This is a genomic window from Streptomyces sp. A1277 (genome assembly GCF_004795015.1).
GTDB lineage: Bacteria > Actinomycetota > Actinomycetes > Streptomycetales > Streptomycetaceae > Streptomyces.
Genome location: NZ_SSBI01000023.1, coordinates 1 through 55,587 on the forward strand (window position 1 = coordinate 1; position 55,587 = coordinate 55,587).

Genomic DNA, 55,587 nt, shown 5'->3' on the forward strand with positions numbered 1-55,587 from the left:
CGGGCCCCTCGCCGTACGGAACGGCTGACCGCACGCCGCACAATGGGGGAGTGAACGAGTCGATACCCGTCCTCCGCGACGTGGACCACGGCACCGCCCGACTGCTCCCGGACGTGGACCGGGAGCGGGCCTGGCTGCTCACGGTCGACGGGGCGCCGCAGTCGTACGTCGACCTCGACGCGCCCGAGCACCTGGAGTTCGAGTACGCGCGGCGCCTCGGCCACGTCGTGGACTGCGCGGCGGAGCCGGGCGAGCCGCTGGACGTCCTGCACCTGGGCGGCGGCGGCCTCACGCTGCCCCGCTACGTCGCGGCCACCCGCCCCGGCTCCCGGCAGGAGGTCGCGGACGCGGACGGCGGGCTGCTCGACCTCGTCGCCGAGCACCTGCCGCTGCCCGCCCGCAGCGGCATCACCGTCCACCCGGCGGACGCCCGCGCGAAGCTGGAGGAGACCGCCCCCGGCTCGGTGGACCTCCTGATCGCGGACGTCTTCGGCGGCTCCCGGGTGCCGGCCCACCTCACCTCCGTCCCGTACGCCGAGGCGGCGGCGCGGGCGCTGCGCCCGGACGGGATCTACGCGGCCAACCTCGCCGACGGGCCGCCGTTCGGCTTCCTGCGCTCGCAGCTGGCCACCTTCGCGACCGTCTTCGACGAGCTGGCGCTGATCGCGGAGCCGGGCGTACTGCGCGGCCGGCGCTTCGGCAACGTGGTGCTCGTCGCCTCCCGCGCCCCGTTCGACACGGCGGCCCTGACCCGTCGCTGCGCGGCCGACGCCTTCGCGGCGCGGGTGGAGCACGGCGAGGCGCTGGCCGCGTTCGTCAGGGGCGCCCGGCCGGTCGGCGACGAGGAGGCGGTCGCCTCACCCGAGCCGCCCGACGGCGCCTTCAGCCTCGGCTGACGCGGGCGCCACCACGACCTGGGCGGCCACCTCGACGGACCCGGTGCGCCGGGTCAGGTTCCGTACGTCCGGTACGAACAGCACCGCTCCGGTGACCAGCACGATCAGCCCCGCGCACCCCCACAGCGCCTGGCCGCGCCCGACCAGGGACTCGACGGGGCCGGCGAGCGCGGTGGCGACCGGGACCATGGCCACCGAGCCGAACCAGTCGTAGGCCGAGACGCGGGAGAGCTTCTCCTCCGGGATCTCCTGGTGCATGGCCGTCATCCAGGAGACGCCGAACACCTCGATGGCCGTGCCGCTGACGAACATCACCACGCACAGCCCGGCGGCGGACAGCGGGACGGCGAGCCCGGCGGAGGGCAGGGCCAGCGGGAAGACGCAGAGGGTTCCGGCCAGCAGTAGCCGGCGCGGCTTCCACCGCGTCATCAGCAGCGCCCCGGCCAGGTTGCCGACGCCGAACGCGGCCAGCGCGAAGCCCCAGGGCCGGGCGCCGCCCAGCGAGTCGCGGGCGACCAGCGGCCCGTAGACCGCTTCGGCGGCCCCGACCGCGGCGACCACCACGGAGAACTGGGCCACGATGGCCCAGAGCCACGGGCGGCCGGTGAACTCCTTCCAGCCGTCCCGCAGGTCCGCGAGCAGCCCGCCCCCCGGTGCGCGGGACGGGATGTGGCTGACGTCCAGGAAGGCGCGCAGGGCCCCGGCGCCCGCGAAGGCGGCGGCGTCCACGGCGAGCACCCAGCCCGGGTCCATCGCCGCGATCATGGCGCCGCCGAGCGCCGCACCGCCGATGGCGGCGCTCTGGGTGGACATCCGGAACAGGGCGAAGGCGCGGCTCGCCTGCTCGCCGCTGACGCTCGACATCAGCATGCCCTCGGCCGCCGGGCCGAAGAACGCCTGCCCGGTGCCGCACAGCGCGGTGAGCACCATCATCTGCCACAGCTGCGGGTCGCCGGCCAGGACCAGCAGGGCGAAGAGGCCCTGCGAGACGCAGTTCAGGGCGTTGGCCGCGACCATCACGCGGTGGCGCGGAATCCGGTCCGCGATCGCCCCGCCGATCAGCAGGAAGAGCACCAGCGGCACCGTCCGGGCCGCCGCCACGAGACCGACGTCGCCGCCGTCGCCACCCGCCTGGAGAACCGCGAACGCCGCCGCGATCAGCGCGCCGTGGGTACCCAGGCCCGTGACGATCGAGGCGGCGGTCAGCAGCCGGTAGTTGCGGCCCGCCGGGGCGGGGCGGGCGGAGGGGGGTACGGGGGCGGCTGCGTCGGTCACCCAGGGACTATCGCGGCCGCGGCCCGGTTGTGCAAATGTGTTCCCGCGCGGTCAGGAATCGGGGTCGGTGATCTCCACCAGGCGCACCGTGCTGAGGATCTTCTGGACCGTCGCGTCCGGCAGCTCGTCCTTGACCCCGGCAGCGGCGTACAGCACCCACGAGGAGAACGCGCCGGAGCTGTTCTTGAAGGTGAAGGCGTACGTCTTGCCGTCGCTGCTGCACTTCGTCTTCTTGGTGACGTGGGGCGCGGTGGCGGTGACCAGGCTTCCCGTCAGCCCCGACTTGGTGGTGTACTGCTTGGCCTTGCTGATCTTGATGGTCTTCTTCGGCATGTGCTGCGCGTACGCGGCCCACGCCCAGGTACCCGCCTCGTTCCGGGCGTTCACATCCGCGTCCGTGGCGCCCTGGGCGCCACGCGTGCCGGTGCCGGCCAGGCTGTAGTTCTCGTCGGTGCCGTCCTTGTCGGAGTCCTCGACGCACCACTTGCTCTTCAGGTCCGCCGGCGCGGAGAACCCGATGAGCGGCGGCTTGTCCTCCTTCGATTCGTCCTCGAAGTACGAGAACGTCGTCGGGGACGAGACCTCCCAGTCGCCGGGCACGTCGAACTGGGTGCCCCACTTGGGGTTCGTCACGACCTTCCAGCCCGCGATGAGCGGCTTGGCGTCCGCGTCGTCGCCGCGCGGGTTCGCCTCGGGCGAGGAGGCGGAGGTGGACGGCTTGACCGGCGCGGACGACTTCGTGCCGTCGGCGACGTTCTTGCCGTCCTTGTCGTCGCCGTCCTTGTTCAGCACGACGACTCCGGTGACCGCGGCGGCCACCACGACCGCGGTCGCCGCGACGATGGCCACGACGGTCGTCTTCTTCTTGTCGTTGCCGGGCTGCGGCGCGCCGGGAGGCCCGGGCACCGCGTACTGCGGAACCGTCGGCTGCTGGTACGGGTTGGGCTGGCCGTAGCCCCCCGGCCCGCCCTGCTGCGGGTAGCCGTAACCGGGCTGCTGGCCCTGCTGCTGATGCCCCGGCTGCTGATGCCCCGGCTGCTGGTAGGGATTCGGCTGCTGGTACCCCGGCTGCTGGTACGGGTTCTGGTTCTGGTCCTGCGGGTTCTGCTCGCCCCCGGGCGGCTGCTGTCCTGGCCACATGGCGAGTAACGATAGAGGTGCCCCGCCGACGCGGCTACGCCCGCCCCCGTGTGCGAACGGTGAAGGCGGGGGCGACCGGCGCGGGGCGTGCGCCGCCGAGGCATGGCCAAAGCGTTCTACTCATGAGTAACATCTCGCGCATGAGCGCTGAACAGATGACCGCGGGCGAGATGCTCGCCGCCACGGTCCCCATGGTCCGGACCCTCAACCTCGAATTCCTGGAGTCCACCGCGGACCGCGCGGTGGTCCGCATGCCGGACCAGGCCGACTACCACAACCACGTCGGCGGGCCGCACGCCGGAGCCATGTTCACGCTGGCGGAGTCGGCGAGCGGCGCCATCGTCATCGCCGCGTTCGGCGACCAGCTCAGCCGGGCCGTGCCGCTCGCGGTGAGCGCCGAGATCGGCTACAAGAAGCTGGCCATGGGCGAGGTCACCGCGACCGCCACGCTCGGCCGCCCCGCCGCCGAGGTCGTCGCCGAACTCGACGCGGGGGAGCGCCCCGAGTTCCCGGTGTCCGTGCAGATCCAGCGCGCGGACGGCGCCGTCACCGGTGAGATGACCGTCGTCTGGACGCTGCGCCCGAACTCCTGACCCCGTACGGCCGAAGGGCCGCCGCGCACCCGGCAGGGGCGAGGCGGCCCTTCGCGCTGTCCGGCCCGGCTGCGCGCCGGGTAGGCTTCCCGCGGTGCGCCGATGAGCTGTCCGGCGGGCGAAGCACATCACTACGGAGGAACCGGCGTTGCACATCCAGGAGTGGCTGGAGACCGTTCCCGCGATCAGCGTGTACGTCCTGGTGGGCGTCGTCATCGGACTGGAGAGCCTGGGCATCCCGCTCCCCGGCGAAATCGTCCTGATCAGCGCGGCGCTGCTGGCCGCCAGCCACGATGGCGTCAACCCGTGGATCCTGGGCGCCTGCGCCACGGCCGGGGCCGTGCTCGGCGACTCGATCGGCTACGCCATCGGACGCAAGGGCGGACGGCCGCTGCTGGCCTGGCTCGGCGGGAAGTTCCCCCGGCACTTCGGCGAGAGCCAGATCGCCCTGGCGGAGCGCTCGTTCCAGAAGTGGGGCATGTGGGCGGTGTTCTTCGGCCGCTTCGTCGCCCTGCTGCGCATCTTCGCCGGCCCGCTGGCCGGTGTGCTGCACATGCCGTACTGGAAGTTCCTGATCGCCAACGTGCTGGGCGGGATCGCCTGGGCGGGCGGCACCACGGCCGTCATCTACTCCGTGGGCGTCGTCGCCGAGGCATGGCTCAAGCGGTTCTCCTACCTGGGCCTGGCCATCGCGGTCCTGATCGGGCTCGCCTCGATGCTGGTCCTCAAGAACCGCGCCAAGAAGGCCGCCGCCGCGCACTCCGCGGCGGCCACCGAACCGGAAGCGGGAACGGTGCCGGTCGCCGACTGACCCGGCGGGCGGCCCTCAGCCGCCGCATGCCTCGCGGTGCGCCTTGGCCAGCTCCACGTAACCGACCGCGTTGAAGCGGACGCCCTCCAGCTCCTCCTCGGTCAGCTGCCGCTTGACCTTCGCCGGTACGCCCGCGACCAGGGAGCCCGGCGGGACGCGCATCCCCTGCGGGACGAGGGCCTGCGCCGCGACCAGCGAGCCCGCGCCGATGTGGGCGCCGTTGAGGACGGTGGCCCCCATGCCGACCAGGACGTCGTCCTCGATGGTGCAGCCGTGCAGGACGGCGTTGTGCCCGACCGAGACCCGCTCGCCGACCGTCACGGCGAAACCGGGATCGACGTGGACGCTGCAGTTGTCCTGGATGTTGGAGTCCGCACCGATGACGATGGGGCCGCAGTCCGCGCGCAGCACCGCCTGGTACCAGAGGCTGGAGCCCGCCGCCATGGTGACGTCACCGATCGCCACCGAGGTCGGCGCGGTGAACGCGTCCGCGTCGATGGACGGCTCCTTGCCGCCCATGCCCATGATCAACGCCTGCTGAGCCATCGCGCGTTCCTCCGTGCTCCGGTGCCGTGGGTCGCGGCGATCCGGTGGGAACCGGCCGTCCGCCGGGGAAACGGTATGCGACGTACGGGCGGAGCACCGGCCTGTTGGGGTGAAGATCACAGGCCGGCGGAGCCGACCGTCCGATGGGCGCGGACTACCGTGTGCGCGTGCCCAAGAACAGAAACGCGTTCTCCTCGCTGACCGCCTGGCGGCGGCGCGCCCTGTCCGGGGCCGTCCACCGCTGCTGGCGCTGGGCGAGGGAGGCGGGCGCGGTCACTGCCGAGCACCCCGGCGCACTGCGGTTCGCCCGGATCGGCGAGGGCACCCGGCTGGCCTTCCCGCAGGGCACCGTCTTCGGCGAACCGTGGATCGAGCTGGGCGACCACTGCGTCATCGGCGAGCAGGTCACGCTGACCGCGGGCCTCATGCCCGACCTGGACCTGGGCCCCGAGCCGATCCTGACCCTGGGCGACGGCGTGGTGCTGGGGCGCGGCAGCCACATCGTCGCCGATACGACGGTGAGCATCGGCTCGGACACGTACTGCGGGCCGTACGTCTACATCACCTCGACCAACCACAGCTACGACGACCCGCACGAGCCGGTCGGCAAGCAGTGGCCCCGGATGGAGCCGGTGTCCATCGGACCGGGCTGCTGGATCGGGACCGGGGCCGTGATCCTGCCGGGCGCGCGGCTCGGGCGCAACGTGGTCGTGGCGGCCGGCGCGGTGGTCCGCGGCGAGGTGCCGGACCGCGCGGTGGTGGCCGGAGCACCCGCCCGGGTCGTACGGAGCTGGCACCCCGAGAAGGGATGGGAGCCGCCCCTGCGGACACCGGCCCCGGTGCCGATCCCCGCGGGCGTCACCCCGGAACAGCTGCTGGCCGTCGCGGAGCTCGAAGAGGGCTGACCGCCCGCCCCGCGCTCACCCGGTCGCGAGCAGCACCGAACCCACCAGGGCGAGCCCGGCCCCCGCCGCCTGCACCCCGCGCAGCCGTTCCCCGAGGAAGCCGCGTGCGGCCAGGGCCGTGACCACCAGGTAGAGCGAGGCCAGTACGGCGGCCACGGTGACCGGGCCGTGGTGGGCGGCCATCGAGTAGGTGCCGTTGGCCGCGACGTCCGCGAGGCCCACGAACGCCAGCGCGGGCAGCGCCGCCCGGACCGCCGACGCGCCTTCCTCGGGCAGCGCGCGGCCTCCGCGCCGCACCGAGACGTACAGCGCCCCGCCGCCCACCACGGTGTTGGTGACCCGCTGCACGAACAGCGCCAGGAACAGCCCGGTCACCGTGGTCGACGCCTCGGCGATCAGCGACATCACGGCTCCGAAGCCGAACGCCGCCACCAGCGTCAGCAGGATCGCGCGCCGCTGCACCGGCGCCCCGCGCAGCTGCGGGCCGCCCGCCATCACGATGCCCGCGACGGCGACCGAGACCCCGGCGAACTGGACGAGCCCCGGGCGCTCCCCGGCGATCAGCCCCACGCTCACCGGGACGGCGACGCCGAGCGAACCGAGCGGGGAGACCACGCCCATCGGACCGAGGGCGAGCGCCTTGTAGAAGCACAGCATCGCCACCGGCCCCACGACACCCGCCGCGACCGCGAACCAGAGCTGCGGGCCCGCCTCGCTCCAGCCGCCCGTGGCGAGCACGATCACGCCCAGCACCGCCGCCGCCATGATCTGCGAGACCACGACCACGGTGAGCGCGGGCGTGCGCCGGGTGAGCAGGCCGCCCCCGAAGTCGGCCAGCCCCCACAGGAGGCTGGTGGCCAGGGCGAACAACGCTGTCATCAGGAGCCTCGCAGTACAGTGCGGCGAACGTTTGGGTACACCGCACCGTAGTTCAGAATGCTCGACTACGTCATTCAAAATATTGGACGGAATGTGACTGACCTCGATCGGCTGACCCAGTCCCTCGCGCGCAACCTCAAGCGCTGGCGCGGTGAGCGCGGCTTCACCCTGGACGCGCTGGCCGCCCGCGCGGGAGTCAGCCGCGGCATGATCATCCAGATCGAGCAGGCCCGCACCAACCCGAGCGTCGGCACCACGGTCAAGCTCGCCGACGCGCTCGGCGTCAGCATCACCACGCTGCTCGACCACGAACAGGGCTCCCCGGTCCGCCTCGTCCCCGCCGACCAGGCCGTACGCCTGTGGTCCACCGAGGCGGGCAGCGCCACCACCCTGCTGGTCGGCACGGAGGCCCGGGGCCCCCTCGAACTCTGGTCCTGGCGGCTGATGCCCGGCGACGGCAGCCGGTCCGACCCGCACCCCGAAGGCACGGTCGAACTGCTCCACGTCACCACGGGCACCCTGACCCTCGTCGTCGCCGACACCCCGTACAGCGTGCCCGCCGGCACCTCCGCCACCTTCGAGGCCCACCACCCGCACGCCTACCGCAACGAGGGCGCCGAACCGGTCGAACTCACCATGACCGTCAGCATTCCGCCCGTCAGATGAGACACGGTCCAACCGCGCGGACGGCGCTGTTAGCGTGACGCGCATGCGCGCACCCATCGGTTCCTTCGAGAACGCCTGCCCCGCCGTCGACCGTCTGGACCTGCTCACCGCCCCGGTGGCGAAGGCGGTGAGCACGGGCTGGGGAGGCATCCCCGCCGAGCAGATCATCCACGTGGACACCGACCCGGAGATCGCCGACACCGCGGTCTTCGTCGAGCATCACGGGGCCGGCCTGCTGGACCACTCGGCGAACTGCGTCGTCCTCGCGGCCAAGCGCGGCAGCGAGGTCACGCTCGCCGCCTGCGTCGTCCTGTCGCACTCCCGCGTCGACGTGAACGGCGCCGCCCGCAAGCAGCTCGGCGCCCGCAAGGCGCGCTTCGCCCCGATGGACACGGCGGTCGGCGAGACCGGCATGGAGTACGGCGGCATCACACCCATCGGGCTCCCGGCCGCCTGGCCGCTGCTCATCGACCCCGCGGTCGTGGACGAGGAATGGGTGCTGATCGGCAGCGGCTCGCGCCGCGGCAAGCTCATCGTGCCGGGCAAGGCGCTCGCCGCGCTGCCGGGCGCGATGGTGGTCGAAGGGCTCGGCATCCGTGCCTGAGGGCCTAGGGCGGCCCTAACCCTTCAGCTTCGGGATCTCGATGGCCGGGCAGCGGTCCATGACCATGTCGAGCCCCGCCGCCCGGGTGCGGGCGAAGGCGTCCTCGTCGACCACACCGAGCTGGAACCAGACGGCCCGGGCACCGGCGGCGACCGCCTCGTCCGCCACCGCGCCGGCCAGGTCGCTGTTGACGAAGACGTCCACCACATCCACCGGGAACGGGATGTCGGCCAGTGAGGCGAACCCCTCCTCGCCGTGCACCCGCTCCGCCTTGGGGTGCACCGGCACCACCCGCTTGCCGAAGCGCTGAAGGACCTCGGCCACCCCGTAGGCGGCCCGCGCACGGTTGTCGGAGAGCCCCACCACGGCCCAGGTGTCGCCGGTGTCTTCCAGAATCCTGCGGATCGTCTCCGTGTCTGCGTACATGAACCCGACAACCGGCAGCCCGTCCGGGGCATTCCCGCAGGTACGCATAGGGTGGCGGGATGCAGGAGCAGTACCGGACCGTCGCCCGCGCGGGCGTGCACGAGAGCGAGATCAACCGCTCCCGCTTCCTGTGCGCGCTCGCTCCCGCCGCCACCGAGGCGGAGGCGCAGGAGTTCGTCGCCCGCGTCCGCAGGGAACACCCGACCGCCACGCACAACTGCTACGCGTACGTGATCGGTGCCGACGCCTCCGTACAGAAGGCCAGTGACGACGGCGAGCCCGGAGGCACGGCCGGCGTCCCCATGCTCCAGATGCTCACCCGCCGCGAGGTCTGCTACGTCGTCGCCGTCGTCACCCGCTACTACGGCGGGGTGAAGCTGGGCGCCGGCGGGCTGATCCGGGCGTACGGGGGAGTGGTCGGCGAAGCACTCGACGCGCTCGGCACCCGCACCCGCCGGCGTTACCGCCTCGCCTCCGTCACGGTCGGCCACCAGCGGGCCGGCCGGCTGGAGAACGAACTGCGGGCCACCGGAAGGACCGTGCGCGAGGTCCGGTACGGGGCCGAGGTGACCATCGAGATCGGGCTGCCGGACGCCGAGGTCGAGGACTTCCGCCGCTGGCTGGCCGACGCGACGGCGGGCGAGGCGCACGTGGAACTGGGCGGCGAGGCGTACGGCGACGCCTGACCCGGCTGCCCGCCCGGCCGCCTCCCGGGTGATGGGAGACTGTGGGGCGTGAGGGCACAGGGGCGGAGGAAGCGAACCATGCGGGTCGGAGCCGGGTCTTGAGGATTTTGCACACATCGGACTGGCATCTGGGCCGGTCGTTCCACCGGGTCTCCCTGCTCGACGCACAGGCCGCCTACCTCGACCACCTGGTGGCCACCGTGCACGAGCACGAGGTCGACGTCCTGCTCGTGGCGGGTGATGTGTACGACAGGGCGGTGCCCCCGCTCAGCGCCGTCCAGCTCTTCGACGACGCGCTGCACCGGCTCGCCGCCGCCGGAGTACCGACGGTGATGATCTCCGGCAACCACGACTCGGCCCGCCGGCTCGGCGTCGGCGCCGGTCTCATCGGCCGGGCCGGCATCCACCTGCGGACCGACCCCGCGCACTGCGCCACCCCCGTCCTGCTCCCGGACGCGCACGGCGACGTGGCGTTCTACGGGCTCCCGTACCTGGAACCCGCCCTGGTAAAGGACGTGTTCAAGGCGGAGCGCGCCGGGCACGAGGCCGTGCTGGGCGCTGCCATGGACCGGGTGCGCGCCGACCTCGCCGAGCGCCCGGACTCCACCCGGTCCGTAGTCCTCGCCCACGCCTTCGTCGCCGGCGGCGAGCCCAGCGACAGCGAACGCGACATCACCGTCGGCGGGGTCGCCGCGGTGCCCGCGGGGGTCTTCGACGGCGTGGACTACGCCGCGCTCGGCCACCTGCACGGCTGCCAGGCCGTCACGGACCGGGTCCGCTACTCCGGCTCCCCGCTCGCCTACTCCTTCTCCGAGACCAGCCACCGCAAGACCATGTGGCTCATCGACCTGGACGCCGAGGGAGCGGTCACCGGCGAACGGATCGACTGCCCGGTGCCCCGCTCCCTCGCCCGTCTCCGCGGCCGGCTCGACGACCTCCTGGACGACCCGGCGCTGGACCGGCACGAGGACGCGTGGGTGGAGGCGACGCTCACCGACTCCGTCCGCCCGGCCGACCCGATGGCCCGGCTCACCGAACGCTTCCCGCACACCCTCAGCCTCCTCTTCGAACCGGAGCAGGCACCCGACGACCCGCACACCTCGTACGCCGGCCGGCTGCGCGGACGCGACGACCAGAGCATCGCGGAGGACTTCGTGGCCCACGTCCGCGGCGGATACGGGACCGACGAACGGGAACGGGCGGTGCTGCGCGGCGCCTTCGACCACGTACGGGTCGAGGACGGCGTCCGCGAGGTGAACCGGTGAGGCTCCACACGCTCCGGATCACCGCGTTCGGCCCGTTCGGCACGACCCAGGAGGTCGATTTCGACACGCTCGCCGCCGCCGGCCTCTTCCTGCTGCACGGTCCGACCGGCGCCGGCAAGACCTCCGTCCTGGACGCCGTCTGCTACGCCCTGTACGGCGCGGTCCCCGGCGCCCGGCAGAGCCCCGGCACCTCGCTGCGCAGCGACCACGCCCCGGCGGACCTGCCGACCGAGGTCCGGCTCGAACTCACCGTCGGCGGACGCCGCCTGGAGATCACCCGGCGCCCCGCCCAGCCCCGCCCCAAGAAGCGCGGTGGCGGCCACACCATGGAGAAGGCGCAGAGCCTGCTGCGCGCGTACGACCCCGAGGACGGGTGGCAGGCGCTCAGCCGCTCGCACCAGGAGATCGGGGAGGAGATCACCCAGCTCATCGGCATGAGCCGCGAGCAGTTCTGCCAGGTGGTACTGCTGCCCCAGGGAGACTTCGCCCGCTTCCTGCGCGCCGACGCCGAGGCCCGCGGCCGGCTCCTCGGCAGGCTCTTCGACACCCGGCGCTTCGCGGCCGTCGAGGAGCGCCTGGCCGAGCTGCGCCGGGTGGCCGAGGCCCAGGTCAGGGCCGGTGACGACCAGATCCTCGCCCTCGCCCAGCGCATCGCCCAGGCGGCCGGGCCCGCCGCGCACGAGTGCCCGCTGCCCGACGCCCGGCCGGGCGAGCCCGGGCTCGCGGACGCCGTCCTGGGCTGGGCCGCCGCCGCCCGTGCCAGCGCCCGCGAACGCCTCGGCATCGCCGCATCGGTGCTGGCCACGGCGGAGAGCCGGCACACCGCGGCCCGCGACGCCCTGGACGCCCAGCGGGAACTGGCCGCGCTCCAGGAGCGGTACGCCGAGACCCGCCGCCGCGCCGCCGCGGTGGAGGCCGGCCGCGCCGCGCACGAGGAGGCGCGGGAGCGGCTGGGGCGCGCCCGCAAGGCGGACCTCGTCGCACCGGCGCTGGAGCTGCGCACGGAGGCGGAGCGCGCGTACCGGCGGGCGCACGAGGCCCGGGAGCATTCCCGGGGGCGGCTGCCCGACACCCTGGCCGACGCGGGCGCCGAACAGCTGGCGGCCCTGGAGCGCAGGCTCCGAGAGGAGCTGGGCGGCCTGGAATCCGCACGTCGCGCCGAAAGGCGCGGCGCCGAGATCGACAGCGAACGCTCCGCCCTGGAGCGGCAGGCCGCGGCCGACGACGACCTGGTCCGCGACACCGAGGACTGGCTCGCCGGATGGGAGACCACCCGGCAGGACCTTCAGGCCCGCCTCGACGCGGCCCTGGAGGCCGCGACCCGTACCGAACTGCTGGCCCGCCGGCTCGACCCGGCCCGCCGCCGCCTGGACGCGGCCCGCCGCCGCGACGCCCTCGCGGCGCAGCTGACCGCCGCGGAGAAGCGGCTCGCCGAGGCACGCGAACACGCGTTCGGCACCCGCGAGCACTGGCTCGATCTGCGCGAACGCAGGCTGCGTGGCATCGCCGCCGAACTCGCCGGGCAACTGGTCGCGGGCGAACCCTGCACGGTCTGCGGTTCGGCGGACCACCCCGCTCCGGCCCGCACCGGCACCGGACACGTCGACCAGGCGGCGGAGGAAGCGGCCGAGGCCGCGTACCGCAGCGCCGAGCGGGCCAGGGCCGACGCGGAGCAGGCACTCGCGGTCGTCCGGGAGCGGCACGAGGCGGCCCGCGCCGAGGCCGCCGAGCCGGCCGGCGCCGAGACCGCGACGGACGCGGACGCCACCGGACCCACGGTCGCCGCGCTCGCCTCCCTCGTGGACACGCTGACCGGCGAGCACGCCGAGGCGTACCGAACCGCCGCCGGGACGCACGCCGCGCGCGAGGCCCTGACGGCGGCCGACCGGGAGCAGCGCCGGCGCGCCGACGACCGGCAGCAGGCCGAGCGCCGCGCCGCCGCCCGTATCTCCCGGCGCGAGGGGCTGGACCGCGAACAGGCCGCCCTGAACGAGGTCGTCGACCGGGCCCGCGCCGGGTACGCGAGCGTCGGAGAGCACGCCGCGGTCCTCCAGGAACGCGTCGCCCTCCTCGTGGACGCGGTCGGCACCGTGCGCGAGGAGGAGACCGCGGCGGCGCGGCTCAAGGAGGCCGACGACCGGCTCGCGGACGCCGCGTTCCGGGCCGGTTTCGACACCCCCCGGGCCGCCGCCCAGACCCTCCTGGACGACGCCGCGCAGCGCACGCTCCAGCACCGGATCGACGCCTGGCAGGCCGAGTCGGCCGCGGTCGCCGACCGGCTCGCCGAGACCGGTGCCCGCGCCGCCGCCGACCGGCCGCCGGCCGCTCCGCACGCGGCCCAGGAGGTCTGCGACCGGGCCGAGCGCGCACTGCGGGAGGCCGCGGCCGGCCTCGACGCGGCCCGGGAACGCTGCGCCGAACTCGACAGGCTCTCGCGCCGCGCGGCGCAGGAGGTGCGCGCGCTGGGGCCCGTACGCGAGGAGTACGAGCGGGTCGCCCGGCTCGCCGGTCTCACGGCGGGCACGTCGGCGGACAACGCGCGCAAGATGCGCCTGGAGTCGTACGTGCTGGCGGCCCGGCTGGAGCAGGTCGCGGCGGCGGCCACCGCCCGGTTGCAGCGCATGTCCTCCGGCCGCTACCAGCTGGTCCACTCCGACGCCTGTACCGGAGGCCGCAGGGCGGGGCTCGGGCTGCACGTCATCGACGCCTGGACCGGCCGCGAGCGCGACACGGCCACCCTCTCGGGCGGCGAGACCTTCTTCGCCTCGCTGGCCCTGGCGCTGGGCCTCGCCGACGTGGTCACCGACGAGGCGGGCGGCGTACGGCTGGACACCCTCTTCATCGACGAGGGGTTCGGCAGCCTCGACGACCAGACCCTCGACGAAGTGCTCGACGTGCTCGACTCGCTGCGCGAACGGGACCGCAGCGTCGGCATCGTCAGCCATGTCGCGGACCTGCGCCGCCGCATCCCCGCCCAGCTCGAAGTGGTCAAGGAGCGGCACGGATCGGCCGTACGGCTCCGGGCGGCGGGCGGGTTCAGCGACTGATCGGGCGCCCCGGCAGGGGCGAGGAGTAGACGACGCTGGTGGTGACGGAGCCGAGCGCGCCGATCTTCCCGGACACGGCCTCCAGATGCCGCATGGAACGGGCCGTCACCTTCAGTACGAAGCAGTCGTCGCCGGTGACGTGATGGGCCTCCACGATCTCCGGCGTGGCCTCCAGGAGGTCGTGGAACGGCTTGTAGTTGCCGTTCGGGTACCGCAGCCGTACGAAGGCGAGGATCGGCAGCCCGAGCCGCTCCGGGTCGACCACGGCCGCGTACCCGCTGATGATCCCGGCCTCCTCCAGCCGGCGGACCCGCTCCGTCACGGCGCTCGGCGACATGGCCACCGCCCGTGCCAGCTCCGCGAACGAGGCCCGGCCCTCGCGCTGGAGCACATCGAGGATGCGCCAGTCGGTGGCGTCCGGGGAATAGTCGCTCATGCGCACAGAGAACCGTGAAATCCCCGGCGGATCAAGGCAGGTGCCGGGGATCGCACCTTCCGGGCGGGGTTGGCCGGCCGTAGATTTCCCGGCATGACCCACCAGCAAGGTGCCACCGCCACCCACCCCGTCCTGCGGGTACCGCCCGCCGCCCCGGCCGAGGCCGTCGCCCATTTCGGGGCCTCGCTCGCCTTCCACACCGACGTCTCGGACGTCGCGGCGGCCCTCGACGCCGGCACGGACCCCGGCTTCGTGCTGCTCGACTCCCGCTCCACAGAGTCCTGGGACCAGGGGCACATCCCCCGAGCGGTGCACCTGCCGACGGCGCTCGTCGCGGAGCGGGCGCCGCACCTCCTCGACCCGGCCGTACCGGTGGTCACCTACTGCTGGGGACCCGGCTGCAACGGCGCCGCCCGCGCCGCACTCGCCCTGGCCGGGCTCGGCTACCGGGTCAAGGAGATGCTCGGCGGCTTCGAGTACTGGGTGCGCGAGGGCTTCCCGTACGAGACCCGGCAGGGCGGCGCGCGGCGCGCGGCCGATCCGCTCACCGCACCGGCCGGCGCGGACGCCTGCGGCTGCTGACGACGGCCGGCCCCGGGCACCGCCCGGGAACCGGCCGCCGGCGGATCAGAGCTTCGACAGCTCGTCCACCAGGTCGTCCAGACCCAGCGGGCCCTGCGACAGGGCCGCCATGTGCCACGCCTTGAGGTCGAAGGCGTCGCCGTGCGCGGCCCGGGCGTTCTCCCGGCCCAGCAGCCAGGCGCGCTCGCCCAGCTTGTAGCCGATGGCCTGGCCCGGCATCGACAGGTAGCGGGTCAGCTCGCTCTCCACGAAGTCGGCGGGCCGGCCGCTGTGGTTGCCGAAGAACTCCTGGGCCAGCTCCGGCGTCCACCGCTCACCGGGGTGGAACGGCGAATCGGCCGGGATCTCCAGGCCCAGGTGCATGCCGATGTCCACGATGACCCGGCAGGCGCGCATCATCTGCGCGTCCAGGTAGCCGAGCCGGCGCTCCGCGTCCGGCAGGAAGCCCAGCTCGTCCATCAGCCGCTCCGCGTACAGCGCCCAGCCCTCGGCGTTGGCGCTGACGATGCCGATGGACGCCTGGTAGCGCGACAGACTCTCCGCCACGTGCGCCCACTGGGCGAGCTGGAGGTGATGACCGGGCACGCCCTCGTGGTACCAGGTGGACACCAGGTCGTACACCGGGAAGCGGGTCTCGCCCATGGTCGGCAGCCAGGTGCGCCCCGGCCGGGAGAAGTCCTCGGAGGGGCCCGTGTAGTACGGGGCTGCGGCGCCGCCGGGCGGGGCGATCCGGCTCTCCACCCGGCGGACCCGCTCGGCCAGCTCGAAGTGCGTGCCGTCCAGGGCGTCGATCGCCTCGTCCATCAGCCCCTGCAGCCACGCCTGGACCTCGTCCACCCCCTCGATGTGCTTGCCGTGCACATCGAGATGGGCCAGCGCCTCCCAGGGACCGGCGCCCGGCAGCACCTTCCCGGCCTCGGTCTTCATCTCCGCGAGCAGCCGGTGGTATTCGGACCAGCCGTACGCGTAAGCCTCGTCCAGGTCCAGGTCGGTACCGTTGAAGTAGCGCGACCAGCGGGCATACCGCTCACGGCCCACCGTGTCCGGCTCGCCCTCGATCGCGGGAGCGTACACGTCGCGCATCCACTGCCGCAGCTCGTCCAGGGCCCCGGCCGCCTGGGCGGCGGCTTCGTCCAGCTCGGTGCGCAGGGCGTCCGGGCCGGCGGCGGCGAAGTCCTGGAAGAAGCCCTTCGCGCCGTCCCCGACCCACTCGTCGAGCTGGCCGATGAAGGTGGCGGTGGCGCGCGGACCGCCGTACAGCTTGCGCTCCAGACCGAGCGCCAGGGACTCCTGATAACCGGACAGCGCGGCCGGAACCGCCCGCAGGCGGTCCACGACAGCCGCCCAGTCCTCGTCCGTCTCCGTCGGCGTCACCGTGAACACCTCACGGAGCGAGTGGGCCGGGGAGTGCAGATTGGAAACGGCCCGCAGCGCCTCGTCGGCCTCGTGGACGGCGAGTTCGGCCGTCAGGCGTTCGCGCAGCAGACGGCCGCAGCGGCGCTCGGCGTCCTCGGCGGCACCGGGCAGCTGCTCCGCGCGGTCGAGCCGCGCGAGGGTGTCGCGGGCCAGTGCGGCCAGCTGTTCCTGGCCGGCGGGGGAGAAATCGGGAAGGCGGCGCGAGCTTGCCGCGACACCGAGGTAGGTGCCGGAGATCGGGTCGAGTTCGATGAATGCGTCGACGTAGGCGTCGGCGACCTGGCGGGGCAGTGCGCTGCTGGAAGAGTCTGACATGTGGACATCCTCGTACGGCGAGGGGCCTCCCGTCACCATCAATCGGCGGGACGGACCTGACCGGCCGGCGGGAGCAGGGGGCCGCAGTCCCAGTGCTGGAAGATCAGCCGGGTCTCCACACGGGCGACCTCGCGCCGCGAGGTGAACTCGTCCAGCACCAGCCGCTGCAGATCCGCGGTGTCCGCCACGGCCACATGCACCAGGTAGTCGTCGGGGCCCGTCAGATGGAACAGGGCACGTGACTCGGGCAGGGACCTGATCCGTTCGACGAACGGTCCGATGAGCTCGCGGCGGTGCGGACGCACCTGCACGGAGAGCAGCGCTTCGAGACCGCGGCCGAGCCGGGCCGGGTCCAGACGCAGCTGGTGCCCGAGGATCACGCCCGTGCGGCGCAGCCGGGCCACCCGGTCCAGACAGGTCGAGGGAGCGACACCGACCTCGGCGGCCAGCTCCCGGTACGTGGTCCGGGCGTCGTTCTGCAACAGCCGCAGAATATGCAGATCCACCGTGTCCAGAGCGACGGATTCGGTCATTCGCCGAACGTAGCACGGGCTTTGGCCTGCCGATCCCGGCGGGTGTTCAGAGTACCGGCATGGACACCGAATCCGCGCTGCCGTCCTCGACGACAACCTCGTCCCGGGCGCTCGCCACCGAAGCCGTGCACGCCGGACGCGACGATCTCGCGGCCCTCGGCCTGCACGCCGCGCCGATCGACCTGTCGACCACCTATCCCTCGTACGACTCCAGGGCGGAGGCGGAGCGGATCGACACCTTCGCCACCACCGGGGCGCGCCTCGACGGGCCGCCCGTCTACGCACGGCTCGACAACCCGACGACCGCACGGTTCGAGACGGCACTGGCCCGGCTCGAAGGGACGGCGAGCGCGGTGTCCTTCGCCAGCGGCATGGCCGCGCTGACCGCCGTGCTGCTGGCCCGCGCGAGCGCGGGTCTGCGCCATGTGGTGGCGGTCCGGCCCCTGTACGGGTGCAGCGATCACCTCCTGGGGGCCGGGCTCCTCGGCACCGAGGTGACGTGGACCGACCCGGCGGGCATCGCCGATGCCCTCCGGCCCGACACGGGCCTGGTGATCGTGGAGACGCCCGCCAACCCGACCCTCGCCGAGGTGGACCTCAGGGCCGTCGCGCACTCCTGCGGCTCGGTGCCGCTGCTGGTCGACAACACCTTCGCCACCCCGGTCCTGCAACGCCCCGTCGAACACGGCGCGCGGATCGTCCTGCACAGCGCGACCAAGTACCTCGGTGGCCACGGCGATGTGATGGGCGGGGTCGTCGCCTGCGACGAGGAGTTCGCCGCCGTGCTGCGCCAGGTGCGCTTCGCCACCGGCGGCGTCCTGCACCCCATGGCCGGCTACCTGCTGCTGCGCGGCCTGTCCACCCTGCCCGTGCGGGTCCGGGCAGCCTCCGCGAGCGCCGCCGAACTCGCCCGCAGGCTCTCCGCCGACCCGCGGATCGCCCGCGTGCACTACCCCGAAGTGGGCGGTGCGATGGTCTCGTTCGAGGTCTACGGGGACCCGCACCAGGTGATCGCGGGGGTGCGGCTGATCACGCCCGCCGTCAGCCTCGGCAGTGTCGACACCCTCATCCAGCACCCGGCCTCCATCAGCCACCGCATCGTGGACGAGGGAGACCGGCAGGCCGCCGGCGTCGGCGACCGGCTGCTGCGCATGTCGGTCGGTCTGGAGGACATCGAGGACCTGTGGGCCGACCTGTGTCAGGCGCTGAGCGGCGACGAGCCGGCGGGGCCTGCCAGCGCTGGGTCTGTCAGCGCTGGGTCTGTGAGCTCTGGGTCTGTGAGCTCTAAGTCTGTGAGCTCTGGGTCTGTGAGCGCTCGGCCTGTTCGTACGGTGGCAGGGAGCGTGCCGGGGTCACGCCAAGGCGTGCGGTGATGACGAGGGTGCCTTCCTCGATCTGGTAGTCGAGCGGCAGCGAGAGCGCGCGCATGGCGGCGACCATGCCGGTGTTCGACGCCTGGGTGACGGCGTAGACGCTCTCGCAGCCGGCCTCGACGGCGAGCGCCACGAGCCGGGCGAGCAGTTCGGAGCCGATGCCCCGGCGCTGCCACTCGTCCTCGACGAGCAGGGCGACCTCGGTCTCGTCGCCGTCCCAGAGCAGATGGCCGAGGGCGACCAGCCGGCCGGAGGCCGTCTGCACGGCCAGGGTGCGGCCGAAGCGCGGGCTCAGCAGGTGGTCGAGATAGCGGTCGGCGTCGCGGACCGGGCCGTGGTAGCGCAGCCGCAGGGTCTGCTCGGAGCAGCGCCCGTGCATGGCCACGGCCGCTTCGAGGTCGGTCCGGTCCGCTCGTCGCACGGTGATCTCGTTGCCCTCGGGCAGGGTGAGCACCTGCTCACCGCGCGGGACGCGGGGGCCGAGCCGGGCGTCGAGCTCCACCAGCGCCCGCGCCCGCGCGAACTCCGTGGGTGTGAACGGGAGATAGGGCCGCTCGACCGTGATGACACCGCCGGACGGATCGCGCAGCCGCATCGTCGTCTCCTCCAGCACGCCTTCCACCGGGGCGGTCTCACCCGTGGCGCGTCCGGTGATGGACACGGCGGGCAACGAGTGGATGGAGCACCGGCCGAGCAGCTGCCGCAGGGCGAGAGGCAGTTCGGCGGCGTCCAGGGCGGTACGCGTAGCGAGGCCGAGCACCCGCGTGGGGGCATCGACCAGATCGTGGGCGTCGGCCCGTTCGGTCCAGGTCGAACGGCCCCCTGCGGCGGAGATAGCCCGGCTCAGCTGCTGGGCCGGCAGCGAGGCGGGCACCCGCAGCAGGAACTCGTCGACGGTGCCCTGCGCCAGCGGATGCGTCTGGAGCGTCAGGATGTCGATCCCGTGCCGGGCCAGCACGGTGCACAGCGCGGCCAGGCTGCCCGGTGCGTCCAGCACGGTGGTCCGCATCCGCCACAGCACGGTCTGGGCGGGGGCGGAGCCGGGGGAGGGGCCGGAGGCGGGGGCGGGCGTTGTGCGGGTGGTGGGGCCGATGTCCGTAGTGGCGGCTTCCGTATCCGGGTCCGTGATGGCGGCCTCGGGCGGGGGCGCGTGGCTGTGACGCCGCGCCCACCAGGTGTGGAACGCGGCGGTCGCGGTCAGCGCCACGGCGGAGGCGATGAGCAGATACGGCCCGTCCGGCTGGTGCCCGATCAGGTTGGCGATCGCGTCGGCAACGGCCACCGCGGTGAAGAGAGCGGCTAGTTCGATCAGGTCCCGCCGCCAGTGGTGCGGGCGGCGGGCCCTCTTCGCGGATGTCACATCAGTCATGGCATCCACTGTGACCGCACCGTGTTGCCTGTTCACGAACGCTTTGTGACCGATGGGTTAAGTGGCCGTTCAGCTGCCTATCGTCGGTTTAGGGCGAGTTGGTCAGGTCATTCGAAGGAGGGGAGCGGAGGGATGGGGTGGGAGGGGATGGGATGGGGCGGAGGGGAAGGTCGTGGGTGGGGGACGAGGGCAGGGGGCAGGGCAGGGCAGGGCAGGGCCGGGGCCGGTCGCCGACCCCGGCAGTCGGCCGTCGTCAGGCGGCCCCCGGTGCGCGGGCGGCCTGCGGTGCGCGGGCGGCCCCCGGTGCGCGGGCGGCCTGCGGCGCACCGGCGGCCTGCAGACGTATCGCCTGGCGCACCACCTGCGTCGTCCCGCCGCGTGCGGCGGTCGCGGCAAGGCCCGGGATCGGGCCGGTCGTCGGCGGACCGGAACGTTCCACGCACTCCGCCGCCACGGCGAGCAGATCGCTCAGGCCCCGGGGCACCCGTTCGCGGGCCAGCAGCGCGGGCAGCACCGGCACCAGCACGGACAGCACGGTCCGGTACGCACCGGTGTCGGCCGCCGTACGTGCCGAGTCCGCCAACCGCCCCGGCTTCACCGCCTCCCCTGCGAGAAGCGAGGCCAGTTCGCCGCCGAGGAGTTCGGCATCGAGGCGGCCCCGGGCGGCGAGGACCAGCAGGGCGTCCACCGCCGCCAGCCGGTCCTCCGCGTGCCGCGCCGCCAGCCCATATCCCAGCGCGAGGTGCACCGCCCCGGCGGAACGCCCACCGGTCTCGGCGAGCGCGGGCAGCAGCCAGGCTGCTCCCCGCTGCTCCTCCACGCACGTGGTGAGGGAAGGGAGCAGCCAGGCCGCGAGCGTCTCCCCGTCCTCGGGCAGGGTGGCGATCCAGTGCGGGGACCTGTTGTCCCAGTGGTAGCAGTGCTGATCGCGGGGGGAGTGCGGGCGCCCGAGCCAGTGGAAGGCGCGGGGAAACTTTTGCTGGACGGCCTGGTTCTCCCTGGTGGCCAGCAGCAGGCGTCGCACCTCGGTCACCGTCTGCCGCAGCCAGTCCCTGGCGACCGGCACATCGGTCTCCACATGGCGGGGGACCACGGCTGCCACCGGCTCGTCCGCCCGCAGCCAGGCCGCCAGGCGGTCGCCCTCCTTGGTGCCCAGCGCGGCGGCCTGTCTCGCGGCCTCCTCCTCTCCGGTCCGCCGGACCCGCAGCAGTGCCTGGGCGAAGTCGACGGGCCCGGCCAGGACGCCCAGTGCCTGGTATCCGCGCAGCCGCTCGACCAGCTCCAGCGCGTCGATGCTCCCCGTGTGCCAGGTGGGCGTGGCCAGCAGATGGGGCAGGCGCCCGGTCCGTATCGCGGCGGCGGCCTCCCACAGGCGTGCGTACAGGATCCCGTCGAGCGCCGCGTGACAGCAGGTACCCGTCGCCGTCCAGCGTGTCAGCCCGTCGTGCACGGTCCGTTGCGATATCCGCCCGAGCAATGAGGCCGCGACGATGTGCAGTCCGTCGTGGTTACGGGCCATCCGCCGGTCGGCCTCGCCGTGGGGAAGGGAGGCCCACCACTGGTCGGCGAGCGCCACCTCCAGGGCTTCGGTCAGCTCCTTGCGCCCGGTGTGGGCGTACCGGATCAGGCCGTCCAGCGCGCGTTCGAACGCGGTGACGTCGTCCGGCGCCGACCGGAGCAGGGCCACCACCTCCTCGGTCAGCTCGGCGAGGGAGGCCGGGGCCGGCCCGAGACGGCGGGGGACCGGGGGCGGCGGCAGGATCTCCTCGTAGGCGTCGGCCGCCGGCTCGTCCTCCAGCAACTCGCCGAACACGGCGAGCGCCGCGGTGCGGTGCACCGGGCCCAGTTGCGCGGCCATCCGGGCGGCGTCCTGCCGTATGGCCGGCGCCGCGGCCGGAACGGCGCGGGCGGCCAGCTTGAGCGCCCGCTCCTGCGTATCGGTGTCCGGGTGTCCGAATGCCTCGGCGATCACCGGCAGCAGTTCGTCGGCGGTCGAGGGGTCCCGGCGCAGCACCTTCCCCAGCTGCACCAACTGGGCGCGCACGAGCTTCTTCTCGGTGCGGAACAGCACCGCGCCGGAGACCTCGGCCAGCTGCCGGAGGGTGAGCATCCCCTGCGCGTCGAGGCGGGCGAGCACCTCCTGCGCCTGTCCCGCGACCGTGGACGGGCCGTCGGCCGCCATCGCCATCCAGTCGGCGACCCGATCCGCCTCCTCCTGGGCGGTGGGTTCGAGACCGCGGAGCACCAGCAGGCAGAAGCGCAGGTCGGTGGGTTTCCCGCCCCGCAGCAGACGCGTGACGCAGCCGTCGAGGAGGGCGTCGCGGCGGAGCATGCCCTCCGCGGCGAGGGCGGTCAGCGCGGCCGGCCAGTACTCGGCGGGGGAACGGCTGTCGACCCAGGCCACCACCGGCGGCAGCTCCGGCATGGTCAGGAGGTGCGGAATCAGGACGTCGAGATGGGCGTCCGCCCGCAGGACGTCGAGGAGCGGCACCTGGGGTTTCGACTGCCACCGCGTACCGCTGACCCGCTCGGCCCACGCCCGGACCATGCCGTCGGAGGCGGGCAGCGGGCAGTGCGCCCGGCGGGACAGCTCCACGACGAGCCGGTATTCCGCGTCCGACTCGACGGCGCGGGCGGCCAGCCGCCGGGCGAGATCGGCGAGCCAGGCCGGATCGCGGTCGCCGAGCACTTCCAGCACCCACGGATACGGCGAATGCGCCCAGTCACGCATGTCCCTGGCGCCGAGCCAGGCCGCGCAGCCCGCCGCCCCGGTGTGGCAGCCCGCGCCGGCCACCAGCAGAGCCTTACGGACCCTGGTGCGCTCGCCCCAAGCCCAGCCCCGTGCCTCCTTGCGCAGGGCCTTCAACTCATCCAGCCCCGCCTTGCGTTCGCTCCGGTCGAGCCGGGCCAGCAGCGCACGGATGTCATCCAGGTGGCCTTCCCGTACCGCGTTCAGCAGCATGTTCATCGCGCACCTCCGACGACCGCGGCGCCACGGCGGACCATCCGGACGGCCAACGCGTGCTTGCACGGGCCGCGGCGGCCCCGGTAGTCCGCCCACCACTGGCAGGTGCAGCTCAGCGCACCGGACTGCTCACGCACCTGGTAGCGCTGGTCGCCCGAGCGCACCGCCGCCACCTCACCGTCCAGGACCACCGCGCCCTCCCGGGCCAGCTGCCGCGCGGCCACCAGCCGCGGATTGTGCCGCTCGGCACGGTCCGCGTCGTAGGGCAGTTCGCGGTGGAAGTACGACGCGTCCGCGAGGTCGTACCCCACCCGGCCGGCCGTGCCCAGCCGGACGAGCGCCGCCCGCACCCGCTCCACCGGCAGGCCCGCCTGTTCCGCCAGCCGGTCCGGTTCGATGCGGGGTTCCCAGGCCAGCAGCACGGAGACCAGTTCGGCGTCGGCGGCGTCGTCCGTGGCCAGCGCCTCCAGCACTCCGCCCTCACCGGAGAACCCGCGCGAGGCGTCGGGCGACAGCGTCAGGGTCAGCCGCATGCCCGGCAGCACCACCTCCCAGGCGCTCGCGGTGGCCGCGCCGTCGGCCACCGGCCCGTACACGCGCAGCGCCGACGCGTACCTGAGGACCCGTTGCAAGGTCGCCAGCCGTTGGGGCCCCGGGAGGCAGACCGCTCCGGCCACCGGCCGTGTGGTGGGGCGCAGCGTCTGACCGACGGGCACCACCCACTGCGCGCCCCGCGAGGCAGGGCCGGACGACCGGGGCAGCGACCGCAGGAACCGTACGGCCTCCGCCGCCGGGAGCTCCGCCCGCAGATCGAAGGCGGCGGAGGCCACCTGGGCCTCGGCGAAGCCCCGCAGCCACCGGTCCGGCAGCGGGACCTTCTTCTCCACGACGGGCCCGTCCATCGTGGTGACCGCCATCTCCTGCGGGCCCACCCGCAGATGCAGCGGATCGTCGCCCGCTATCCGCGAAAGTGCCTCCCGAAGCGGATTGTTCACATCGACATTGGTGGTGCCATGACCCGTCTCGACGCCCTCCAGGCCCTTGCTCAGCACGTCGAGCCGTGCGTACACCCCGCAGCATCCGGAGAACGACTCGAAGCGCAGCCGGTCGCCGTTGCCCGTCACCACCGGGTCCAGCGAGGACAGCAGGGTCCGCTGGTAGTAACGCGCGGCGGCGACATCCGCCACACAGAGGAGCCCGCGCGCCGCGATCTGCGGCGAGGCGAGGAAGCCCTCGAAGAACCGGGGATGCGGCTCGAAGCCACGCGGCGTGGAGCCGCCCGCGGTCTCCAGGCCGAGCAACTGCCCGGCCTGCGAGGACGCCAGGGCGGACGGACGTGAGTAGGCCAAAGCCTGCACGGTTCGGGTCATGAGAAAACGGTAGGACCCGCCACTGACAATGGACCTCTGCCGCAGGTCAACCGGTGTTCGGCCGGGAACCGGCCAGTGCACGCACCCCACGGGCGATGTCCGCCGGTGCCAGGTGGGCGTAGCCGAGCACGAGACGCACGCAGCCATCGGTGGGCCGCTGCGTGCCGTGGTCGCGCAGCAGGCGCACGGCGATCCCGGCATCGGCCGCGCGGGCGGCGAACTCCTTCTCCGGGCCCCAGCGTTCGGGGAGCCTGGCGATGATGTGGAGCCCTGCCGCGATGCCGCTCACCTCGGTGCCGGGGAAGTGCTCGGCAAGCGCCCGTGTCAGCGCGTCGCGCCGCTCGCGGTAGGCGCGCTGACAGCGTCTCAGCTGGCGGTCGTAGCCCCCGCCGGTCACGAAATCGGCGAGTACCGCCTGATCGAGGGCCGGGTTGCCGAGGTCCATCGTCCGCTTCCGGTCGACGAGCTCGTCGGTCATCGAGGCGGGCGCGACCAGCCACCCCAGCCGCAGCCCGGGTGCCAGCGACTTGCTCACCGAGCCCGTGTAGGCGACGTGTTCGGGGTCGAGCCCCTGAAGGGCTCCGACGGGGGCGCGGTCGTAGCGGAAGTCGCCGTCGTAGTCGTCCTCAACCACCAGCCCGTCCACCTCGCGCGCCCACTCCAGGAGCCGGCTGCGACGGGCGGCGGAGTACGCCACTCCGGTCGGGAACTGGTGGGCGGGAGTCGTGACCACGGCGCGCACGCCGGAGCGCACCAATGGCTCCAGGGCCAGGCCCTCGTCGTCGAGCGGGACCGGGGCCGTCGCCACACCGGCGGAGGCGAAGAGCGCCGTGTGCTCGGGGCTCCCGGGGTCCTCCACACCGACCGTGCGCACACCGCGCCCGTGCAGGACGAACCCGAGCAACGTCGTCGCCTGCGCCACTCCGGAACAGACCAGCAGCCGTTCGGGATCGGCGACCACCCCGCGCCGCCGCGTCAGCAGCGCGGCGAGCGCGTTGCGCAGCTCCGGCAGACCGCGCGGGTCCGGATAGCCGAGAGCGTGGTGCGGCAGCCGGCCCAGCACCGAGCGGTGAGCGGCCGCCCAGGCGCTGCGCGGGAAGAGCGAGAGATCCGGCGTGCCCGGCCGGAAGTCGACGCGCACGCCACGGGCGCGCGGGGCGAGATCCCGCGCGCCCCCCGCCGCCGCGCGCACGGCCCCGCTCACCCAGGTCCCCGCCCCGCGGCCGCTGCGCAGATAGCTCTCGGCGGTCAGCTGTTCGTACGCCTCGGTCACCAGGCCGCGCGAGACCCCCAGATCGGCGGCCAGCTCACGGCTGGACGGCAGCCGCGTCCCGGGTGCCAGACGGCCGGAACGGACCGCCTCGCGCAGGGCCGACTGGAGCGCCCGGCCACGGCCGCGGGCCGGAGCCGACGCCACCGGCAACAGCAGCTCCCAGGCCGCGGAGATCGATTCCCGGTCCCCTTCGCCCACGCCCGGGCGTGGATTGGTCCCCGAAGGTGTCATGAAAGTGGACCTTAAACCGGGCCGCCCGGCTCCTTAGCGTCGGTGCCATGAACGTGACCTATGTGCGCGGGGCCCTGCTGGCCGCCGTCGCCTGCATCCTCGTCGGCGCCTCCTTCACCGCCAACAGCGTCCTCGGCGACTACCCGTACGCGGGCGGCCAGGCGCTCCGCTACGGCCTCGCGGCGCTGCTCCTGCTGCCCTTGCTCCACCGCGAGGGGGAGCCGAGGCCCGCCGCCACGCTGCGCAGGCTCTCCGGCGGCCAGTGGAGACGGCTCGCACTGCTCGCGGCCGTCGGCATGGTCGGCTTCAACCTCGCAGTGCTGGCCGCCGAACGCTCCGCGGAGCCTGCCGTTCCGGGGGTCTTCGTCGGCTGCGCCCCGATCCTCGTGGCCGTGCTCGTGCCCCTGCTCGACGGGCGCCGCCCCACCCGGGCCGTGCTGTACGCGGCCGCACTGGTCGCTGCGGGCGCCTTCACGGTCCAGGGCTGGGGGCGAACCGATCTGACCGGCATCCTGTGTTCCGTCGGCGCGCTCGCCGGTGAGGTGGGCTTCGCCGTCCTGGCGGTGCCGGTGCTGCGCCCACTGGGCCCGAAGCTGCTGTCCGCGACCGTCTGCGCCATCGCCGCGGCCGAGTCGGCGGCCCTGGGGCTGGTGCTGGACGGCGGCGGCTTCCTGCGGGTGCCGACCGGGGCCGAGGCCGCGGCGCTGATCTGGCAGGCGGCCGTGGTGACGGTCGTCGGCTTCGTCTGCTGGTACGTGGGCATGCAGCGGATCGGCGCCGAGCGCGCCACGCTCTTCTCCGGCCTCATCCCGGTCTCCGCCGCGCTCACAGCCCCGCTGGTGGGAACCGGTTCGTACGGTGTCGCCCAGGCCGCAGGCTCCTGCCTGGTCGGGCTCGGCGTGGCCACCGGTTCGGGAATGCTGGCGCGGCGCGGCGGGGAGCGGGTGCCGGCTTCAGCGGCTGGTGTCGAGAATCACCCTGGCCACGAGAGCGGGGTCGTCGTTCATCGGGACGTGGCCGCAGCCGGGCAGACGGACGAGCCGGGCACCGGGAATGCTGTGCTTCGCCCTGATTCCCTGGCGTCGCAGGAGGAGCCGGTCGCGGCCGCCCCAGGCGATGGTCACCGGTAGGCCGGGTACGTCGTCGGTGAACAGCGCGTCGCGGCCGACGGCCAGGGTCTGGTGGAAGCCGGTCGCCTCGCGCAGCGCCAGGGTCTCGGAGACCGCCGCCTGAGGTGAACGGCGGCCGGGGCGGGCGTAGATGGTGCTGGTCAGCGCCGTGCGACCGGCCGCCGTGCGGGACAGCCGCTCGATCAGGGGCAGCGGCATCGACTCCGCGGCCAGCCGCATGGCGCGCAGCGTCCCGAATGCGTAGATCCGCTCGCGCTCGCTCCAGAACCCGGCCGGCGAGAGCGCGGTCACCGAGCGGGCGAGCTTCGAGCGCCCCATCTCCAGCGCCAGCAGCCCGCCGAGCGAATTGCCCGCCACGTGCGGGCGGTCCACACCGAGCGTCGCGCAGAAGATCCCGAGCAGCGGCGCCACGGTCGCGAGATCGTACGAAAGACCCTCGGGAAGCGCCGGGGACGCGCCGAAACCGGGCAGGTCGACGGCTATCACGTCCCGCTCCACGGCGAGGATCGACACCACCGGGTCCCATGCCTGGTGGTGGTGGCCGATGCCGTGGAGCAGCAGCAACGGCTCCCCGGAGCCGGTCCGTTCGTACGCCACGGACACGGTCCGGGGCCCGTGGGGTGATTCGACACTGAACGAGACCGTGCTGGCCATGGCGGTGCTCCCGGGGGTTGCGGTCGCGACACGGGGGACCGTGCCTGCGAGCGGATTAGACATCGTGTCAACAACAATTACCGCCAGGTAGCTTCCAGTTCAAGAGGCAGCGCGCCGCGAAACCCCAGCCGTGGAGCACCTGCCGCACCGGGCCCCGCCGGCTGTCCGCCCGCCGGCCCGTGCACCCCCCTGGTTTCGCCGCCGGCCGACCACCTGCGACGCCGGCCAGCCATCCGGGGCGCCAGTCGGCTATCTGGGACACCGACCGGCCATCTGGGGGCGCCGACCGGCTATCGGGGGGGCTGACCTGTTTCGGCCGATTCAGTCGATTCCGGCCAGTCGTGACGGAACTGCTCGGTAACCCCCCGCACCCGCCCTGACGTGGGGCTTTGCGCTACGTGCGGTGCGCCGTTCCGCGAACGTCCTGTGAACGCTCTGCGGCGGACCCCCTATTCACAGGGTCACGGACGCAGGATTGGTCTTGACCAAGGGGGTGTGCCGTCCTAAGGTCTCAACGTTAAGACAGGAACCTTTAATAAATAACGTCGCGGAAAAGCCGCTGGGCGATTGCGGAGGACAGGGTGGGGACCACGCAGCTGGAAACGGTGCAGGAGCCGAAGTACTGGCACCTCAAGACCGTGCTCAGTGAGGCACTCGACTCGGACTTTGCGGTGGGGGAGATCCTTCCCAACGAGCGCGAGCTCGCCGCCCGGTTCGGCGTCGCCCGGGCCACGCTCCGGCAGGCCCTGGAGCAACTCGAACTCGAAGGCAGACTGCACCGCCGCCGCGGCGTCGGCACCACGGTCGCCCCGCCGCGTGTGGGCGTCGCGGTCTCGACCGGCCGGCACGACTGGACCGGCGGCGAGGCCGGCGAGGCATGGCGGTCGGTGGACTGCGACAGCGCTCCCGCCCCGGCCGCGGTCGCCGCGACGCTGAACGTGGGCGGCGAAGAGCCCCTGCACATCGTGCGCCGCATCCGGCTGAGCCACGGCCAGGTCGTGGCGGCGGAGCTGCTGTACGTGCCTGCGTCCTCCGTGCCGGAGCTGTCCGGCATAGACGCCCCGTCCGGCGCGGCCAGGGCCCGCAACGTCGTACGCGAACTGCACCGGCTCGGCCTCGACGGCCAGGACCGCTCCGTCGAGTTGGGTTCCGCTCGTGCCGACGACGCCAAGGAGCTCGACCGGCTCCCGGGGGCACCCGTCCTCGTGGTCACCACTCGCTACCTCGCCGCAGGCGGCACTGCGGCCGTCTCGGTCGCCACGTACCGGGCGGACACCTGCCGGCTCACCTTCGGCGACTCCGGCGACCTGGAGATCAGCCACCCCGCAGAGGAGCGCGTGGCCTCCTGACGAGACCGCCGCCGGCCGACCGGCACGACTGGACGGTCGTCGGGCCGGTCGCCATGAATGGACTGTCACCGGGCCGATCGGCACGAATGGACGGTCACCGGGCCGGCCGGCACGAATGAACTGTCACGGGGCTGGCCGGCGCGACATTGGACTGTCCGCCGGTCCACGTGTCTGCCGGCCCCGAGCACGCGCCCCGCAGCACGCGCCACCCGGCCCGTCGCACTCAGCGGCGGGCCGTCACCGTTCCCTCCACGGCGAAGAGCTGCTCCTCGACGTGGTCCAGCGCGAGCCGCAACGCACCGGTCGCCACCGCCGCCTCGCCCAGGAGTGAGAGGGCCACCCGAGGGGGCCGCAAACAGTAGCGCGCCAGCTCACCGCGGAGGGGGTCCAGGACCCCGTCCAGACCGGCGGCCCAGCCCCCGACCACCACCAGCTCGGGATCGAGCGCCAGCACCAGCGCCGCCACGTCGTGGACCAGGCGCTGAATGAACCGCTCCACCGCGGCCTGCGCCTGCTCGTCCCCGTGCCGCGCCTTCGCGAACACCGCGGCGACGGCGTGCTCGTCCAGCGGGTCCAACGGGGTGTCCGTAGTCGACAGCAGGTGCTCCGGCGTCACGTCACGGCCGAGCAGGTGCAGCGCACCGATCTCCCCGGCCGCGCCGCCGAACCCCCGGTGCAGCCGCCCACCGATCAGGGAGCCCGCTCCGGGGCTGAGCCCCGCCAGCACGAACACGATGTCGTCGGACTCCGTGGCCGCGCCCTTCCAGTGCTCGGCGACGGCGGCCGCGTTGGCGTCGTTCTCCACGAGTACGGGGCAGCGGAAGGAACGCCTCAGCCGCTCGCCCAGGGCCAGGCCCGTCCAGTCCGGCAGCGCGGTGCCCAGTCTGACGGTCCCGTCGGCCTCCACGATGCCCGGACTGCCCACCCCCACCGCCCGCAGGCTGCTGCGGGCCACACCGGTGCGTCGCAGAACGTCGGCGACCACTGTCCGTACCCGGTCGAGGCGGTCGTCGGCGCTGGCGGTCTCCAACACCCCCCGGGAACCGGCGCCGATGATGCGGCCGTCCAGCCCCGACAGCAGGGCGGACACACGGTGCGGACCGATCTCGATGCCCAGCAGGTGCCCGGCCTCGGCCCGGAACCGGAACCGCCGGGCCGGACGTCCCTGGCGGCGCGCCTCGGCCCCGTCGGGCGCGGACTCGACCACCAGCCCCGCCTCGAAGAGCCCTTCCACAACACCCTCGACCGTCGGCCGGGACAGCCCCGTGATGCGGGTCAGGTCCGTGAGGGTCGAGGAGGACGCGCCCCGGAGGGCATGCAGTACCACCGCGGAATTGATCCGACGCAGCAGCGACGGGTCCCCACCGGTCAGCCGGCCCACGGTGTGTCCTCCCAGCTCGTGCGCATGTCAGGCGGATCGTACTCGGTGCTCAGGGGTAGGGCGACCGTGGGCGGCGATGCCTTTCGGAAAGACCGCGCTCAGCCGGGAGCGACGAACCCGGACTCGTAGGCGGCGATCACCGCCTGCGTGCGGTCACGCGCGCCCAACTTCGCCAGCACAGCGCTGACATGAGTCTTCACCGTCTCCACCCCCACCACCAGCTTGTCGGCGATCTCGGCATTGGTCAGGCCTCGCGCCATCAGTCGAAGGACCGCGGCCTCACGCTCGGTGAGCGAGGCCCGCTTCAACACCTCGCGCGCCTTGTTCGTGCCGTATTCGGCGGCCAGCTGCCGGACCGCCGCCGGGAACAGCAGGGACTCTCCCTCCGCCACCAGCCGGACCGCGTGGACGATCTCGGCCGGCCGGGCCCGCTTGAGGAGGAAACCGTCCGCCCCCGCGCGCAGTGCCTCGTAGACGTACTCGTCGTTCTCGAATGTCGTCACCACCAGGATCTTCGGAGGTTCGGGCACAGTACGCAGCACCACGCGGGTGGCCTCTATGCCGTCCATGAGCGGCATGCGGACGTCCATCGCCACCACATCGGGGCGCAATTGCCGCACCAGGGGGATGACCGCGGCGCCGTCGCCCGCCTCACCCACCACCTCGATATCGGGCTGGGCCTCCAGGACCGCCCGCAGCCCTGCCCGGACCAGGGGCTCGTCGTCGACCAGAAGAACGGTTACCGGCATCGCGTCAGCCTATTCCGTGCAGCGGGAGGCTCGCGTGCACCGTCCATTCGCCGCCGGACGGCCCTGTCCTTGCCTTTCCGCCCAGCAGAGCGGCCCGCTCCCGGATGCCCCGCAGCCCGCTTCCACTTCCCGGCGCACCGGCCGAGCCCGAGAGCGGGTTGCTCACCTCCAGCTCCAGCCGGCCGCCCGCGACACGGATGCGGACGCGAACCGGGACGGCGCCCGAGTGCCGCAGGACGTTGGTGAGGGACTCCTGAAGGATGCGGTACCCCTCCCGGGACACCGGTCCCGGCACCAGCTCCAGCGGCCCGGTCACCTCTGCGTCGACCTTCGCACCGGACCCCCGCGCGGAATCCAGCAGACGGTCGGCCTCGGTCAGCGACGGCCGCTGCCCCGGCGGTGCGTCCGACTCGCGCAGCACTCTCAGAACCCTCTCCAGATCCTCCAGTGCGTCCCGTCCCGTCTCCTCGATCGCCGCCAGGGCCCGGGCGGTGAAGTCCGGGTCGCGCGTCGCCCGCGCCGCGCCCGCCTGCACCACGGCCACGGTCAGGGCGTGCCCGATCGAGTCGTGCAGCTCGCGTGCGATCCGATTGCGTTCGAGGAGCTGTTCGGTGCGCTCCTCCAGCGCGGTCAGCCGCTGCACCGGTGTCGGACCCAGCAGCCACCGCGCTGCCGCGGTGATCATCTCGCCGCAGCTCACCACCACGGCGAACAGCATCACGACGGGAACGGGTGACAGGGCGGCAGCCCACCAGTGCGTCCCCAGCCCGGTGGCGAGCCCCTGCTCGGTCGGCGCCGAACCGAAGGAGGACCGGACGAGGTCGACAGCCGTCGTGGAGAGCGACACCGTGGCCAGCCCGGCCAGGCCCGCACCGAGCAGCCGTATCTCCAGCCAGAGAGCGGTCCTCCAGCGCTCCGACCACGAAGCCGACGGCGCCACCGAGATGGTGGTGTCCGGGGCACCGCGCTCCGCGGGTGTGAGCAGCAGCTGCGCCTGGATGCCCTCCGCGAGGCGCATGCCCGGTATCAGGCCGACCATCGCCGCGAGAACCAGCGGCACCCAAGGCGTGTCCATCGAGATGAACAGCCACACGCTCACGACGGCAGCGGGCATGAGCAGGTGCAGCCAGCGGGTGTAGGTGACCGAGGCGGTCAACGGGCGAAGGAAGCGGTACATGCCGCCATCGTGCCAGTGGGACGGGCACGGCAACTCCCCCGAGCGAGGGAGGTGATCCACACGCGCGGGGGAGGAGCCGGGCCGGCCTGGGGGACGAGGCTGAGGACATGACCAGCATCGATGTTCAGGAGCTCACCAAGGACTACGGCGCGACCCGTGCCGTGGACCGCGTCACCTTCAGTGTGGGGCCCGGCCGTGTGACCGGCTTCCTCGGCCCGAACGGCGCCGGGAAGTCCACCACCATGCGCCTGGTGCTCGGCCTGGACCGCCCCACGAGCGGCACCGCGTCGATCGGCGGGCAGCCGTACGCGGCTCTGGCCGACCCGCTGCGGCATGTCGGAGCCTTGCTCGATCCGCAAGCTGCTCACGGGGCGCGGACGGCGCGCAATCACCTGCTGGCCCTTGCCGCGAGCAACGGCCTGGGCGCCCCCAGGGTCGAAGAAGTATTGGAGGAGACAGGTCTCGACCAGGTGGGCGGGCGCCGGATCAAGACGTTCTCCCTCGGCATGCGCCAGCGCCTCGGCATAGCGGCCGCACTGCTCGGGGACCCGGCAGTCGTCATGCTCGACGAACCGTCGAACGGGCTGGATCCCGAAGGCACCGTCTGGATCCGCGAGCTGATGAAGCGACTCGCCCGTGAGGGTCGCACGGTGCTGGTCTCCAGCCATCTGATGAACGAGACGTCCTCGTTCGCCGACCATCTGATCGTTCTGGGAAGGGGACGGCTGATCGCCGATCTCTCGATGCGGGAATTCCTGGACTCCCGCAGCCGGCCTCGGGTGCGCATGCGCACGACCGAACCCGCCCGGCTCGGTGAGGCACTGGGCCGCGAGGGCTACCGGGCCGTGCAGGACGAGGGCGGCCGTTGGACCGTCGAGGACGTCAGGGCCGAGGAGATAGGTGCGATGATCGCGAGAGAAGGCATCCCGATCGTGGAGCTCAGCGATGAGCAAACCACGTTGGAGCAGGCATATCTGGACCTCACCGCCGAATCGACGGAGTTCGCGTCCGCCGCTCCTCAGGAGGTCTGACCATGTCGGCATCCGCTGTTCTGCGCTCGGAATGGATCAAGATCAGGTCAGTGAGGTCCGTGTTCGGATCGCTGGCAGCCGTCCTTCTCGTGACAATGGCGGTCACGGTGCTCACCGCCGCCACCGTAGGCCGGGCGGAGGCGGACGACGCCGAGCTGCTCTTCGGCGCTTTCTACGCCTTGAACTTCGGCCAGATCGCCGCAATCAGCTTCGGTACGACGGCGGTATCGGCCGAGTACGCCAATGGCGCGTTGCGCATGTCGCTCGCCGCGGTCCCACGTCGCACCCTTTTTTACGTGGCCAAGATGTGTCTCGTCGGGACGGCGGCGCTGGCGGTCGGGCTCGTCACCAGCTTCGGTGCGTTCCTCGCGGGCCAGTTGTTCATGGGGGACGACGCGATCGGGCTGAGCGAACCGGGCGCACTGCGTGCGGCGTTCGGAGGCGGGATCTACCTGGCGCTGATGGCCCTGTTCGCAGCCGGGCTGACGTTCCTGTTGCGGAGCGCGGTCGCTGTTCTCAGCGTGCTCATACCCTTCATCCTCATCGTCTCTTTCGTGGTCGGGGATGTTGCCGGCAGCGTTGCGGACTACCTGCCGGACCGGGCTGGGCAGTTGGTACTGCACCAGCATCCTGAGGGCAGCCTCGGTCCGTGGACGGGCCTGGCCGTGACCGCGGCCTGGGCCGCCGCCACCCTGCTCGCCGGCTGGTGGGCGCTGAGGCGTCGGGACGTCTAGACAGTCTCGTTCGGATCACCCTGCCCAGCGATCCGTGATCCGCGGTCCGCGAGCCCTGCCCAGCGATCCGCGATCATGGATCAGTAATCAGTAATCAGTAATCAGCAATCAGTGATCAGTGATCAGTGATCCGTCGGAGAGGGGGGCGACGGCGGTCGAAACGCAGTGGCCTGCCCGGCGGGTGGCGTGGCAGCCTTCGCCGTCATGGACATCGATGCGGACGTGTGGAACGAACAGGTGGCCAAGGGCTACGACGAGTCATCCGCGCACATGTACGCGCCCGAAGTACTGGGCCCCACGGTTTCGTTCCTCGAGTCCAGAGCCGGGCGGAACCCGGCTCTGGAGTTCGCGGTCGGAACGGGACGGGTCGCTCTGCCTCTGAGTGCGCGAGGCATCCGCGTCGCGGGCATCGAGAAGTCGGAGCCCATGGTGCGGGAGCTGGGCGACAAGCCTGGTGGTGACAGCGTGGCCGTGACCATCGGGGACATGACGACCGCTCGGGCGCCTGGCACGTTCGGCCTTGTCTACCTGGTCTACAACTCCATCACCTGCCTGCTCTCGCAGGAGGAACAGGTCGCCTGCTTCCGCAACGCGGCCACGCACCTCGGACCCGGGGGCCGCTTCGTCATCGAGGTGTTCGTACCCGAACTGCAGCGTCTGCCGCCGGGCGAGACCGCGCGGCCCTTCCATATCGGGGACCAGCACGTAGGTTTCGACACGTACGACCTGGTGAATCAGCAGTTGGTCTCGCACCACTACACGATCGTTGACGACCGAGGATCCACCTTCCACTCCTCTCACCGTTATGTCTGGCCATCCGAACTGGACTTGATGGCACAGCTCGCCGGCCTGCACCTGTCCGAGCGGTGGGCCGGCTGGAAGGAGGCGCCCTTTACCGCGTCCAGCAGATCGCACGTTTCCGTGTGGCAGAAGCCGCTTGACGGCCCCGTCTCTCGTTGACGGCCCCATCTCTCATTGACGGTCCCGTCACTTCTTGACGGGCTCTTGCACCCCTCACGCCAGGGAACGAGGTGGCTGAAATCGTCTCAAAGTACGGAGTGAAGCTCCGATTGTCAGTGGGGAGGGGTTTACTGACGGCATGACCACCGCACATCACCTCCGCCTCATCGACGGGATGCGCACCCGAGAGTTTCCGGCGGAACGAGTCCGGTCGGGTTCGGGAGTCAGCGGGCCCGGCTACCACACGGCGTTCCTGCACGCGGACGACGGCGCCTGGGAAGACGACGAAGCCGGCCGGTTGGAACGCCGCGCACAGTGTCTCGCGGAGCACGAGGCGCTGGTCACGCTGCTCGGCAGCCGCTGGGGTGAGCCGCAGGTGATCAGCCTGTGGAGTGCGCAGGAGCGGATGATGTCCGGCGAGGAGATACCCGACCCGTGGGCCGACACCGTGGCGGGGTGCGAGTACCTGCGGCTGTGGCGCACGGAGGAGGAACGCTGGGTCGCGCTGGCGCTCTACGCGGAGGATGAGGGCTCCGGCTGCGAGCTGAGCGTGGTCGTGACGGAGATCGACCCGCCCTGACCGCAGGGAGCTATGCGCTGCCGGCCTCGACGGCCGTGCGCAGGCGTCCGTACTCCTCGGCCATCGTCCGAGCGGTCCAGTGGGCGTTCAGGCCGCTGGGGTTGGGCAGTGCCCATACGCGGGCCCCGCCGATCGTCCGCTCCTGGGGGCCGATGAGGGCCCGGCGGTCGCCGAATGCCGTGCGGTAGGCGGTGATGCCGACCACGGCCAGCCACTGGGGCCGCAGGCGCTCGACCTTCGCGGTGAGGATCTGTCCTCCGGCCCGGAATTCCTCGGCGGACAGTTCGTCGGCCCGGGCCGTGGCCCTGGCGACGACGTTGGTGATGCCCAGCCCGTACTGGAGCAGCTCGGCCTGGTCGGCGGGGCGCAACTGCCGGGGTGTGAAACCCGAGAGGTGGAGCACGGGCCAGAAGCGGTTGCCGGGGAAGGCGAAGTGGTGGCCCGTGGCGCCTGTCGTCAGGCTCGGGTTGATCCCGCAGAACAGCACGCGCAGACCGCCCGCGACCACGTCGGGAACAACGCGGTCACGGGCGGCCTGAAGCTCCTCGGGCGTCATCGGCCGGAAGGCAGGATAGCCGCGGTCAGAGGATCGAGCCAGGGGTGTATCCGGCGGCCTCCGGGTGCTGCTTGGTGATCTCCTCGATCCGGGAGACGAGCGCGGTCACCTGGTCGCCCGCCGCGCCGGTGAAGGAGAGCTTGTCCGCCATCAGCTCGTCCAGCTGGGAGCGGTCCAGCGGGATGCGCTCGTCGGCCGCGAGCTTGTCCAGCAGCTCGTTGCGCTCCGTGCCCTGCTCACGCATGGCGAGGGCGGAGGCGACGGCGTTCTCCTTGATGGCCTCGTGGGCGACCTCGCGGCCGACGCCCGCACGCACCGCGCCCATCAGGACCTTGGTCGTGGCGAGGAAGGGGAGGTAGCGGTCGAGCTCGCGGGCCACGACGGCGGGAAAGGCGCCGAATTCGTCGAGCACCGTCAGGAACGTCTCGACCAGCCCGTCGAACGCGAAGAACGCGTCCGGCAGGGCCACCCGGCGGACCACCGAGCAGGAGACGTCGCCCTCGTTCCACTGGTCGCCCGCCAGCTCTCCGGTCATCGACGCGTAGCCGCGCAGGATCACCATGAGGCCGTTGACGCGCTCGCAGGAGCGGGTGTTCATCTTGTGGGGCATCGCGGACGAGCCGACCTGGCCCGGCTTGAAGCCCTCGGTCACCAGCTCGTGGCCGGCCATCAGCCGGATGGTCTTCGCCACCGAGGAGGGCGCCGCCGCCAGCTGGACCAGGGCGGTCACCACGTCGTAGTCGAGCGAGCGGGGGTAGACCTGACCGACCGAGGTGAACGCCTGCGCGAAGCCGAGGTGCCCGGCAATGCGCTGTTCGAGCTCGGCCAGCTTCCCGGCGTCGCCGCCCAGGAGGTCGAGCATGTCCTGCGCCGTGCCGACGGGGCCCTTGATACCGCGCAGCGGGTAGCGCCCCAGCAGGTCGTCGAGTCGGCCGTAGGCGACCAGCAGCTCGTCGGCCGCGGTCGCGAAGCGCTTGCCGAGGGTCGTGGCCTGGGCGGCGACGTTGTGGGAGCGTCCGGCCACGACCAGCTCGCGGTACTCGGCCGCCAGCTTGCCGAGCCGGGCCAGGACGGCCACCGTACGGTCGCGCATCAGCTCCAGGGAGAGCCGGATCTGGAGCTGCTCGACGTTCTCGGTGAGGTCGCGGGAGGTCATGCCCTTGTGGACGTGCTCATGACCGGCGAGGGCGTTGAACTCCTCGATCCGGGCCTTCACGTCGTGCCGGGTGACCTTCTCGCGCTCGGCGATCGAGGCCAGGTCGACCTGGTCGAGGACGCGCTCGTAATCGGCGAGGGCGGCGTCGGGCACCTCGATCCCGAGGTCCTTCTGGGCGCGCAGCACCGCCAGCCACAGCTGACGTTCCAGCTTCACCTTCTGCTCGGGGGACCAGAGGACGGCCAGCTCCGTGGAGGCGTAGCGGCCGGCCAGGACATTGGGGATGCGAGGCTTCGCAGACACAGCAGTCACGTGTCCTGATTCTACTGGCGGTTCGTGCAGCTCAGCGCCGCGGTCCGGTTTGTGGATTACTACGAACGCGGCGGGGGCGACGCCTACTGCTCGCCGGTGTCCACGCGGCGCCAGGAAGCCACCGGAGCCGAGGCGCCGTCCTCCTCGGGAGTGACCCAGAACGCCCGGCCCAGCTCCGCGCTGAACTGGGCTCCCGCCCGGCCGTCGCCCGACGAGCGCCCCGTCAGACGCCGCCCGATCCACGGCAGCAGGTGCCGACGGGCGAAGCGCACATCGTCCACGCGCCGGGTGGCCCAGCGCGGCGGGACGGCGGTGGGCAGCACGGCCTGCCAGTCGCTCTCCGGCGGCAGCCCCAGCGCCTGCCAGACCGCCTCGGCCACCCTGCGGTGCCCCTCGGCGGTCAGATGCAGCCGGTCGACGTCCCACAGGCGGGGGTCACCCAGCGACGGCGCGCCGTAGAGATCGACCACTGCCGCGTCGTGCCGGGCGGCCAGCTCGTCGACCAGGGCGAAAAGCTCCTCCATACGCGGCCGGAACCGCTCCATCACCGGTCCGTTGCGGCCGGGGCTGCGCATCAGCACCAGCTTCTTGCACGACGGCGCCAGGCGCTCCACCGCCTCCTCCAGCCGCCCGCGGACCATGCCCATGTCGCACTTGGGGCGCAGGGTGTCGTTGAGGCCGCCGACCAGCGTCACCACGTCGGCCCGCATGGCCGCCGCCACGTCCACCTGCTCGTCCACGATCTGGCCGATGAGCTTGCCGCGTACCGCGAGATTGGCGTACCGGAACCCAGGCGTGCGCGCGGCGAGCCGGGAGGCGAGGACATCGGCCCAGCCCCGGTAGGAACCGTCGGGCAGCAGATCCGACATGCCCTCGGTGAACGAGTCGCCGACCGCGACAAGACTGGTGTATGTGGCATTGAATTCCATGGCGATGCGATCGTATCGCGGTGCCGTTCGGCCCTGCCGGGGGAACGGCGGCTCCGGGCGCGGGGCCCGGAACCACCGGGGATCAGCGGGTCTGGGGGCGGCCCACCAGCTCCCGCAGCACGTCCTCCATCGTCACCATGCCGGCCAGCCGGCCGTCCTCGTCGAGCACCGCAGCCAGGTGCGTACGGCTGCGCCGCATGGCGGTGAGCGCGTCGTCGAGCGGTGTGGCCGCGCGGACCCGGGCGATCGGCCGCATCGAGCTGACCGGGAACGGCATGTCGCGCGGGGTGACGTCGAGGGCGTCCTTCACATGGAGGTACCCGAGGATGCGCCGTTCGGCGTCCATCACGGGGAAGCGCGAGAAGCCCGTCTCGTACGAGAGCCGCTCCAGCTCCTCCGGCGTCGCCCCGACCCGGATGTACATCACCCGGTCCACCGCCAGTACCACGTCCCGTACCGGCCGCCGGCCGAGCTCCAGCGCATGGTGCAGCCGCTCCGCAGCCCGGTCGTCGACCAGACCCGCATCGCCCGCGTCCTTCACCAGACGGGCCAGCTCGTCGTCCGAGAAGGTGGCCGACACCTCGTCCTTCGTCTCCACCCGCAGAAGCTTCAGCAGCGCGTTGGCGAAGGCGTTGATCGCGAAGATCACCGGACGCAGCGCCCGGGCCAGCGCCACCAGCGGCGGCCCGAGCAGCAGCGCGGTCCGTACCGGCTCGGCCAGCGCGATGTTCTTCGGGACCATCTCGCCGAGCAGCATGTGCAGATAGGTCGCCACCGACAGCGCGATCACGAACGAGATCGGATGGACCAGCCCGTGCGGCACACCCACGGTGTCGAAAACCGGCTCCAGCAGATGCGCGATGGCGGGCTCGGCGACGATACCGAGCACCAGGGTGCACAGCGTGATGCCGAGCTGCGCCGCCGCGAGCAGCGCCGATACGTGTTCCAGGCCCCAGATGACGCTGCGCGCCCGCCGGTTCCCCTCCTCGGCCTGCGGCTCGATCTGGCTGCGGCGCACCGAGATGAGGGCGAATTCCGCGCCGACGAAGAAGGCGTTCACCACGAGGGTCAGCAGGCCGATGAAGAGCTGTACGACGGTCATCGCTCGCCCTCCGACGACTCGTGGGAACCGGTCAGCGGTGCGTGCAGCAGTGCCCGCGCGGCGCGGCGCCCGGAAGCGTCCACCACGTCGAGCCGCCAGCCGGCCAGCTCGATGGAGTCGCCCACGGTGGGGATGCGGCCCACCTCCGTCGCGATCAGGCCGGCCAGCGTTTCGTAGGGGCCGTCGGGCACTCTCAGTCCGATCCTCTGCAGCTGGTCGGTGCGGGCGGCGCCGTCGGCCGACCACAGGACGCGTCCGTCGGCGTCCTCACCGGCCGGTGCCAGGTCCGGCGTCTCGTGCGGGTCGTGCTCGTCCCGCACCTCCCCGACGACCTCCTCGACGATGTCCTCCAGCGTCACGACGCCCGCCGTGCCGCCGTACTCGTCGATCACGACCGCCATGGCGAGCTTGCCGGACAGCCGGTCGAGCAGCCGGTCCACGGTCAGCGTCTCCGGTACGAGCACCGGTTCGCGCAGCATCTCGGAGACCCGCTTGCGGGGCCGCTGATCGGATGGGATCGCCAGGACGTCCTTGATGTGGGCGACGCCCACCACGGTGTCGAGGCTGCCCCGGTACACGGGGAAGCGGGAAAGCCCGGTGGCCCGTGTCGCGTTGGCGACGTCCTCGGCGGTCGCGTTGACCTCCAGCGCGGTGACCTGCACCCGGGGGGTCATCACGTTCTCCGCGGTCAGTTCCGGCAGGTTGAGCGTACGGACGAACAGCTCGGCGGTGTCCGCCTCCAGGGCGCCCTCCTTGGCGGAGTGCCGGGCCAGCGCCACCAGCTCCTGGGGACTGCGCGCGGTCGCCAGCTCCTCGGCGGGTTCGAGCCCGAAACGGCGCACGATCCGGTTGGCCGTGTTGTTGAGATGGCTGATGAAGGGCCGGAACACCGCCGTAAAGGCCCGTTGCGGGGTGGCGATGGTCTTCGCCACCGCGAGCGGTGAGGAGATGGCCCAGTTCTTGGGGACCAGCTCGCCGACCACCATCAGGAACACGGTGGACAGGCCCGTACCGATGACGAGCGCCACGGACGACGCGACACCCGGCGACAGGCCGACGGCCTCGACCGGTCCCCGGATCAGTTTCGCGATGGACGGTTCGGAGAGCATGCCGACGACCAGGTTGGTGACCGTGATGCCGAGCTGGGCCCCGGACAGCTGGAAGGTGAGGCTGCGGGCGGCCTTCATGGCGCTCGCGGCACCGCGTTCGCCCTGTTCGACCGCTCTCTCCAGCTGGCCGCGCTCGACCGTGGTCAGGGAGAATTCCGCCGCGACGAAGGCGCCGCAGGCGAGGGAGAGCAGTACCGCAACGAACAGCAGGAGCACTTCGGTCATCGGTTCACCTCCGTCCCATGATCGGGCAGGGACTGGCTGACCGCGCGGTGTCGGCGGGTTCGGCTACTGGGAGGCTCGCCCATGGGCGGAGGCTCACACCTTTCGTCAGGATCGGCAATGCTGAGTCCTCATGGTAAAGGATCAGCAAAGTGCGGGGTGCGTGCCCGTCGCCTACAACGGCTTCACCCAGCGCCGCCAGCGGTCCTCGCGGTGGTAGCCGGCCGCCTGCCAGGCGAGGTGCGCGCGTATGTTCTCCTCCAGCACCATGGCGTCCACCCGTCGGCCGCCCAGCGCGGCGAACCGCTGCTCCGCCGCGTCCAGCAGAGCGGTGGCGATGCCCTGCCGGCGGTGGTCCGGATGCACGGCCAGCCGGTAGGCGGAGCACCGCCAGCCGTCGAACTCGGCGATCACCGTCCCCACCAGTGTGCTGTCCCGCTCCGCGAGCAGCAGCGCCTCGGGGTCGCGGCAAATGAGGCGGGCCACCCCCTCGTGGTCGTCGCTGATGCTCGTACCTTCGGCCGCCGCGCGCCAGAACCGCAGAACGGCATCGATGTCCGGCCGGGCGGCGTAGCGGATGTGGAGATCACTCATGGGGCGAGCCAATCAGAGGGCCGTTCCTCCGTGCGAGCGGTTTCCCCGCCGCTCTCCGGGGGAACTCTCGCGGGGCGTTCAGCGCAGACGCACCGGCAGCGAGTCGATGCCGTAGACGATCGACAGCTTGCGGAAGGTGAGGTCCTGCGGTGGTACGGCGAGCCGCATGGCGGGAAAGCGCCTGGCCAGAGCCGGATAGACCGAGCGCAGCTCCATCCGGGCCAGTTCGGCGCCTATGCAGCGGTGGATGCCGTGCCCGAAGGCGAGATGCCCGGCCGGAGTGACCCGGTCCAAGTCGAATCCCCCGTCGTCCGTGACGTAGGCGGGGTCCCGGTTGGCGCCGCTCAGCGAGCAGAGCACCATGTCACCGCGCGGAATGACCACCCCGGCGATCTCGATGTCCTCGCGGGCGAAGCGGGGAAAGGCGATCTGTACGGCGGAGACGTAGCGCAGCACCTCCTCCACGAACGGCGCCGTCACCCCGTCGTCCGCACGCAGCCGGGCCAGGACATCCGGGTTCCGCAGCAGTACGAGGGAGCCGAGGGCGATCGTGCTCGCCGTCGTCTCGAACCCGCCCGTGAGCACGCCGTCGGCGAGGCCCGCGAGCTCCTCGTCGTCCACGCTGTCCCCGTGCTCCCGCACGATCATGCCGAGCAGGCCGTCACCGGGGCTGCGGCGCTGCGCCCTGACCACGCCGCGGAAGTAGTCGAGCGACGCGGACATCGCGCCGAAGGGCGCCGTCGTCCCCGCGAACAGGTCGAAGCGGTCCATCGCCAACTGCTGGAAGTCGTCCCGGTCCTCGTAGGGCACGCCGAGCAGTTCGCAGATGGTCAGCGACGGCACCGGCAGCGCGAACGCGTGCACCAGGTCGATCGGCCCCGGCTCGGCCGCCATCGCGTCCAGGCGTTCCTCGACGATGGCGTCGATCCGGGGCGCCAGGCGGCGCAGCCGGCGCATCGTGAACTCGGGGGTCAGGATGCGGCGCAGCCGCGTGTGCACCGGCGGATCGCTGAAACCCAGGCCGCCGGGGCTGTGTTCGGCGACTATGCCCGCGTTGCCCGCCAGGTGGGCGAAGTCGGTGCTGAAGCCCTCCGCCGAGCCGAGCACGGCCTTCGACTCCTCGTAGCCGGTGACCACCCAGGCGTCCATGCCGAACGGCAGCGCCACTCTGGACACCGGCGCGCTCGCCCGTGCGGCGGCCAGCCCGCGCACCGGATCGAGGCCGTCCCTGCGCAGCGGCATCAGCAATTGCTCGGGAAGCAGCTTCATCGTGGAGGACCCGAGTCCGTGCTTCTGGATCCTGGCCAGGTAGCGGCGTCCGAGCCGGGCGGTGAGGCGGGAGCGGAACGTCGTCGTACTCAATGTCACTCCATGAGTCGTCGCGAGATCTGGTCGGTTGGCGCCTCAGGCGCCAGGACGTGGCCGACTGCGGTGACTTCGGCTACCTGACCAGGAATTATGACCACTTGTTCGAGCAAGGGAGTGCCGGGGTGCGGAATACGTCCTCAATGCTTCGGTGCGGCCGGGCTGTACGGGCCCCCGGGACTCGCCGGTGCCCCCTTCTCCGGCCGCCCCCACCGCGCACTACCGCCCCGCCACGCCCAGCACACACGGCGCCGTGGGGAGCCGGACGCCATGCTCGGGCAGATCGACCCGCCGGTACGTCTCCACCGTGAACCCGGCCGCCTCGATCGCGCCCAGCTCATCGCGAGAGGTGTGACAGCCCCCGGCCGCCCCGTCGAACGCCTCGCCCCTCACCGGCAGCGCCTCCGCGATCCCCGGCACCACATCCACCGGGATACCGGCCCGCTGCGCCGAGTGCACCGCCGACCGCCGCAGCGTGCGCGCGGGTTCGATCGCCACCACCTCCGGCACCGTCGGCGGGTGCGGGCGGAGTTCAGGCCGTTTCCGGCACCGACCTCGATGACCCGCCCCGACAGTCCGGCGAGCAGTTCCGCCCGGATCGCGGCCAGACCCGCGGCGGACTCGGCGGCCACGCTCATCCGGACACGGCCTAGCAGCGCGCGAAGACGGGGTGGTGCACCGCGTCCCGGGGCTTTTCGCGCTCCGCAGCCGCATGGCGGACCTCCTCGACGGTCCGGCTCGCCCGTGTCGGCGGCGGCGTGCGCCCCGCTCGGCCCGCACGGCGGGGAAACGTTCGGCTCCTTCGATTCTGCCCGTTCCCCACCGCACGGCCGGGCCATGACCGCTCACTCCCGGCGCTCAGCCCCGCGGCCGGTGGCCGCCCAGCGGCTCCGCCAGCCAACTCGCCGCCCTCGCGCGGAAGTCCGCAGGCGCGAGCGACCCCGCCCCCTCGGGTACGGCGCCCAGCAGCGGCGCGCCCGCGGCCACCGGCAGGTCCGCCACATTGCAGCGCGCCGCCAGATCAGGGTCGGCCGGCATGCTGCCGATCACCACCCCGAGGCAGTCGAGCCCGCGCGCCCGCAGCGCCTCCGAGGTCAGGGCCGTGGAGTTCAGCGTGCCCAGCCCGGCCGGGGCCACCACCAGGACCGGCGCCGCCAGCAGCCGGGCCGCGTCCGCCAGGGTGGCGCCCTCGTCGTCGAACCGTACGAGCAGCCCGCCCGCCCCCTCGACCAGCACCAGGTCGTGGTCGGCGGCCAGCTTCTCGGCCGCCTCGGCGATCTCGTAGGGCCGTACCGGCGTCATCCCGGCCCGCCGGGCGGCTGTCGCGGGCGCCAACGGTTCGGGAAAGCGGGCCAGTTCGACCGCCGTCACATGACCGCCCGCCAGCCGTGCCACCTCCGCGGCATCGCCCGGCTCACCCGGCTCCAGACCCGTCTGGGCCGGCTTGAGCACCGCCACCCTTCGGTCCGCGGCCGCCGCCGCGACGGCCGCCGTCACGATCGTCTTGCCGATCTCCGTGCCCGTGCCCGTCACCACCAGAACGCTCACGTCAGCCCTCCCGCGCAGCCGCGCACACGGCGCGGCAGATCCGTGCCAGATCGTCGTCACCGGTCACATACGGCGGCATGGTGTACACGAGGTCGCGGAACGGCCGCAGCCACACCCCTTCGCGCACCGCCGCCCGCGTCGCCGCCTCCATGTCCACCTCGTGGTCGAGCTGGACGACACCGATGGCGCCGAGCACCCGCACATCGCGGACCGATGGCAGCTCACGGGCCGCCACCAGCCCCTCGTGCAGCCCGGCCTCGATGCGCTTGACCTCCTGCTCCCAGTCCTGGCCGAGCAGCAGGTCGATGGAGGCGCAGGCCACCGCGGCGGCGAGCGGATTGCCCATGAACGTCGGACCGTGGGCGAGTACCGGCACCTCGCCGCGCGAGATCCCCTCGGCCACCCCACCGGTGCACAGCGTCGCCGCCATCGTCAGATAGCCGCCGGTCAGCGCCTTGCCCACGCACATCACATCGGGCGAGACCCCGGCATGGCCGGCGGCGAACAGCTTCCCCGTACGGCCGAAGCCCGTCGCGATCTCGTCGAACACCAGCAGGACGCCGTACGCGTCGCACGCCTCGCGCAGCACGCGCAGATACGCGGGGGAGTGGAAGCGCATACCGCCCGCCCCCTGGACCACCGGCTCCACGATCACCGCGGCCAGCTCGTCGGCGTGCCGCTCGATCAGCTCGCGCAGGTGCGCCGCGTACGCCGGATCGGGCGCCGCGTCGTAGCCGGCCGGCGGCTCGTCGGCGAAGACCTGGCGGGGCAGCGCCCCCGACCACAGCTCGTGCATCCCGCCCTCGGGGTCGCACACCGACATCGGCTGCCAGGTGTCCCCGTGGTAGCCGCCGCGCCAGGTCAGCAGCCGCTTCTTGGCCGGCCGCCCGGCCGAGCGCCAGTACTGCAGGCACATCTTCACGGCGACCTCGACCGAAACGGAGCCCGAGTCGGCGAGGAAGACGTGGCGTAGCGGCTCCGGGGTGATCTCCACCAGCCGGGCCGCCAGCCGGACGGCGGGCTCGTGCGTGAGCCCGCCGAACATCACATGGCTCATCCGGTCCAGCTGGCCGCGCGCCGCCTCGTTCAGCACAGGGTGGTTGTACCCGTGCACCGCGGACCACCATGACGACATCCCGTCGACCAACTCGTGGTGCCCGTGCGCCGGTTCGGCGAGGCGGAGCCGGACCCCGGACGCGGACTCCACGACCAGCGGCTCCTGCCGGCCCGGCATCGGGCCGTACGGATGCCAGACGTGCGCCCGGTCCAGGTCCCGGAGCGTGGCGGGGGAGAGCGGCTCAGGCATTGGGAGCGAGGTCCGTACCCGCGCCGCGGCGGCGGACCGCCACCAGGTCCGTGCGGGCGCCCGGCACCTGCGCGTCCTGCGTCTCCTGTGCGGCGGCGGGCGCGGACTGCGCTTCCGGGGCCTCGCCGCAGGGCGCGCAGCCGCCGGAGTGCGAACCGCAGCCCTCCGCCTCCGAAGCGCACCCGCCCGAGTGGGAGCCGCAGCCGGCGGCCGCGTCCGCACGGTGGCGGGGGAGCGTCGTCGTACCCGCGCCCTCGACCTCGAAACCGGCGTCCGCGATCATGTCCAGGTCGGCCTGGCCGGCCTGGCCCTCACTGGTCAGATAGTCACCCAGGAAGATCGAGTTCACCAGGTGCAGGGCGAGCGGCTGCATCGAGCGCAGATGCACCTCGCGCCCGCCCGCGAGCCGTACCTCCACGTCCGGGCAGACGAACCGCACCATCGCCAGGATGCGCAGACAGCGCTGCGGCGTCAGGTTCCACTCCTTGGCGAGCGGGGTCCCCTCGAACGGGATCAGGAAGTTGACCGGAACCGAGTCCGGGTCCAGCTCGCGCAGGGAGAAGACGACGTCGACCAGATCGGCGTCGCTCTCGCCCATGCCCGCGATCAGGCCGGAGCACGCGGAGAGACCGGCGGCCTGCGCCTGGTGCACCGTGTCCACCCGGTCGGCATAGGTGTGGGTGGTCGTGATCTCCCCGTACGTCCCCTCGGACGTGTTGAGGTTGTGGTTGTACGCGTCGGCGCCCGCCGATCGCAGCCGGTCGGCCTGGCCCTCGGAGAGCAGCCCGAGGCAGGCGCACACCTCGACGCCCTCGTTCTGCTCCTTGATGGCCTCGATCGTCTGCGACACCCGGTCGACGTCCCGGTCCGTCGGGCCCCGGCCGCTGGCCACCAGGCAGACGCGCTTGGCGCCGCCGGCCACCCCGGCTGCGGCCGCCTTGGACGCCTCGTCGGGCTTCAGCCAGGTGTACTTGAGGATCTCGGCTTTGGAGCCGAGCCGCTGCGAACAGTACGAGCAGTCCTCGGGGCACAGCCCGGACTTCAGATTGACCAGATAGTTCAGCTTCACCCGCCGCCCGAACCACTGACGGCGCACCTTGCCGGCCGCGGCCACCACGTCGAGCAGTTCGTCGTCCGGGGTCGCCAGTACGGCGAGCGCTTCTTCACGGGTCGGCAGCTCGCGCCGCAGCCCCTTGTCCACCAGCGTGTTCAGGAGGTCCATGGCGACGATCCTGACGCACGGCACCGCCCCGAGCCAAGGATGATCCGGACAACAGAGCTCACCGAGGGTGTGTGCATTGCCACACCGTGGCTCGGCGCGGTCGCGGTTAGTGTCTGTGGGCTGCCTACAAGAGGACCGCTCATGCCCGCCACCCCGTTCGACTGGATAGACGACGAGGCGCGCCGGCGCGCGGCCGCCGGCCTCGTCCGCAGGCTGCGGCCCCGGGACGCCGACGCGGAGCTGCTGGACCTCGCGAGCAACGACTACCTCGGCCTGACGCGGCACCCCGAGGTCACCGACGCCGCGGCCGACGCGGCGCGCCGCTGGGGCGGGGGCGCCACGGGCTCCCGCCTGGTCACGGGTTCGACCGCGCTCCACGCGGAACTGGAACGCGAACTCGCCGACTTCTGCGGTTTCGAGGCGGCTCTCGTGCTCTCCTCCGGTTACGCCGCCAACCTCGCGGCGCTCACCGCGCTCACCGGGCGCGGCGCGCTCATCGCCTCGGACGCGGGCAACCACGCCTCCATCGTCGACGGCTGCCGGCTCTCCCGGGCCGAGACGACCGTCGTCCCGCACGCCGACCCCGAGGCCGTCCGCAAGACGCTGCACGGCCACCCGGGCCGCAAGCTCGCCGTCACCGACTCGGTCTTCTCCGTCGACGGCGACGCCGCGCCGCTGGCCGAACTGGCCCGGGTCTGCCGCGCGGAGCACGCCGCACTCCTCGCGGACGACGCGCACGGCCTGGGAGTCCTCGGGGAGGGCGGGCGCGGCGCGCTCGCCGCCGCCGGGCTGGCGGGCGGCGAGGACATCGTCGCCACGCTCACCCTCTCCAAGTCCCTGGGCAGCCAGGGCGGCGCGGTCCTCGGCCCCGCCCGGGTCATCGACCACCTCGTCAACACCGCTCGCACGTTCATCTTCGACACCGGGCTCGCCCCCGCCGCAGCCGGCGCGGCCCTCGGCGGACTGCGCCTGCTGCGCCGCGAACCGGAACGCGCGCTTCGGGCGCGTACGGTCGCCACCGCGCTGTACGAGGAACTGACCTCGGCCGGTCTGACCGCCGTGCGCCCCGACGCGGCCGTGGTCTCGGTACGCGCGCCCTCGCCCGACGCCGCCGTCCGCTGGGCCGCCGACTGCCGGAAGGCCGGAATGGCGGTCGGCTGCTTCCGGCCGCCGTCCGTCCCCGACGGCATCTCCCGGCTGCGGCTGACCGCCCGCGCCGACCTGACGGACGAGCAGATCGCGCGGGCGGTGGCGATCGTACGGCGGACCGCTCCCCGGGCCTGAGGCGTCGCCCGCCTCAGTTCTTCAGGCCGGCGACGAAGGACGTCCAGGCCGTGTCGGAGAACTCCAGGGGCGGCCTGGACACGTCCTTGGAGTCGCGCACGGCCAGCCGTCTGCCGAACGGGGCCGTCTCCACGCAGTTGTTCATACCCGTGCTGCGGCTGCTGCGCCGCCACCGTAACGGTCGCTGTGCGGGGCAATCCGACATGACGCGCTCCCTCGGGCCGTGGGGGTCAACGATCGCCGCGATCGATCGCGGCGATCAGGTCCAGCGAGTGCTCCGGCGACAGCGCGTGCGTCTGAAGGGTTCGGAAGGCCGAGCTGTACGCCGCAAGGTCTTCTTTCCGTTCCAGATAGAGGCTACTCGTCAAGTGGTCAAGAACGACCACGTCAAGGTCAGAAGCAGTCGGAAAGGAAAAGATAACGAAAGGGCTGGTGAGGCTCACATAGCCGCCGACCGAGAACGGCAGTATCTGAAGTCGCACGTGGGGAAGTTGTGCCACCCGTGCGAGATGCCGCAACTGCTCGCGCATCACCCGCCGGCCACCCACCTCCCGCCGCAGCACCGCCTCGTCGAGCACCGCGCTCAGCCGCAGCGGCGGATCGCTGCGCAGCACCCCCTGCCGGGTCAGCCGCACCTCGACCAGCGAGTCCACCTGGCCGGCCGGAAGCCCGTCCAGGGAGTCCCGGGTCACCGCGCGGGCGTAGTCGGCCGTCTGCAACAGGCCGGGCACCACCGAGGTCTCCAGCGTGCGGGCGGTGCGCGCCTGCGACTCCAGGCTGATGAAGTCGCGGTACTGGGGCGGGATGAGGCCGCGGTACGCGTGCCACCAGCCGGCGCCGCCCCCGCCCGCCGAACCGGCGAGCGCGCCCAGGACCTCGCGCAGCTTCGGATCGTCCACGCCGTACGCGTCCAGCAGCCGGTTCACGTCCTCCGGCCGCACCCCGCTGACACCCGTCTCGATCCGGCTCACCTTCGACTGGTGCCAGCCGAGCAGTCCCGCGGCCTCCCGGCTCGTGAGACCCGACGCATGGCGCATACTCCGCAGCTCCTCCCCGAGCTTGCGGCGCCGCACCGCAGGACCGTGCTGCATCTGATGGCTCCCTCCCGCTGCCTGCCGAGGGGACAGTGTGGTCCCCGCGCGGGCCCGGGTGGGCAGAGTTCACCGGTTCGAGCGACAGATATATGCATATCTTGGTCGATCGCCGTCGCGGCGGGCAGCATCAGTGGCAATCTGGCGCGAAGCACAACCGGACCGCCCGCCGGCCCGGTACCGGGTGGGAAAGGGACGGCTCGCCATGGCAGACCATCAAGAAGCACGTGTCACTCTGCCGAGCGAGCCGGTCTCGGTCGCCGAGGCCCGCAGGTACGTGGCCCGGGTCCTGGCCGAATGGGGCCTGCCCGACGGCACGGAGACGGCCGAGACCGTACGGCTCATCGTCTCGGAGCTCGCCACCAACGCCGTGCTGCACACGTTCGGGCTTTCACCCACGTTCACCGTGGACCTGCGGCTGGAGCGCGAGGAGCAGCTGCGCGTCGGCGTGACGGACAGCCACCCGCGCCGGCCCCAGCGGCTGCCCGCCGCGGTCCAGCAGGACAACGGGCGCGGCCTGGTCATCATCCGCTCCCTGGCCAAGGAGTACGGCGGCCGGCTGACCGTCACGCCCGCGCCCGGCGGCGGCAAGACCGTCTGGGTCGCGCTCCCGTGGCCCGTCCCCGCCCAGCCCTGAGTCCGAGGCGCCCGTGCGCGTCCCGGCGGCGTGCGTCAGCTGACCCGGCCGTAGTAGACGCTCTTGGTCCAGATCTTCTCCAGGCGGACCACGGCGCCGGTCTTCGGCGAGTGCCAGATCTTCCCGCTGCCGGCGTAGATCCCCACGTGGTAGACGCTGCTGCCGGAGTGGAAGAAGACCAGATCGCCGCGCTGCCGCTTGGAGGCTGAGATGTGGCGGGTCTTGTTGTACTGCTGCTGGGCCGTGCGGGGGAGCTGCTTGCCGGCCTTCTTGAACGAGTAGAGCGTCAGCCCCGAACAGTCGAAGCGGTTGGGGCCGGTGGCGCCCCACCGGTAGGGCGCCCCCTTCTTCGACGCGGCGATGTTCAGGGCCTTCATCGAATGCCCGGCGGCCTGCGCCTCGGGGGCGGCACCGGGGACGAACAACGTGCCGCTGACGGCGGCGAGAGTCATGACCGAGGCCGTCGTGGCCCGGGCGAGCAGAGACGGGACATGAACCTGCGCACTCATGCGCAACCCTTCGTCAGCCGCCTGTGAAGGATGACCTGTCGGGTTCGGGCTGGCGAAGTCGCCCGGCCGCACACGGCGGCTTCACCCCGAGGGACTTCCGGAATTCCGGCCGTCCCGTAGTGCTCGGGTCCTCCACTCCTGCCGATCCACTCCTGTCGACCAGGCATCCGGACGGCGGCAGGACTCGGCGTCCGCCCGGACCGCCCCGCCGCGGTGGCGGGGGCTTGTCGTCCCAGGGATCTTGACTCACCGAGTGCCGGATTTCCGAGGCGAAACAGCCATATGTGAAGATCCTCACGGATGGACCGTTCAGGTGGACAGTTGTGTTTCGGCCGGTCTGCGGGGCTCTCCCGGCCATGGCCGTACCAGCGGCGTCGCGAAAGATCCCGCCCCTCACGCATCGTAAAAACGCAAGTCGAGCGGTCGCTCGTGCGAGGGAATGCCTACGCCGAACGAGCGAGGAAAATCGGTTCGCTCGTCGGGCGTGTCGGCGCGGCGGGGTCAACTCGGCGGATCAGGCGGCAGGGTGACCCGCGCCGCCCGCCGCTCCCCGTCCAGTGCCCGCAGTGCCCGCGTCAACGTCGTGGCGTGGATGCGGGTTTCGCCGCGCCGGTGCATCAGCGCGAGCGCGTCCCGCAGGGCCGCCGCGTGCGAGGCCAGCGCCTGTGCGGCGCGCAGGGCCGCGTAGGTGTCGTCGCCGCGGGCCGGGTTGATCCGGCCCACCTGGTCGACCACGTGCAGATAGCGGTCGATGAACTCGCACTCGGCCCGCGTCAGGGCGGGCAGCGGGGAGAACTCCGGTGGCGGCATCTCCCGTTCACCAACCGGTGCGGGGCGCGGGGACGCGGCTGCGTACGATGTGGTCGACCAGGCCGTAGGTCAGGGCGCCCTCCGCGTCGAGGATGAGGTCGCGCTCGGTGTCCCGGGCGACCTCTTCGGCGGTGTGCCCCGTGTGACGGGCCAGCATGCCGGCCATCGTCTCGCGCATCCGGGCCAGTTCCCGCGCCTCGATCTCCAGGTCGGACGGCTGCCCCTGGACGGGCTCGGCCAGCCCCGGCTGGCTCACCACCACCCGGGCGCCGGGCAGCATGTGCCGCCGCCCCGGGGCGCCCGCGGCGAGCAGCACGGCCGCGCCGGCGCTCGCCCGGCCGAGGCAGAAGGTCTCCACCTCGCAGTTCAGGAAGGCCATCGTGTCGTAGAGCGTGGTCATCGCGCCGAACGAGCCGCCCGGCGAGTTGATGTACAGCGAGACGGGCCGGCCGGGCGCGTCGTGCTCCAGGTACATCAGCTGCGCGACCAGGTCGTTGGCCGCCGTGTCGTCCAGCGCCGTGCCGAGGAAGACGACGCGCTCGGCCAGCAGCTTGGAGTACGGGTCGAGGGTCCGGGACCCCTGGGAGGTGCGCTCGGTGAACTCGGGCAGGACATGACGGGCGGCGGGACGGTGCAAGGCGGGGCCTTTCCTCCGGCTGCGCGGACCCCATGGGGTGCCCGCGCACGCTTCCGTAAAAAATGTACAGGACGTACAGAAGGTTATGATGGGAGCATGGCCTACGAGATTCCGGTGACGCAAGCCCGTGCTGAACTCGCCGAACTGATCAACCGAGTCGTCTACGGCGGCGAGCGCGTGGTCGTGACGCGGCACGGAAAACCGCTCGTCGCCCTCGTATCGGCCGCTGACCTGGAACGACTCGAGAAGGACGAGGCGGCGGAGCAGGAGCAGGTGATCAGCTCGGTCTCCTCGATCGGCTCCACCGCGTCCGCTCCCGGCGAACGGCACCGCTTCGGCATCGCCGCCGAACACCGCGGGCACCACGGCCCCGACGCCTGACCGCCGGCGCGGTGCCGCGCGCCCGGAGCGCGGCTCAGGCCGCCCGGACGCGCTCCTCCAGCGCCCGGGAGCAGGGCCCCGGGGCGGCCGGCCGGATCAGCTCGGCCGCGCCGCAGCCCGAGCGCGTCCGAGGCCCCGAGCAGCGAGGTTCCCCGATCGCGAATCCGCCCTCAGCGTCGCAGCTTCGGGAACCTGCCCGGCTGCTGCGCCTGCGCTGACTCCTTCACCTTGACCGCGTACTCGTCGACGTACTCCTGGCCGGAGAGGCCGAGGATCGCGTACATGATCTCGTCGGTCACCGCCCGGATCGCCGCCTTCTCGTTCTCCAGACCGGCGTAGCGCGAGAAGTCCAGCGGTTCGCCGAAGCGGATGGTGACCTGCTTGATGCGGGGGAGGACCTTGCCGGGGGGCTGGATCTCGAACGTGCCGACCATGGCGCACGGCACCACCGGCACCTGGGCCCGGATGGCCATGACCGCCACCCCGACCTTGCCCTTGTACAGCCGGCCGTCGTGCGAGCGCGTCCCCTCCGGATAGATGCCCAGCAACTCGCCCCGGCCCAGCACCCCGAGCCCTTCGCGGATCGCCGCCTGCCCCGCCTCCTTGCCCGACCGGTCCACCGGGATCTGCCCGGCGCTGCGGAAGAACGCTGCGGTCAGCCGGCCCTTCACCCCGGGACCGGTGAAGTACTCCGCCTTGGCGAGGAAGGTGATGCGCCGCTTGATGATCGCGGGCATCAGGAAGTGGTCGGAGAACGACAGGTGATTGCCGGCGACGATCGCGGCGCCGTCGTCCGGAATGTGCTCCGCACCCTCGATGACCGGCCGGAACAGCAGCCGCAGCACCGGCCCGAGGACGACGTACTTGAGGACGTAGTAGAACACGGTCTCTCCCCGGTCTGCTGGATCAGCGGGTCAGCGAAGCGACATCCGGACGACCGGCCGCCTCGCGACGGCCGATCGTAGCCCGATGAGACGTGTACCCCGCGCTCATGCCCGGAAGCCGCAGCCCCTACAGCCCCGTGCCGAAGTCCTGGGTCCAGACGATGCCGCCGGAGTTGTCCTGTATGCCCACACCCAGCTCCTTGAACGCGCAGTTGAGGATGTTCGCGCGGTGGCCGGGGCTGTTCATCCAGGAGTTCATCACGTCGGCGGGCGTGCGCTGTCCCTTGGCGATGTTCTCGCCGTACGTGCTCCACCGGTAGCCGGTGGCGGTGATCCGGTCGCCGGGGCCCGAGCCGTCCTGCGAGGTGTGCGAGAAGTAGTCGTGCGCGGCCATGTCCTCGGAATGCCGCTGCGCGGCGGTCGTCAGCTGCGCGTTGGCGCTCACCGGCGCACAGCCTTCCTTGGCGCGTTCGCTGTTGACCAGTGCCAGGACCTGCTGCGAGTCCGAGGCCGGGCTCGGTGCGGGCGGGGCCGGGGCCGGCCGGGCGGTGTGCGAGGACGGGACCGCCGAGGGGCGTCCGCTCGCGGTGGCCGTCTTCTTCGGCTTCGGCTTCGCCTTCGTCTTGGTGGCGGTGGGGCTCGCGCTCCTGCTGGGCGACGACGAGGCGGAGGCCGACGGCGAGAGGGAGGGCGACGGGTCGGACGAGGCCGTCGTGGCGGGGGCGTCGGCCGAAGGGGCGGAGGCCACGCGCGTCGCCTCGTCGCTGTCGCCCGTCGTCAGATGGACGGCCGCGCCCCCGGTGCCCAGAGCGGCCACCGCGATCACCGAGGCCACCACCGCGTTGCGCCGCCGCCGCCGCGTCTGGTCGCGTCGCAGCTGGGCCCGGCCCGGCCCCGACAGCGGCGCGGCGGACGCCACCTCGGCCGGCCGCGCCGTGTGGCCGGCGCCCGCCACCGCGAGCGGCACCAGCGCCAGCCCGACCAGCAGCCCTTCGGCCGGAACGAGGCCCGAGCCGAACCCCGAGCAGACCGTGCAACCGCGAGCGTGCCGCGCGATGCGTTTGCGCCACAGCGCAGAGGGCGCCCCGTCCCACCCGGCGAGCATGTCCTCCAGCAGCACACACCGGGGCTGCGCGGCCAGCGCGCCCACCACCACCCGCGCGGTGTCCAGCTGCGCCTTCATCCGCTGCACCCGCACGGCGGTGTGCTCGGGGGAGAGGTTCAGCGCCGCCGCCACCTCGGCCCGGGACAGTTCCCCGGCCGCCTCCAGCCACCACAACGAGAGCAGTGCCCGGTCGTCCTCGTCCACCCAGCGCGTAGCCTCGGCGACCTGCCGGCGCTGTCCGGACAGACCGAGCCGCAATATCGTCACGTCGACGAAGTCGGCGCCGGGGTCGGCGGCATCGGGGCCGGTGCCCAGCGGCTCGGCGGGTATCGGCGCCGTCTGCCGCTCCCGCCAGTGCCCGCGTATCTCGTTCATCGCGATGGCCACCAGCCACGAGCGGAACCGTTCCGGCGTCCGCAGGCCGGGCAGCGCACGCAGCATGCGCAGGACGGTCTCCTGCACGACGTCGTCCACGTCCGCGTGGCCGTTCAGCGCACGCCCGACGATGTTGTACAGCAGCGGCAGATAGGACGCGACGAGTTGGTCCTTGGCGCCGGCGTCCCCGGCCTGCGCCGCCTTGATCAACGCCCTCTCGCGGTCCTTGCCCATGCTGTGCTCACTCTTCCCGAGTCCTGTTCCGGCTTCACGCACACCTGGGAGATGCGGCCCGGCGGGGACCATAACAAAAACCGGTCGATCACTTGTGCGCAACGAGGTCCGGCCCCGCCACGTGGGTGGCGGGGCCGGACGAGGTCACCGGATCATCCGGCAGGTGTTCAGGGCGCGGTGCCCCAGGAGAGCGCTCCGGCCACGTACACGCCGACCTTCGTCGCGTCGGTGAAGCTGGTGGCGGTCGAGCGGCTGTAGTCGTCCGCCTCGTTGAAGTTGGACCAGTCGCTCTTGTTCAGCCGCAGCTGCATCTCACCGGTGGAGGCGCCGGCCGCGAGGCTGCCGCTGCCGAAGGAGACCTCCAGGTAGTGGCTGGCACCGGCCTGCGAACCGCCCGACTTCACGGCGAGCGACAGGTTGCCGCAGCCGATGACCGCGTAGTCGCACGCGGTGCCGAAGGTGGAGGAACCGGCCTCCGGGGTGAACCAGTAGCGCAGCTTCACCGTGGACAGGTCCACGGCGGTGCTGCCGGTGTTGACCAGCTGGAGACCCATCCGGATCTGGTTGTCGGTCGCGGAGGAGTCGTTGTTCTTGTACTGGACCTTCAGGGCTCCCGTTCCGGTACCGCCACCCGCTGAGGTGGTGGCCGAGAGGGCCGAGGAGGCCGCCGAGACGTTACCGGCCGCGTCCTTCGCCTTGACGGTGTAGCTGTAGGCGGTCGAGGCCGACAGACCCGTGTCCGTGTACGAGGTGGTGGCGGTCGAGCCCACCTTGGTGCCGTTGCGGTACACGTCGTAGCCGGTCACACCGGTGTTGTCGCTCGACGCGGACCAGGACAGCGAGACGCTGCTGCTGGTCTTCGCCGTCGCCGT

At 72.5% G+C, this 55,587-nt stretch carries 53 protein-coding genes, 2 pseudogenes and 1 riboswitch (1 of these 56 only partly in view); of the genes and pseudogenes, 20 read left to right on the forward strand and 35 right to left on the reverse strand.

From position 1 onward, the window contains the following. Positions 1-50 precede the first annotated feature (50 nt). Positions 51-896, forward strand: coding sequence for a fused MFS/spermidine synthase (locus E6R18_RS17130; RefSeq protein ID WP_136317760.1), 846 nt, complete (start codon positions 51-53; stop codon positions 894-896). Here E6R18_RS17130 and E6R18_RS17135 read toward each other — a convergent pair. Together E6R18_RS17135 and E6R18_RS17140 are read right to left on the reverse strand one after the other, a co-directional pair. After that, positions 858-2,171, reverse strand: coding sequence for an MFS transporter (locus E6R18_RS17135; RefSeq protein ID WP_136317761.1), 1,314 nt, complete (start codon positions 2,169-2,171; stop codon positions 858-860). The genes E6R18_RS17130 and E6R18_RS17135 overlap by 39 nt on opposite strands. 51 nt (positions 2,172-2,222) lie before the next feature. After that, positions 2,223-3,311 carry a hypothetical protein gene (locus E6R18_RS17140; protein ID WP_136317762.1) on the reverse strand — a complete coding sequence of 363 codons (1,089 nt, stop codon included), beginning with the start codon at positions 3,309-3,311 and terminating at the stop codon, positions 2,223-2,225. Between the two features lie 155 nt (positions 3,312-3,466). On the opposite strand from E6R18_RS17140, the gene E6R18_RS17145 reads away from it, so the two are divergent. Further along, the gene (locus tag E6R18_RS17145) at positions 3,467-3,904 is read left to right on the forward strand and encodes a DUF4442 domain-containing protein (protein WP_136317845.1); all 438 of its coding nucleotides are present in this window, start codon (positions 3,467-3,469) and stop codon (positions 3,902-3,904) included. A 148-nt stretch (positions 3,905-4,052) separates the two neighbouring features. Then, positions 4,053-4,715, forward strand: a complete 663-nt coding sequence (locus E6R18_RS17150; protein ID WP_136317763.1) for a DedA family protein — start codon at positions 4,053-4,055, stop codon at positions 4,713-4,715. Between the two features lie 15 nt (positions 4,716-4,730). Here E6R18_RS17150 and E6R18_RS17155 read toward each other — a convergent pair whose 3' ends face one another. Next, entirely contained in the window at positions 4,731-5,261 is a 531-nt protein-coding gene (locus tag E6R18_RS17155) for a gamma carbonic anhydrase family protein (protein ID WP_136317764.1), read from the reverse strand. A gap of 167 nt (positions 5,262-5,428) precedes the next feature. Between E6R18_RS17155 and E6R18_RS17160 the strand changes: the two genes are divergently transcribed. Further along, positions 5,429-6,166 carry an acyltransferase gene (locus E6R18_RS17160; RefSeq protein WP_136317765.1) on the forward strand — a complete coding sequence of 246 codons (738 nt, stop codon included), beginning with the start codon at positions 5,429-5,431 and terminating at the stop codon, positions 6,164-6,166. Positions 6,167-6,181: 15 nt separating this feature from the next. Here E6R18_RS17160 and E6R18_RS17165 read toward each other — a convergent pair whose 3' ends face one another. Further along, entirely contained in the window at positions 6,182-7,045 is an 864-nt protein-coding gene (locus E6R18_RS17165) for an EamA family transporter (protein ID WP_136317766.1), read from the reverse strand. Positions 7,046-7,138: 93 nt separating this feature from the next. Between E6R18_RS17165 and E6R18_RS17170 the strand changes: the two genes are divergently transcribed. Both E6R18_RS17170 and E6R18_RS17175 read left to right on the forward strand, forming a co-directional pair. Next, entirely contained in the window at positions 7,139-7,711 is a 573-nt protein-coding gene (locus E6R18_RS17170; RefSeq protein ID WP_136317767.1) for an XRE family transcriptional regulator, read from the forward strand. 43 nt (positions 7,712-7,754) lie between these two features. Then, positions 7,755-8,315, forward strand: coding sequence for a YbaK/EbsC family protein (locus tag E6R18_RS17175; RefSeq protein WP_136317768.1), 561 nt, complete (start codon positions 7,755-7,757; stop codon positions 8,313-8,315). A 15-nt stretch (positions 8,316-8,330) separates the two neighbouring features. Here the strand turns inward: E6R18_RS17175 and E6R18_RS17180 are convergent, their stop codons facing one another. Beyond that, positions 8,331-8,741, reverse strand: coding sequence for a CoA-binding protein (locus E6R18_RS17180; RefSeq protein WP_136317769.1), 411 nt, complete (start codon positions 8,739-8,741; stop codon positions 8,331-8,333). Between the two features lie 59 nt (positions 8,742-8,800). Between E6R18_RS17180 and E6R18_RS17185 the strand changes: the two genes are divergently transcribed. From E6R18_RS17185 to E6R18_RS17195, 3 genes are all read left to right on the forward strand, one after another. Then, positions 8,801-9,427: a YigZ family protein gene (locus E6R18_RS17185; RefSeq protein ID WP_136317770.1), complete on the forward strand. Its 627-nt coding sequence runs from the start codon at positions 8,801-8,803 to the stop codon at positions 9,425-9,427. A gap of 98 nt (positions 9,428-9,525) precedes the next feature. Further along, complete coding sequence (locus E6R18_RS17190; RefSeq protein WP_136317771.1) at positions 9,526-10,692, forward strand: exonuclease SbcCD subunit D; 1,167 nt, start codon at positions 9,526-9,528, stop codon at positions 10,690-10,692. Continuing rightward, the gene (locus E6R18_RS17195) at positions 10,689-13,739 is read left to right on the forward strand and encodes an SMC family ATPase (RefSeq protein ID WP_136317772.1); all 3,051 of its coding nucleotides are present in this window, start codon (positions 10,689-10,691) and stop codon (positions 13,737-13,739) included. Before E6R18_RS17190 ends, E6R18_RS17195 begins: the two co-directional genes overlap by 4 nt. Here the strand turns inward: E6R18_RS17195 and E6R18_RS17200 are convergent. Then, complete coding sequence (locus E6R18_RS17200; RefSeq protein ID WP_136317773.1) at positions 13,729-14,175, reverse strand: Lrp/AsnC family transcriptional regulator; 447 nt, start codon at positions 14,173-14,175, stop codon at positions 13,729-13,731. The two genes, E6R18_RS17195 and E6R18_RS17200, sit on opposite strands and share 11 nt — an antisense overlap. Before the next feature lie 93 nt (positions 14,176-14,268). Here E6R18_RS17200 and E6R18_RS17205 point away from each other — a divergent pair, with 93 nt between their 5' ends. Then, a complete protein-coding gene (locus tag E6R18_RS17205; RefSeq protein ID WP_136317774.1) occupies positions 14,269-14,757 on the forward strand; it encodes a rhodanese-like domain-containing protein in 489 nt (162 codons plus the stop codon). A 45-nt stretch (positions 14,758-14,802) separates the two neighbouring features. Here the strand turns inward: E6R18_RS17205 and E6R18_RS17210 are convergent, their stop codons facing one another. Continuing rightward, complete coding sequence (locus E6R18_RS17210) at positions 14,803-16,488, reverse strand: DUF885 domain-containing protein (RefSeq protein WP_136317775.1); 1,686 nt, start codon at positions 16,486-16,488, stop codon at positions 14,803-14,805. 38 nt (positions 16,489-16,526) lie between these two features. After that, the gene (locus E6R18_RS17215) at positions 16,527-17,021 is read right to left on the reverse strand and encodes an Lrp/AsnC family transcriptional regulator (protein WP_136317776.1); all 495 of its coding nucleotides are present in this window, start codon (positions 17,019-17,021) and stop codon (positions 16,527-16,529) included. A 59-nt stretch (positions 17,022-17,080) separates the two neighbouring features. On the opposite strand from E6R18_RS17215, the gene E6R18_RS17220 reads away from it, so the two are divergent. Further along, positions 17,081-18,394, forward strand: a complete 1,314-nt coding sequence (locus tag E6R18_RS17220) for a PLP-dependent transferase (RefSeq protein ID WP_136317777.1) — start codon at positions 17,081-17,083, stop codon at positions 18,392-18,394. Here the strand turns inward: E6R18_RS17220 and E6R18_RS17225 are convergent. From E6R18_RS17225 to E6R18_RS17240, 4 genes are all read right to left on the reverse strand, one after another. Then, a complete protein-coding gene (locus tag E6R18_RS17225; RefSeq protein WP_168712383.1) occupies positions 18,306-19,763 on the reverse strand; it encodes a GNAT family N-acetyltransferase in 1,458 nt (485 codons plus the stop codon). The genes E6R18_RS17220 and E6R18_RS17225 overlap by 89 nt on opposite strands. Before the next feature lie 253 nt (positions 19,764-20,016). Then, entirely contained in the window at positions 20,017-22,731 is a 2,715-nt protein-coding gene (locus E6R18_RS17230) for a DUF6493 family protein (protein WP_136317778.1), read from the reverse strand. Further along, positions 22,728-24,098 carry an SWIM zinc finger family protein gene (locus E6R18_RS17235; protein WP_168712384.1) on the reverse strand — a complete coding sequence of 457 codons (1,371 nt, stop codon included), beginning with the start codon at positions 24,096-24,098 and terminating at the stop codon, positions 22,728-22,730. The genes E6R18_RS17230 and E6R18_RS17235 overlap by 4 nt, the downstream gene beginning before the upstream one ends. 46 nt (positions 24,099-24,144) lie before the next feature. Next, on the reverse strand, positions 24,145-25,602 hold the full coding sequence (locus E6R18_RS17240) for a PLP-dependent aminotransferase family protein (RefSeq protein WP_206308307.1): 1,458 nt from the start codon (positions 25,600-25,602) through the stop codon (positions 24,145-24,147). Positions 25,603-25,649: 47 nt separating this feature from the next. On the opposite strand from E6R18_RS17240, the pseudogene E6R18_RS17245 reads away from it, so the two are divergent. After that, positions 25,650-26,495: pseudogene (locus E6R18_RS17245) on the forward strand (DMT family transporter); the annotation flags it as partial. A gap of 60 nt (positions 26,496-26,555) precedes the next feature. Here the strand turns inward: E6R18_RS17245 and E6R18_RS17250 are convergent. After that, complete coding sequence (locus tag E6R18_RS17250) at positions 26,556-27,386, reverse strand: alpha/beta fold hydrolase (protein WP_136317779.1); 831 nt, start codon at positions 27,384-27,386, stop codon at positions 26,556-26,558. A gap of 581 nt (positions 27,387-27,967) precedes the next feature. Here E6R18_RS17250 and E6R18_RS17255 point away from each other — a divergent pair. Continuing rightward, positions 27,968-28,735, forward strand: coding sequence for a GntR family transcriptional regulator (locus E6R18_RS17255; protein ID WP_136317780.1), 768 nt, complete (start codon positions 27,968-27,970; stop codon positions 28,733-28,735). A 223-nt stretch (positions 28,736-28,958) separates the two neighbouring features. Here the strand turns inward: E6R18_RS17255 and E6R18_RS17260 are convergent, their stop codons facing one another. The 3 genes from E6R18_RS17260 to E6R18_RS17270 form a co-directional block, all read right to left on the reverse strand. Further along, on the reverse strand, positions 28,959-30,116 hold the full coding sequence (locus tag E6R18_RS17260) for an ROK family protein (protein WP_136317781.1): 1,158 nt from the start codon (positions 30,114-30,116) through the stop codon (positions 28,959-28,961). A 98-nt stretch (positions 30,117-30,214) separates the two neighbouring features. Beyond that, positions 30,215-30,865: a response regulator transcription factor gene (locus E6R18_RS17265; protein ID WP_136317782.1), complete on the reverse strand. Its 651-nt coding sequence runs from the start codon at positions 30,863-30,865 to the stop codon at positions 30,215-30,217. Positions 30,866-30,869: 4 nt separating this feature from the next. After that, the gene (locus E6R18_RS17270) at positions 30,870-32,042 is read right to left on the reverse strand and encodes a histidine kinase (protein WP_136317783.1); all 1,173 of its coding nucleotides are present in this window, start codon (positions 32,040-32,042) and stop codon (positions 30,870-30,872) included. Between the two features lie 107 nt (positions 32,043-32,149). On the opposite strand from E6R18_RS17270, the gene E6R18_RS17275 reads away from it, so the two are divergent. The 4 genes from E6R18_RS17275 (at position 32,150) to E6R18_RS17290 (ending at position 35,347) form a co-directional block, all read left to right on the forward strand. Continuing rightward, complete coding sequence (locus E6R18_RS17275) at positions 32,150-33,073, forward strand: ATP-binding cassette domain-containing protein (RefSeq protein WP_136317784.1); 924 nt, start codon at positions 32,150-32,152, stop codon at positions 33,071-33,073. A 2-nt stretch (positions 33,074-33,075) separates the two neighbouring features. Further along, positions 33,076-33,807: an ABC transporter permease gene (locus E6R18_RS17280; protein WP_136317785.1), complete on the forward strand. Its 732-nt coding sequence runs from the start codon at positions 33,076-33,078 to the stop codon at positions 33,805-33,807. 204 nt (positions 33,808-34,011) lie between these two features. Further along, positions 34,012-34,767: a class I SAM-dependent methyltransferase gene (locus E6R18_RS17285; RefSeq protein WP_136317786.1), complete on the forward strand. Its 756-nt coding sequence runs from the start codon at positions 34,012-34,014 to the stop codon at positions 34,765-34,767. Between the two features lie 139 nt (positions 34,768-34,906). After that, positions 34,907-35,347 (forward strand): hypothetical protein, encoded by a 441-nt coding sequence (locus E6R18_RS17290; protein WP_136317787.1) that lies wholly within the window; start codon positions 34,907-34,909, stop codon positions 35,345-35,347. A 10-nt stretch (positions 35,348-35,357) separates the two neighbouring features. On the opposite strand, the gene mug is transcribed toward E6R18_RS17290, so the two are convergent. The 11 genes and pseudogenes from mug to bioB all read right to left on the reverse strand — a co-directional run bounded on the left by mug (position 35,358) and on the right by bioB (position 46,768). Further along, positions 35,358-35,903, reverse strand: a complete 546-nt coding sequence (gene mug, locus E6R18_RS17295; protein WP_136317788.1) for a G/U mismatch-specific DNA glycosylase — start codon at positions 35,901-35,903, stop codon at positions 35,358-35,360. Between the two features lie 25 nt (positions 35,904-35,928). Continuing rightward, positions 35,929-37,371 carry an adenylosuccinate lyase gene (gene purB, locus E6R18_RS17300; protein ID WP_206308308.1) on the reverse strand — a complete coding sequence of 481 codons (1,443 nt, stop codon included), beginning with the start codon at positions 37,369-37,371 and terminating at the stop codon, positions 35,929-35,931. 83 nt (positions 37,372-37,454) lie between these two features. Next, on the reverse strand, positions 37,455-38,300 hold the full coding sequence (locus E6R18_RS17305) for an SGNH/GDSL hydrolase family protein (protein WP_136317789.1): 846 nt from the start codon (positions 38,298-38,300) through the stop codon (positions 37,455-37,457). Positions 38,301-38,382: 82 nt separating this feature from the next. Beyond that, on the reverse strand, positions 38,383-39,402 hold the full coding sequence (locus E6R18_RS17310) for a hemolysin family protein (protein WP_136317790.1): 1,020 nt from the start codon (positions 39,400-39,402) through the stop codon (positions 38,383-38,385). Beyond that, positions 39,399-40,736 carry a hemolysin family protein gene (locus E6R18_RS17315; RefSeq protein WP_136317791.1) on the reverse strand — a complete coding sequence of 446 codons (1,338 nt, stop codon included), beginning with the start codon at positions 40,734-40,736 and terminating at the stop codon, positions 39,399-39,401. Before E6R18_RS17315 ends, E6R18_RS17310 begins: the two co-directional genes overlap by 4 nt. Positions 40,737-40,907: 171 nt before the next feature. Next, positions 40,908-41,327: a GNAT family N-acetyltransferase gene (locus tag E6R18_RS17320; protein ID WP_136317792.1), complete on the reverse strand. Its 420-nt coding sequence runs from the start codon at positions 41,325-41,327 to the stop codon at positions 40,908-40,910. Between the two features lie 78 nt (positions 41,328-41,405). Further along, complete coding sequence (locus E6R18_RS17325; protein ID WP_136317793.1) at positions 41,406-42,689, reverse strand: cytochrome P450; 1,284 nt, start codon at positions 42,687-42,689, stop codon at positions 41,406-41,408. A gap of 222 nt (positions 42,690-42,911) precedes the next feature. Beyond that, a pseudogene (locus E6R18_RS17330) lies at positions 42,912-43,371 on the reverse strand (class I SAM-dependent methyltransferase). 179 nt (positions 43,372-43,550) lie between these two features. Further along, positions 43,551-44,240 (reverse strand): dethiobiotin synthase, encoded by a 690-nt coding sequence (gene bioD / locus E6R18_RS17335; protein ID WP_136317794.1) that lies wholly within the window; start codon positions 44,238-44,240, stop codon positions 43,551-43,553. 1 nt (position 44,241) lies between these two features. Beyond that, positions 44,242-45,546: an adenosylmethionine--8-amino-7-oxononanoate transaminase gene (locus E6R18_RS17340; protein ID WP_136317795.1), complete on the reverse strand. Its 1,305-nt coding sequence runs from the start codon at positions 45,544-45,546 to the stop codon at positions 44,242-44,244. After that, positions 45,539-46,768: a biotin synthase BioB gene (bioB, locus tag E6R18_RS17345; RefSeq protein WP_136317796.1), complete on the reverse strand. Its 1,230-nt coding sequence runs from the start codon at positions 46,766-46,768 to the stop codon at positions 45,539-45,541. The genes E6R18_RS17340 and bioB overlap by 8 nt, the downstream gene beginning before the upstream one ends. Before the next feature lie 141 nt (positions 46,769-46,909). Between bioB and E6R18_RS17350 the strand changes: the two genes are divergently transcribed. After that, on the forward strand, positions 46,910-48,052 hold the full coding sequence (locus E6R18_RS17350; protein ID WP_136317797.1) for an 8-amino-7-oxononanoate synthase: 1,143 nt from the start codon (positions 46,910-46,912) through the stop codon (positions 48,050-48,052). A gap of 13 nt (positions 48,053-48,065) precedes the next feature. Here E6R18_RS17350 and E6R18_RS17355 read toward each other — a convergent pair whose 3' ends face one another. Both E6R18_RS17355 and E6R18_RS17360 read right to left on the reverse strand, forming a co-directional pair. Next, a complete protein-coding gene (locus E6R18_RS17355) occupies positions 48,066-48,257 on the reverse strand; it encodes a DUF397 domain-containing protein (RefSeq protein WP_136317798.1) in 192 nt (63 codons plus the stop codon). 25 nt (positions 48,258-48,282) lie between these two features. Continuing rightward, positions 48,283-49,143 (reverse strand): helix-turn-helix transcriptional regulator, encoded by an 861-nt coding sequence (locus E6R18_RS17360; RefSeq protein ID WP_136317799.1) that lies wholly within the window; start codon positions 49,141-49,143, stop codon positions 48,283-48,285. 205 nt (positions 49,144-49,348) lie between these two features. Between E6R18_RS17360 and E6R18_RS17365 the strand changes: the two genes are divergently transcribed. Next, on the forward strand, positions 49,349-49,780 hold the full coding sequence (locus E6R18_RS17365; protein ID WP_136317800.1) for an ATP-binding protein: 432 nt from the start codon (positions 49,349-49,351) through the stop codon (positions 49,778-49,780). A gap of 35 nt (positions 49,781-49,815) precedes the next feature. On the opposite strand, the gene E6R18_RS17370 is transcribed toward E6R18_RS17365, so the two are convergent. From E6R18_RS17370 to E6R18_RS17380, 3 genes are all read right to left on the reverse strand, one after another. Further along, positions 49,816-50,289, reverse strand: a complete 474-nt coding sequence (locus tag E6R18_RS17370) for a C40 family peptidase (protein WP_136317801.1) — start codon at positions 50,287-50,289, stop codon at positions 49,816-49,818. Positions 50,290-50,292: 3 nt separating this feature from the next. Then, a riboswitch (cyclic di-AMP (ydaO/yuaA leader) is annotated at positions 50,293-50,489 on the reverse strand. Positions 50,490-50,790: 301 nt separating this feature from the next. After that, positions 50,791-51,099 (reverse strand): hypothetical protein, encoded by a 309-nt coding sequence (locus E6R18_RS17375; RefSeq protein WP_136317802.1) that lies wholly within the window; start codon positions 51,097-51,099, stop codon positions 50,791-50,793. 7 nt (positions 51,100-51,106) lie between these two features. Further along, complete coding sequence (locus E6R18_RS17380; RefSeq protein WP_136317803.1) at positions 51,107-51,736, reverse strand: ATP-dependent Clp protease proteolytic subunit; 630 nt, start codon at positions 51,734-51,736, stop codon at positions 51,107-51,109. Positions 51,737-51,832: 96 nt separating this feature from the next. On the opposite strand from E6R18_RS17380, the gene E6R18_RS17385 reads away from it, so the two are divergent. Further along, positions 51,833-52,117 carry a type II toxin-antitoxin system Phd/YefM family antitoxin gene (locus tag E6R18_RS17385; protein ID WP_136317804.1) on the forward strand — a complete coding sequence of 95 codons (285 nt, stop codon included), beginning with the start codon at positions 51,833-51,835 and terminating at the stop codon, positions 52,115-52,117. Positions 52,118-52,287: 170 nt separating this feature from the next. Here E6R18_RS17385 and E6R18_RS17390 read toward each other — a convergent pair whose 3' ends face one another. The 3 genes from E6R18_RS17390 to E6R18_RS17400 all read right to left on the reverse strand — a co-directional run. Continuing rightward, positions 52,288-53,001 (reverse strand): lysophospholipid acyltransferase family protein, encoded by a 714-nt coding sequence (locus E6R18_RS17390; RefSeq protein ID WP_136317805.1) that lies wholly within the window; start codon positions 52,999-53,001, stop codon positions 52,288-52,290. A 127-nt stretch (positions 53,002-53,128) separates the two neighbouring features. Continuing rightward, positions 53,129-54,715, reverse strand: a complete 1,587-nt coding sequence (locus E6R18_RS17395; protein WP_136317806.1) for a sigma-70 family RNA polymerase sigma factor — start codon at positions 54,713-54,715, stop codon at positions 53,129-53,131. A gap of 167 nt (positions 54,716-54,882) precedes the next feature. Beyond that, positions 54,883-55,587, reverse strand: partial view of a glycoside hydrolase family 6 protein gene (locus E6R18_RS17400; protein ID WP_136317850.1) — the 3' end only. 1,368 nt of this gene lie beyond the right edge of the window; only the last 705 of its 2,073 coding nucleotides appear in the window; its start codon lies beyond the right edge, outside the window; the stop codon is at positions 54,883-54,885.

Coding starts and splice junctions, on each gene's coding strand:
- E6R18_RS17140 (WP_136317762.1), bottom strand. CDS start 3,311: ATGTGGCCAGGACAGCAGCCGCCCGGGGGCGAGCAGAACCCGCAGGAC.
- E6R18_RS17145 (WP_136317845.1), top strand. CDS start 3,467: ATGACCGCGGGCGAGATGCTCGCCGCCACGGTCCCCATGGTCCGGACC.
- E6R18_RS17155 (WP_136317764.1), bottom strand. CDS start 5,261: ATGGCTCAGCAGGCGTTGATCATGGGCATGGGCGGCAAGGAGCCGTCC.
- E6R18_RS17165 (WP_136317766.1), bottom strand. CDS start 7,045: ATGACAGCGTTGTTCGCCCTGGCCACCAGCCTCCTGTGGGGGCTGGCC.
- E6R18_RS17175 (WP_136317768.1), top strand. CDS start 7,755: ATGCGCGCACCCATCGGTTCCTTCGAGAACGCCTGCCCCGCCGTCGAC.
- E6R18_RS17180 (WP_136317769.1), bottom strand. CDS start 8,741: ATGTACGCAGACACGGAGACGATCCGCAGGATTCTGGAAGACACCGGC.
- E6R18_RS17185 (WP_136317770.1), top strand. CDS start 8,801: ATGCAGGAGCAGTACCGGACCGTCGCCCGCGCGGGCGTGCACGAGAGC.
- E6R18_RS17200 (WP_136317773.1), bottom strand. CDS start 14,175: ATGAGCGACTATTCCCCGGACGCCACCGACTGGCGCATCCTCGATGTG.
- E6R18_RS17205 (WP_136317774.1), top strand. CDS start 14,269: ATGACCCACCAGCAAGGTGCCACCGCCACCCACCCCGTCCTGCGGGTA.
- E6R18_RS17210 (WP_136317775.1), bottom strand. CDS start 16,488: ATGTCAGACTCTTCCAGCAGCGCACTGCCCCGCCAGGTCGCCGACGCC.
- E6R18_RS17215 (WP_136317776.1), bottom strand. CDS start 17,021: ATGACCGAATCCGTCGCTCTGGACACGGTGGATCTGCATATTCTGCGG.
- E6R18_RS17220 (WP_136317777.1), top strand. CDS start 17,081: ATGGACACCGAATCCGCGCTGCCGTCCTCGACGACAACCTCGTCCCGG.
- E6R18_RS17225 (WP_168712383.1), bottom strand. CDS start 19,763: ATGACTGATGTGACATCCGCGAAGAGGGCCCGCCGCCCGCACCACTGG.
- E6R18_RS17230 (WP_136317778.1), bottom strand. CDS start 22,731: ATGAACATGCTGCTGAACGCGGTACGGGAAGGCCACCTGGATGACATC.
- E6R18_RS17235 (WP_168712384.1), bottom strand. CDS start 24,098: ATGACCCGAACCGTGCAGGCTTTGGCCTACTCACGTCCGTCCGCCCTG.
- E6R18_RS17240 (WP_206308307.1), bottom strand. CDS start 25,602: ATGACACCTTCGGGGACCAATCCACGCCCGGGCGTGGGCGAAGGGGAC.
- E6R18_RS17250 (WP_136317779.1), bottom strand. CDS start 27,386: ATGGCCAGCACGGTCTCGTTCAGTGTCGAATCACCCCACGGGCCCCGG.
- E6R18_RS17265 (WP_136317782.1), bottom strand. CDS start 30,865: ATGCCGGTAACCGTTCTTCTGGTCGACGACGAGCCCCTGGTCCGGGCA.
- E6R18_RS17270 (WP_136317783.1), bottom strand. CDS start 32,042: ATGTACCGCTTCCTTCGCCCGTTGACCGCCTCGGTCACCTACACCCGC.
- E6R18_RS17275 (WP_136317784.1), top strand. CDS start 32,150: ATGACCAGCATCGATGTTCAGGAGCTCACCAAGGACTACGGCGCGACC.
- E6R18_RS17280 (WP_136317785.1), top strand. CDS start 33,076: ATGTCGGCATCCGCTGTTCTGCGCTCGGAATGGATCAAGATCAGGTCA.
- E6R18_RS17285 (WP_136317786.1), top strand. CDS start 34,012: ATGGACATCGATGCGGACGTGTGGAACGAACAGGTGGCCAAGGGCTAC.
- E6R18_RS17290 (WP_136317787.1), top strand. CDS start 34,907: ATGACCACCGCACATCACCTCCGCCTCATCGACGGGATGCGCACCCGA.
- mug (WP_136317788.1), bottom strand. CDS start 35,903: ATGACGCCCGAGGAGCTTCAGGCCGCCCGTGACCGCGTTGTTCCCGAC.
- E6R18_RS17305 (WP_136317789.1), bottom strand. CDS start 38,300: ATGGAATTCAATGCCACATACACCAGTCTTGTCGCGGTCGGCGACTCG.
- E6R18_RS17310 (WP_136317790.1), bottom strand. CDS start 39,402: ATGACCGTCGTACAGCTCTTCATCGGCCTGCTGACCCTCGTGGTGAAC.
- E6R18_RS17315 (WP_136317791.1), bottom strand. CDS start 40,736: ATGACCGAAGTGCTCCTGCTGTTCGTTGCGGTACTGCTCTCCCTCGCC.
- E6R18_RS17320 (WP_136317792.1), bottom strand. CDS start 41,327: ATGAGTGATCTCCACATCCGCTACGCCGCCCGGCCGGACATCGATGCC.
- E6R18_RS17340 (WP_136317795.1), bottom strand. CDS start 45,546: ATGCCTGAGCCGCTCTCCCCCGCCACGCTCCGGGACCTGGACCGGGCG.
- bioB (WP_136317796.1), bottom strand. CDS start 46,768: ATGGACCTCCTGAACACGCTGGTGGACAAGGGGCTGCGGCGCGAGCTG.
- E6R18_RS17350 (WP_136317797.1), top strand. CDS start 46,910: ATGCCCGCCACCCCGTTCGACTGGATAGACGACGAGGCGCGCCGGCGC.
- E6R18_RS17355 (WP_136317798.1), bottom strand. CDS start 48,257: ATGTCGGATTGCCCCGCACAGCGACCGTTACGGTGGCGGCGCAGCAGC.
- E6R18_RS17360 (WP_136317799.1), bottom strand. CDS start 49,143: ATGCAGCACGGTCCTGCGGTGCGGCGCCGCAAGCTCGGGGAGGAGCTG.
- E6R18_RS17365 (WP_136317800.1), top strand. CDS start 49,349: ATGGCAGACCATCAAGAAGCACGTGTCACTCTGCCGAGCGAGCCGGTC.
- E6R18_RS17370 (WP_136317801.1), bottom strand. CDS start 50,289: ATGAGTGCGCAGGTTCATGTCCCGTCTCTGCTCGCCCGGGCCACGACG.
- E6R18_RS17375 (WP_136317802.1), bottom strand. CDS start 51,099: ATGCCGCCACCGGAGTTCTCCCCGCTGCCCGCCCTGACGCGGGCCGAG.
- E6R18_RS17385 (WP_136317804.1), top strand. CDS start 51,833: ATGGCCTACGAGATTCCGGTGACGCAAGCCCGTGCTGAACTCGCCGAA.
- E6R18_RS17395 (WP_136317806.1), bottom strand. CDS start 54,715: ATGGGCAAGGACCGCGAGAGGGCGTTGATCAAGGCGGCGCAGGCCGGG.